At 68.2% G+C, this 54,288-nt stretch carries 53 protein-coding genes and 4 pseudogenes; 39 read left to right on the forward strand and 18 right to left on the reverse strand.

Translation table 11 applies throughout. The features are described from left to right. Positions 1-127: 127 nt before the first annotated feature. The 8 genes from AB0959_RS46820 to AB0959_RS46855 all read left to right on the forward strand — a co-directional run bounded on the left by AB0959_RS46820 (position 128) and on the right by AB0959_RS46855 (position 9,315). Positions 128-994, forward strand: a complete 867-nt coding sequence (locus AB0959_RS46820) for an inositol monophosphatase (RefSeq protein ID WP_366833047.1) — start codon at positions 128-130, stop codon at positions 992-994. Then, positions 984-2,417 carry an AMP-binding protein gene (locus AB0959_RS46825; RefSeq protein ID WP_366833048.1) on the forward strand — a complete coding sequence of 478 codons (1,434 nt, stop codon included), beginning with the start codon at positions 984-986 and terminating at the stop codon, positions 2,415-2,417. Before AB0959_RS46820 ends, AB0959_RS46825 begins: the two co-directional genes overlap by 11 nt. A gap of 91 nt (positions 2,418-2,508) precedes the next feature. After that, the gene (locus AB0959_RS46830; protein ID WP_366833049.1) at positions 2,509-2,922 is read left to right on the forward strand and encodes an acyl carrier protein; all 414 of its coding nucleotides are present in this window, start codon (positions 2,509-2,511) and stop codon (positions 2,920-2,922) included. A 29-nt stretch (positions 2,923-2,951) separates the two neighbouring features. Beyond that, entirely contained in the window at positions 2,952-4,331 is a 1,380-nt protein-coding gene (locus tag AB0959_RS46835; RefSeq protein WP_366833050.1) for an AMP-binding protein, read from the forward strand. Continuing rightward, entirely contained in the window at positions 4,331-5,347 is a 1,017-nt protein-coding gene (locus AB0959_RS46840) for a serine hydrolase domain-containing protein (RefSeq protein WP_366833099.1), read from the forward strand. Before AB0959_RS46835 ends, AB0959_RS46840 begins: the two co-directional genes overlap by 1 nt. Beyond that, entirely contained in the window at positions 5,344-6,723 is a 1,380-nt protein-coding gene (locus AB0959_RS46845; protein WP_366833051.1) for a hypothetical protein, read from the forward strand. The genes AB0959_RS46840 and AB0959_RS46845 overlap by 4 nt, the downstream gene beginning before the upstream one ends. Before the next feature lie 144 nt (positions 6,724-6,867). Then, positions 6,868-8,385 carry an aspartate aminotransferase family protein gene (locus tag AB0959_RS46850; protein ID WP_366833052.1) on the forward strand — a complete coding sequence of 506 codons (1,518 nt, stop codon included), beginning with the start codon at positions 6,868-6,870 and terminating at the stop codon, positions 8,383-8,385. Between the two features lie 90 nt (positions 8,386-8,475). Then, positions 8,476-9,315, forward strand: a complete 840-nt coding sequence (locus AB0959_RS46855) for a Stf0 family sulfotransferase (RefSeq protein ID WP_366833053.1) — start codon at positions 8,476-8,478, stop codon at positions 9,313-9,315. 163 nt (positions 9,316-9,478) lie between these two features. Here AB0959_RS46855 and AB0959_RS46860 read toward each other — a convergent pair whose 3' ends face one another. The 3 genes from AB0959_RS46860 to AB0959_RS46870 form a co-directional block, all read right to left on the reverse strand. Continuing rightward, positions 9,479-10,135, reverse strand: coding sequence for a hypothetical protein (locus tag AB0959_RS46860; protein ID WP_366833054.1), 657 nt, complete (start codon positions 10,133-10,135; stop codon positions 9,479-9,481). Positions 10,136-10,642: 507 nt separating this feature from the next. Beyond that, a complete protein-coding gene (locus AB0959_RS46865) occupies positions 10,643-11,872 on the reverse strand; it encodes an IS110 family transposase (protein ID WP_366833055.1) in 1,230 nt (409 codons plus the stop codon). Between the two features lie 376 nt (positions 11,873-12,248). Next, a complete protein-coding gene (locus AB0959_RS46870; protein ID WP_366833056.1) occupies positions 12,249-12,995 on the reverse strand; it encodes a transposase family protein in 747 nt (248 codons plus the stop codon). A 116-nt stretch (positions 12,996-13,111) separates the two neighbouring features. Here AB0959_RS46870 and AB0959_RS46875 point away from each other — a divergent pair, with 116 nt between their 5' ends. Beyond that, positions 13,112-13,381, forward strand: coding sequence for a hypothetical protein (locus AB0959_RS46875; RefSeq protein WP_366833057.1), 270 nt, complete (start codon positions 13,112-13,114; stop codon positions 13,379-13,381). Between the two features lie 173 nt (positions 13,382-13,554). Here the strand turns inward: AB0959_RS46875 and AB0959_RS46880 are convergent, their stop codons facing one another. After that, positions 13,555-13,806 carry a hypothetical protein gene (locus tag AB0959_RS46880; protein WP_366833100.1) on the reverse strand — a complete coding sequence of 84 codons (252 nt, stop codon included), beginning with the start codon at positions 13,804-13,806 and terminating at the stop codon, positions 13,555-13,557. A gap of 58 nt (positions 13,807-13,864) precedes the next feature. Here AB0959_RS46880 and AB0959_RS46885 point away from each other — a divergent pair, with 58 nt between their 5' ends. After that, positions 13,865-14,101 (forward strand): hypothetical protein, encoded by a 237-nt coding sequence (locus AB0959_RS46885; RefSeq protein ID WP_366833059.1) that lies wholly within the window; start codon positions 13,865-13,867, stop codon positions 14,099-14,101. Between the two features lie 111 nt (positions 14,102-14,212). Here the strand turns inward: AB0959_RS46885 and AB0959_RS46890 are convergent, their stop codons facing one another. Beyond that, entirely contained in the window at positions 14,213-16,294 is a 2,082-nt protein-coding gene (locus AB0959_RS46890; protein WP_366833060.1) for an NACHT domain-containing protein, read from the reverse strand. A gap of 1 nt (position 16,295) precedes the next feature. After that, complete coding sequence (locus AB0959_RS46895) at positions 16,296-16,631, reverse strand: trypco2 family protein (RefSeq protein ID WP_366833061.1); 336 nt, start codon at positions 16,629-16,631, stop codon at positions 16,296-16,298. A gap of 370 nt (positions 16,632-17,001) precedes the next feature. Here AB0959_RS46895 and AB0959_RS46900 point away from each other — a divergent pair, with 370 nt between their 5' ends. Genes AB0959_RS46900 through AB0959_RS46915 form a run of 4 tightly spaced genes read left to right on the forward strand, consistent with a single transcriptional unit; the run spans position 17,002 to position 20,328 of the window. Further along, positions 17,002-17,718 carry a hypothetical protein gene (locus tag AB0959_RS46900; protein ID WP_366833062.1) on the forward strand — a complete coding sequence of 239 codons (717 nt, stop codon included), beginning with the start codon at positions 17,002-17,004 and terminating at the stop codon, positions 17,716-17,718. Between the two features lie 35 nt (positions 17,719-17,753). Beyond that, positions 17,754-18,872, forward strand: a complete 1,119-nt coding sequence (locus AB0959_RS46905) for a hypothetical protein (RefSeq protein ID WP_366833063.1) — start codon at positions 17,754-17,756, stop codon at positions 18,870-18,872. Between the two features lie 29 nt (positions 18,873-18,901). Further along, the gene (locus AB0959_RS46910; RefSeq protein ID WP_366833064.1) at positions 18,902-19,600 is read left to right on the forward strand and encodes a hypothetical protein; all 699 of its coding nucleotides are present in this window, start codon (positions 18,902-18,904) and stop codon (positions 19,598-19,600) included. A 38-nt stretch (positions 19,601-19,638) separates the two neighbouring features. Next, complete coding sequence (locus tag AB0959_RS46915; protein WP_366833065.1) at positions 19,639-20,328, forward strand: hypothetical protein; 690 nt, start codon at positions 19,639-19,641, stop codon at positions 20,326-20,328. A gap of 240 nt (positions 20,329-20,568) precedes the next feature. On the opposite strand, the gene AB0959_RS46920 is transcribed toward AB0959_RS46915, so the two are convergent. Then, on the reverse strand, positions 20,569-20,742 hold the full coding sequence (locus tag AB0959_RS46920) for a hypothetical protein (RefSeq protein WP_366833066.1): 174 nt from the start codon (positions 20,740-20,742) through the stop codon (positions 20,569-20,571). Between the two features lie 1,049 nt (positions 20,743-21,791). Here AB0959_RS46920 and AB0959_RS46925 point away from each other — a divergent pair. After that, a complete protein-coding gene (locus AB0959_RS46925; RefSeq protein WP_366833067.1) occupies positions 21,792-22,253 on the forward strand; it encodes a hypothetical protein in 462 nt (153 codons plus the stop codon). A 51-nt stretch (positions 22,254-22,304) separates the two neighbouring features. Here the strand turns inward: AB0959_RS46925 and AB0959_RS46930 are convergent, their stop codons facing one another. Then, positions 22,305-23,669: a hypothetical protein gene (locus tag AB0959_RS46930; protein ID WP_366833068.1), complete on the reverse strand. Its 1,365-nt coding sequence runs from the start codon at positions 23,667-23,669 to the stop codon at positions 22,305-22,307. 825 nt (positions 23,670-24,494) lie between these two features. Here AB0959_RS46930 and AB0959_RS46935 point away from each other — a divergent pair. The 19 genes and pseudogenes from AB0959_RS46935 to AB0959_RS47025 all read left to right on the forward strand — a co-directional run bounded on the left by AB0959_RS46935 (position 24,495) and on the right by AB0959_RS47025 (position 39,080). Then, positions 24,495-25,259, forward strand: a complete 765-nt coding sequence (locus tag AB0959_RS46935; RefSeq protein WP_366833069.1) for a hypothetical protein — start codon at positions 24,495-24,497, stop codon at positions 25,257-25,259. A 152-nt stretch (positions 25,260-25,411) separates the two neighbouring features. Beyond that, the gene (locus tag AB0959_RS46940; RefSeq protein ID WP_366833070.1) at positions 25,412-27,196 is read left to right on the forward strand and encodes a TraM recognition domain-containing protein; all 1,785 of its coding nucleotides are present in this window, start codon (positions 25,412-25,414) and stop codon (positions 27,194-27,196) included. Beyond that, positions 27,193-28,269 carry a hypothetical protein gene (locus AB0959_RS46945; RefSeq protein ID WP_366833071.1) on the forward strand — a complete coding sequence of 359 codons (1,077 nt, stop codon included), beginning with the start codon at positions 27,193-27,195 and terminating at the stop codon, positions 28,267-28,269. Before AB0959_RS46940 ends, AB0959_RS46945 begins: the two co-directional genes overlap by 4 nt. A 53-nt stretch (positions 28,270-28,322) precedes the next feature. Then, the gene (locus AB0959_RS46950) at positions 28,323-28,544 is read left to right on the forward strand and encodes a hypothetical protein (protein WP_366833072.1); all 222 of its coding nucleotides are present in this window, start codon (positions 28,323-28,325) and stop codon (positions 28,542-28,544) included. Further along, entirely contained in the window at positions 28,541-29,788 is a 1,248-nt protein-coding gene (locus tag AB0959_RS46955) for a DnaB-like helicase N-terminal domain-containing protein (RefSeq protein ID WP_366833073.1), read from the forward strand. The genes AB0959_RS46950 and AB0959_RS46955 overlap by 4 nt, the downstream gene beginning before the upstream one ends. Continuing rightward, complete coding sequence (locus AB0959_RS46960) at positions 29,785-30,399, forward strand: hypothetical protein (RefSeq protein WP_366833074.1); 615 nt, start codon at positions 29,785-29,787, stop codon at positions 30,397-30,399. Before AB0959_RS46955 ends, AB0959_RS46960 begins: the two co-directional genes overlap by 4 nt. A gap of 1 nt (position 30,400) precedes the next feature. Further along, positions 30,401-30,568: pseudogene (locus tag AB0959_RS46965) on the forward strand (DNA methyltransferase); the annotation flags it as partial. A gap of 121 nt (positions 30,569-30,689) precedes the next feature. After that, positions 30,690-30,920: pseudogene (locus AB0959_RS46970) on the forward strand (C-5 cytosine-specific DNA methylase); the annotation flags it as partial. 4 nt (positions 30,921-30,924) lie between these two features. Continuing rightward, the gene (locus AB0959_RS46975; protein ID WP_366833075.1) at positions 30,925-31,401 is read left to right on the forward strand and encodes a hypothetical protein; all 477 of its coding nucleotides are present in this window, start codon (positions 30,925-30,927) and stop codon (positions 31,399-31,401) included. A gap of 383 nt (positions 31,402-31,784) precedes the next feature. Next, positions 31,785-32,429: a DUF4913 domain-containing protein gene (locus AB0959_RS46980; RefSeq protein WP_366833076.1), complete on the forward strand. Its 645-nt coding sequence runs from the start codon at positions 31,785-31,787 to the stop codon at positions 32,427-32,429. A 2-nt stretch (positions 32,430-32,431) separates the two neighbouring features. Further along, complete coding sequence (locus AB0959_RS46985; protein WP_366833077.1) at positions 32,432-33,211, forward strand: glycosyl hydrolase; 780 nt, start codon at positions 32,432-32,434, stop codon at positions 33,209-33,211. Beyond that, entirely contained in the window at positions 33,208-33,702 is a 495-nt protein-coding gene (locus tag AB0959_RS46990; protein WP_366833078.1) for a hypothetical protein, read from the forward strand. Before AB0959_RS46985 ends, AB0959_RS46990 begins: the two co-directional genes overlap by 4 nt. Beyond that, entirely contained in the window at positions 33,699-34,352 is a 654-nt protein-coding gene (locus AB0959_RS46995) for a hypothetical protein (protein ID WP_366833079.1), read from the forward strand. The genes AB0959_RS46990 and AB0959_RS46995 overlap by 4 nt, the downstream gene beginning before the upstream one ends. Continuing rightward, positions 34,349-35,173, forward strand: coding sequence for a hypothetical protein (locus AB0959_RS47000; RefSeq protein WP_366833080.1), 825 nt, complete (start codon positions 34,349-34,351; stop codon positions 35,171-35,173). The genes AB0959_RS46995 and AB0959_RS47000 overlap by 4 nt, the downstream gene beginning before the upstream one ends. Before the next feature lie 37 nt (positions 35,174-35,210). Beyond that, a complete protein-coding gene (locus AB0959_RS47005; RefSeq protein WP_366833081.1) occupies positions 35,211-35,771 on the forward strand; it encodes a hypothetical protein in 561 nt (186 codons plus the stop codon). A 28-nt stretch (positions 35,772-35,799) separates the two neighbouring features. After that, on the forward strand, positions 35,800-36,573 hold the full coding sequence (locus tag AB0959_RS47010; RefSeq protein ID WP_366833082.1) for a winged helix-turn-helix transcriptional regulator: 774 nt from the start codon (positions 35,800-35,802) through the stop codon (positions 36,571-36,573). A gap of 109 nt (positions 36,574-36,682) precedes the next feature. Continuing rightward, positions 36,683-37,531, forward strand: a complete 849-nt coding sequence (locus AB0959_RS47015; protein WP_366833083.1) for a DUF317 domain-containing protein — start codon at positions 36,683-36,685, stop codon at positions 37,529-37,531. Between the two features lie 33 nt (positions 37,532-37,564). Then, positions 37,565-38,488, forward strand: a complete 924-nt coding sequence (locus AB0959_RS47020; RefSeq protein WP_366833084.1) for a DUF317 domain-containing protein — start codon at positions 37,565-37,567, stop codon at positions 38,486-38,488. Positions 38,489-38,516: 28 nt separating this feature from the next. After that, on the forward strand, positions 38,517-39,080 hold the full coding sequence (locus AB0959_RS47025) for a helix-turn-helix domain-containing protein (RefSeq protein ID WP_366833085.1): 564 nt from the start codon (positions 38,517-38,519) through the stop codon (positions 39,078-39,080). A 9-nt stretch (positions 39,081-39,089) separates the two neighbouring features. On the opposite strand, the gene AB0959_RS47030 is transcribed toward AB0959_RS47025, so the two are convergent. Further along, entirely contained in the window at positions 39,090-39,533 is a 444-nt protein-coding gene (locus tag AB0959_RS47030) for a hypothetical protein (RefSeq protein ID WP_366833086.1), read from the reverse strand. After that, a pseudogene (locus AB0959_RS47035) lies at positions 39,530-40,362 on the reverse strand (IS5 family transposase). The gene AB0959_RS47030 and the pseudogene AB0959_RS47035 overlap by 4 nt, the downstream one beginning before the upstream one ends. A 204-nt stretch (positions 40,363-40,566) precedes the next feature. Here AB0959_RS47035 and AB0959_RS47040 point away from each other — a divergent pair. The 5 genes from AB0959_RS47040 to AB0959_RS47060 all read left to right on the forward strand — a co-directional run bounded on the left by AB0959_RS47040 (position 40,567) and on the right by AB0959_RS47060 (position 44,980). Continuing rightward, the gene (locus tag AB0959_RS47040; protein ID WP_366833087.1) at positions 40,567-40,890 is read left to right on the forward strand and encodes a hypothetical protein; all 324 of its coding nucleotides are present in this window, start codon (positions 40,567-40,569) and stop codon (positions 40,888-40,890) included. A 151-nt stretch (positions 40,891-41,041) separates the two neighbouring features. Next, complete coding sequence (locus AB0959_RS47045; protein ID WP_366833088.1) at positions 41,042-42,334, forward strand: MFS transporter; 1,293 nt, start codon at positions 41,042-41,044, stop codon at positions 42,332-42,334. Between the two features lie 784 nt (positions 42,335-43,118). Then, on the forward strand, positions 43,119-43,874 hold the full coding sequence (locus AB0959_RS47050; RefSeq protein WP_366833089.1) for a DUF317 domain-containing protein: 756 nt from the start codon (positions 43,119-43,121) through the stop codon (positions 43,872-43,874). Between the two features lie 84 nt (positions 43,875-43,958). Next, the gene (locus AB0959_RS47055; protein WP_366833090.1) at positions 43,959-44,507 is read left to right on the forward strand and encodes a DUF317 domain-containing protein; all 549 of its coding nucleotides are present in this window, start codon (positions 43,959-43,961) and stop codon (positions 44,505-44,507) included. Positions 44,508-44,659: 152 nt separating this feature from the next. Next, a complete protein-coding gene (locus tag AB0959_RS47060; RefSeq protein WP_366833091.1) occupies positions 44,660-44,980 on the forward strand; it encodes a hypothetical protein in 321 nt (106 codons plus the stop codon). 168 nt (positions 44,981-45,148) lie between these two features. Here the strand turns inward: AB0959_RS47060 and AB0959_RS47065 are convergent, their stop codons facing one another. The 8 genes and pseudogenes from AB0959_RS47065 to AB0959_RS47100 form a co-directional block, all read right to left on the reverse strand. Next, a complete protein-coding gene (locus tag AB0959_RS47065; RefSeq protein WP_366833092.1) occupies positions 45,149-45,865 on the reverse strand; it encodes a hypothetical protein in 717 nt (238 codons plus the stop codon). A gap of 48 nt (positions 45,866-45,913) precedes the next feature. After that, entirely contained in the window at positions 45,914-50,422 is a 4,509-nt protein-coding gene (locus tag AB0959_RS47070; RefSeq protein ID WP_366833093.1) for a putative T7SS-secreted protein, read from the reverse strand. Then, entirely contained in the window at positions 50,419-50,862 is a 444-nt protein-coding gene (locus AB0959_RS47075; RefSeq protein WP_366833094.1) for a hypothetical protein, read from the reverse strand. The genes AB0959_RS47070 and AB0959_RS47075 overlap by 4 nt, the downstream gene beginning before the upstream one ends. Next, complete coding sequence (locus AB0959_RS47080) at positions 50,855-51,214, reverse strand: SseB family protein (protein ID WP_366833095.1); 360 nt, start codon at positions 51,212-51,214, stop codon at positions 50,855-50,857. The genes AB0959_RS47075 and AB0959_RS47080 overlap by 8 nt, the downstream gene beginning before the upstream one ends. A 271-nt stretch (positions 51,215-51,485) precedes the next feature. Then, positions 51,486-51,893 carry a hypothetical protein gene (locus AB0959_RS47085; RefSeq protein ID WP_366833096.1) on the reverse strand — a complete coding sequence of 136 codons (408 nt, stop codon included), beginning with the start codon at positions 51,891-51,893 and terminating at the stop codon, positions 51,486-51,488. Between the two features lie 54 nt (positions 51,894-51,947). Then, a complete protein-coding gene (locus tag AB0959_RS47090; protein ID WP_366833097.1) occupies positions 51,948-53,720 on the reverse strand; it encodes a relaxase/mobilization nuclease domain-containing protein in 1,773 nt (590 codons plus the stop codon). Beyond that, entirely contained in the window at positions 53,721-54,068 is a 348-nt protein-coding gene (gene mobC, locus AB0959_RS47095; protein ID WP_366833098.1) for a plasmid mobilization relaxosome protein MobC, read from the reverse strand. Positions 54,069-54,196: 128 nt separating this feature from the next. Beyond that, a pseudogene (locus tag AB0959_RS47100) lies at positions 54,197-54,288 on the reverse strand (DNA primase); the annotation flags it as partial.

Below are 54,288 nucleotides of genomic sequence, written 5' to 3' on the forward strand. Positions count from 1 at the left end.
TCCATCGGGCTCACCGAGCAGCAGATCGAGCAGATCTTCTGGGAAAACCCCCGCGCTGCCATCCAGTACACCGTCACACACCACTGACACGAGGCGACAGGCAGTTCGCGCCAAGGAGGAAGGGTGGATGTCTCCGATCGACGCTGAGCTTGAGCGTGCCCTCCAAGCGGCGCTGAGCACCATGGACGCGACCGACACGGTCCTCAGGACCATGAGCGAGGAACCGGGCAGGTTCACGGTGAAGGCAGATGGTTCGCTCCTCACGCGCGCCGACCTCGTCATCGAAGACCTGGTGCGCAGCACGCTCGCTCGACACGCTCCCGGCACCGAGGTCTTCGGCGAGGAACGCTCAGGTGTGGAGGGCGTGCGTCCGCTGCTCGCCGGCGAGGTGGACGGCTGGATCGTCGATCCGATCGACCACACCCGTCATTTCGTGCGGTCCGACCCGGAATTCGGCACGCTCTTGGCGTATGTACGCGAGAGCGAGCCGGTCGTCGCCGCCATTTCGGCACCGCTTCTCGGTGTCCGGGGATGGGCGCGGCGAGCGGGTGGGGCCCACATCAACGGAAAACCCGTGCGGGTCAGTCGTAGGGACGATCTGGCCTACGCCGAGGTGGCCTTCGCGGGATTCGCCGAATGGACGGACGGCAGGCCAGGTCGCAATCTCCAGGCGGTTCTGGACCGTTCGTCGTATCCGCATGGGACCCGGGGCGGCTTTCTTCAGCATCTGCGCGTCGCCGGCGGCAGCGTTGACGTGGCGATCGAGCCGTGGGGCAAGCCGTGGGATCTCTGCCCCGGCGCTCTGATCGTGACCGAGGCCGGCGGATGTGCCACAGCACTGGACGGCGGTCGCGTAGGGGCGGCTCCGTCCGGCGGTTTCATCGTCAGCAACGGCCTGTTGCACGATGAGGTTCTGGCGTTGCTGAGTCTTGATCCGCAGGCGACCACCAGCAGAGGGAGCCACTCCGACGGGGAGGTGGCTCGTGGCAGCTGACTCGCTCGCGAGCGGCGCGGACAAGCTCTCGTTGCGGCGTATCTGGGACGAGACCGACCCGTCCGCGCTGGCGATAGCCCATCTCGGCTCCGGGGCCCGAGTGACTCTCGGTGACCTGGAGCGCATGACGGCGTCAGCCGCAATGGAGCTGCGCGAACAACTCGCCACGCACGGACTTGAGCGTCCCGCCGTGGTACACGAGGTCCACGACGAAATCTCCACGCTGGTCAGCCTGTTCGCCGCCGCACGTGCAGGTCTGGGCATCTGTCTCGTCCGAGCCGGGACCTGGTCGCAGTCGTCGAAGAGGCTGTGCGCGCAGTTGGTCGCCGCGGGGTTCGACGGTGTACTGCACGAGGGAAAGATCGCCACTCGGGGGTGCTCCGCGGAGGGCAATGAGCGTACTTGGCGGCTGCTTCTGCACAGCGGGGGTACGACGGGGCGCCCCAAACTGATCCCCGTGGACCTTTCCCCGTCCGCACTCTCCGGGATGCTGCGGCTGTACCAGCGGGCCGGCTGGCGCCCGGGACTCCGGCAGCTCGCGGTGCTGCCCCTGTACCACGCGGCCGGTCTACTCCCCGTCCTGATCGGACTACTGGACGGCCATCGGCTCACGGTGACCGGCAGGCGCTTCGAAGCCGCCGAGTTGCTTGAGGTCATCGCCGCGGAGTCCGTCGAGTGGTTCTGCGCGACGCCCACGCACCTCCGCCTGCTGTCGCTGGCCAAGCGGTTCGGCACCGCGCGCTTGGGCTCCATCGAAGGCGTGATACACACGGCGGCAGCCTGTGATCATGAGACGAAGCGGCGATGGATCGACCGCGTCGGAGACGCCCGGGTACACGAGTACTACTCGTCCACGGAGCAGGTCGGCCTCACGTTCTGCTCGGGCCGTGAATGGGTGGAGCGACCAGGCACCGTGGGGCGTGGCTACCTGACGCGGATCAGCGTGCGGGACGCGGACGGGAAACCGGTGCGGGTGGGTACCGTCGGCGAGGTGTACATGCGGAGCCTCTCGCATGCGCGCAACACGGCACCTGGCGTCCGGCGCACGCAGGACGGGTACGGCTCGGTCGGTGACCGGGGGTACCTCGACGCCGACGGTTACCTGTTCCTCGTGGGCAGGGACGGTGACATGTTCACCGTAGGCGGCGAGAACGTCTATCCGGCCGAGCTGGAACGGGTCATCCTCGAAGTCCCCGGTGTCCGTGACGCGATGGCCCGGGCACGGCCCCACCAGGTGTTCGGGAACATCGCCGAGGCGCTCGTCATCGCAGACGCACCCACCACTGCCACGGCCGCCGCGATCAAGGCCCACTGCCGGCGCCGCCTGCCCCCGGCGTCGCGGCCGCATGTTCTGTCGTTCGTGGCTGAGCTACCTCGTTCCGAAATCGGCAAGTTGAAGAGATTGAGTACCGATGGCCAGTGAAAACGCAGCGTCCGCAGAGCTGAAGAAGTTCGTAGAGACGCTTAAGGGTGTCAGCGACTGCACCGTGGCGGTCTCGGACGGACACTGGATCGTGGCGATCCGCTCCAGCGGAGAACTCAGCCCGGTCGAATACCGAAACCTGACGTGGGAGCACCTCGGCACCGAGGCGGCGGCTCCGCTGATCGTGATCACGAATGAGTCGATCACCGGCGAGCTGACGACCGCCGTCGTCGAGCAGGCCGCGCCTGAGCGCCGCTCGGTCTACGTCCCCGCACACGACGACGTCGAAAAGTTCGTCTGCGGGACCGTCGCCACGGCGACGGAGAGCGTCGTCGCGGGCGCCGAAGACGACTTCTTCGATCTCGGAGCCGACTCGCTCGCGATGATCGAGATATCGACCTCGATCTTCGAGCAGTACGGCGTGCGGCTCGACATGCAGGAGGTGTTTGAAGCCGGCAACCCGGCACAGCTCTCGCGCCTGATCAGGGCCCGGTTGGCTCAGTGATGTGGCTGTTGGGAGGCGAACGGGACTCTGTGGCGGTCATCGCCGAAGGCGAAACGATCACCTACGGAGAGCTCGGCCGTCTGGTCGACGAGTTCGCGAAGCGCCATCTCGGGCAGGATGGCGCGCTGGTCGCCATTGTTGCCGAGCCGAACCTGCGCACGATCGTGGCCTATCTCGCCTCGTTCGCGACGCCGAGCACGGTCATGCTGGTGGATCCGCTCAGCGCCTCCGAGGCCCTGGCCCAGACCATCGAGGCCTACGAGCCGCAGCTCGTCGTCGGCGCTCAGTCGCTCGACCATGAGCTGTACCGCGAGTCCGAGCCTCACCACTGGATTCGGCGTGTCGGCGGGGCCTCTGGAGCGACGTCCACCAAGCTCATCATGCTCACATCAGGTTCGATGGGGATGCCGAAGGGCGTGGCACTGGGCGAACCCGGTGTGCGGGCCAATACACTCGGCATCATCGACCGGCTTGAGCTGGATCCCCAGAGCCGCGCCGTCACCAGCCTTCCCCTACATTACGCGTTCGGGCTGTCGGTCCTGCATTCCCATCTGACAGCCGGGGGCAGCCTGGTGGTGACGGGGCAACGGCCCACCTCTCGCCGGTTCTGGGACACCGTCACCGCGAACGAGGTCACCCATCTCGCCGGTGTCTCCCTCATGTACGAGCTGCTCCAGAGCCGCCTAGTACGGGGGTGGCCACCCTCACTCCGGCAGCTGTCGCACTCCGGCGGCCGACTGGCACCAGAAGTACAGAGCAGTTACCTGGAGCTGGCATCTCAGCACGGGGCACAGTTCTTCCTCATGTACGGACAGACCGAGGTGATGACGAGGATCTCGGCCTTCGACCTGACGCGCAGGCCGGACAAGCTCGGCTCCGTCGGCGTGCCGATCGAGGGCGTCGAGGTGGTCCGCGACGACGGTGAGCTCATCGTCCGAAGCCCCAGCACGATGCAGGGGTACGTCGACTCGGCACGCGCGCTCAGGAACATGCAGCGGAGCGAGCCGCCGCGGGGCTTTCACCGCACGGGTGACCTCGGGACGGTGGACGAAGACGGGTTCATCTGGATCACCGGCCGTACCACGCGGACGGTGAAGCAGTTCGGGAAACGGGTCAGTCTGGACGAGGTCGAGGCGTTCCTTCGACCCAGCGGGAACGTGGCGGTCATCGGCACGGATGCGGAGATCGTGATATGCGTCGCCGAATACCAGGGCGACCCCGACGAACTCGTCACGCGCACGGCGCGAGCGGCCAGGCTGCCCGCCTCCGCGCTGTCGGTCGTGCCGGTCCCCGGCATCCCGAGGACAACGCGGGGCAAAGTGAACTATCCCGCCCTGACCTTGCTCGTCGCGGCACAGCGCGAGAACGTCGAGCGGCTGTCCGCTGAAGCCCGCAAGGAGCCGACGTGATGCTACTCAGTGACGGTCGGCTGCCCGAATCGGTCGCGGAACGTATCATCGTGCGGCAAGCGGGCGAACTCATCCTCGAGGAGCACGTAGGCGCGAAGGACGCGACGTTCTCACTGCTGTGCGTCAGCAAGCCGGTGTTCGCCTTCGCCGCGCTGAACTTCCTGCTCGGCCGAACCGATGTGTCCCTCGACGACTCCGTGCGGAGATATCTGCCGACCGCGTTCGGCCGGCAGTTCGACGCGGTCCGGATCCGGGACCTGCTGACCCACTCCAGCGGCATCACCCGCGAGGCCACCCCGGGGCGTTGGTCTGAGGCACGCTTCCAGCGGTGGATCGCCGGCTCTCCCGTGGACACCAAGCGCGGACCGAAATACTCCGTGACCACCGGCTGGTACGTACTCTCGCTCGTTCTGGAGCGGGTATCCGGCATGGGCAGGGTCGCCTTCACCAAACGCTTCGGTTTTGAACCGTTCGGTGCTCGCCTCGGGTACGGAGCACTGCTGCCCCGTGAGGAGCCGCCGCTGCCGATCATGAATCGTGAGACGGGGGAGCGGGAGCCTGATCTGTGGTGGGCCGACACCCCCGAGGTCATGCAGTGCGCATGGCCGGGCTCCGGCTTCCGCAGCAAGGCCGAGGAGCTGATGCGTATTTTCGCCGTCATGGCGTCTCCCGAGCAGCGAAGCGCTCTGCCGGTCCCGCAGCGCCTGGCCGTCGAACATCTGGAGCGACCTGTCGGCGACGGCCTGTCGACCGACGGCGAGGGAAAGCACGCGTTCGGGTTCTCGCACGGCGCGCTGGTGGGATGGCAGTGGCTCGGACAGCCGCCGGGACGGGAGGCCTTCGGGTCCGACTCCGGGACGGGGTCCTTCGCGCTGGCCGACAGCCGGCGCGAACTCTCGGTGGTGTACCTGAGCAATCTGGTGCGGGAGCCCGTGCAGAGCCTTCTGCGGCGACGCCGATTGATGACGCGCGTCTTCGACCAACTTGACGGTAAGTGTTGCGAGGTAACCAGGTGAGCAGCGAGCGAACAGGCCTGACGTGGGGACAGGCGGCCATGGTCGAGATGTTTCACCGCCGTGGCCTCGATCCTGTCGAGTGGCCCCTGTGTGTGGTGTTCGACGAGCAGGAAGGCCACACGGACAGGGACAGCGTACTCGCGGCGCTCACGGGGCTGGTGGCCAGGCACGACGTCCTGACCGCCCTCTTCGACGACGCGGCCGACACGCTCGACCTCGCTGATCCGCGCACCTTTCCGCAGCAGGTCGTGCGGCGGCCGTCGGACGTTCGTCCGCTCACAATCGACATGGACTGGTCCGAAGCGCGGTTGACCAGAGAACAGCTGATGGCGTTGACGCACAGTGAGTTCGTACGCCGGAGGCGGGCGTTCATGCCCGTGCTGATCAACCGTGGGGGAAAGTGGATGGCGGGGGCACTCGTCTCCCATATCGCAGTGGACGGCAGAGGGGTCGAGCAGCTTCGCGACGAGTACCGCGTGCTGCTGGACGGCAAGACCCCACGGCTTCGCGCTGCCAAGATCACGGATGTCCTCGAAGTCGAGAGCTCACCCGACCACACGCAGGCGGAGAAGGAGAACCTCACGATCGTCCAGCGTCTGCTCAGCGGGGCCGCGGACGCGAACCTCAGAAAGGATCCCAGCACGGATCCCGCGACGTTCGGTGTCGTGGAGTCGGCCGGGCACGCCCGAACGCTCGCAGAGCTGAGCACCAGACTGCGTGTGACCAAGCCCGGGATCTCGCTCATCGTCTACGCCATTGTGCTGAGCGTCGAGCTGGCGGCCCGGGACGTCGTGGTGCGATCCCAGTTCCGTCGGCAGTCGCCCGTGCAGGACGCGACCAGCGTCGTGGCGAACACCCCCTTCGCCTTCAGCTCCGTCTCGATCGACATGGGCATGAGCTTCCGGGCACTTGTGCAGCGCGAGTTCGGCGCGATCGTGGAGGGTTACCGCGCATCCGTTTTCTCTCCCTACGGGTACGAGCGCGTCAAGCACGTGGTCGCACGGGAGCGAGGCATGGAGGAGCTGGACGGCATACCGGAGTTCAACTACCTACCGAGGGCCGACCGCCCGCGTACCAGGGCAGCACGTGTGGCGGCCGGCACGGTGGAGCGGTCGTGGGTGGAGATCGTCGACAACGTCCAGCCCTATTCGCGGGGCAACCTCAGCATCTTCGAGGAAGACGACCACGACGCACTCCAGCTCTTCGGTACGCGCTGGCGGGAGTCGACGGACTCGTTCGAAGTGGTCCGTACGTTCAACCGGTTCTGCGCTGTCGCCGCCACAGACGTCGATCGACGCGTGGGCGAGATCTTCGAACGAGCCAAGAGCGCCTACCGGACTCACCCCATCGCACCGTTCTTCCTTGAACACAAATGACGAGCCAGCCATCCAGGGCACCGGCCGGCGCGTGCCCACGGTCGTCCCGATCCCCGGCCGATCTCCGCGCCGGCCCGCCGAGTCCCGGCTCGGCGGGCCTTCGTGTTCGTCGTTCGCCCATTCGCTTTTCAAGGGAGGAACCCCATGCGAAGCAGGTCGCACCTGCTCAACAGCGTGACGGCGGAGCGCTACCACCGCGAGGTCAGTATCACCACCGCTCACGTAGCCCGGAAGCTGGCCTCCGTGAAGCGTCCGTTCACCGGCGTGACCCCGCAGCAACTCGCCCCCGTCGTGGAGGGCGTCGACCTGGACACGCCGCTCGACGACACCGCGGCCGCGCTTGAGGAGCTCGAAGAGGTCTATCTGCGCGACGCGGTCTGGTTCCACCACCCGCGTTACCTCGCGCACCTCAACTGCCCCCTGGTGATACCGGCGGTGGTCGGCGAGGCCGTGATGGCGGCGGTCAACTCCTCCCTGGACACCTGGGACCAGTCTGCAGGCGGCACCCTCATGGAGCGGCGGCTCATAGACTGGACCGTCGAGCGCGTCGGGCTGGGCGCGGACGCCGACGGCATCTTCACCTCCGGCGGCTCCCAGTCCAACCTGCACGCCCTGTTGCTCGCCCGGGAGGAGGCGCTGCGGCTGGCGGCCGAGCGAGCCCGGGCGGCGGGCGATGCTGCTGATCCAGTTGCCGTCCGTGCCCTCGTCCAGCCCACGTTGCGCATTCTCACCTCCGAGGTGAGCCATTTCTCCATCGAGAAGTCCGCGCGCATCCTCGGCCTGGCGCCGGATGCCGTCATCAACGTGCCCGCCGACGCCGAGACCCGGCGGATGAGCCCGGAGGCGCTCTCGGAGGAGCTGGAGCGCTGCGCGCGCGCCGGGGAGACCGTGATGGCGGTGGTGGCCACCGCCGGCACGACCGACTTCGGCAGTATCGATCCGCTCCCGCGCATCGCCGCGCTGTGCCGGCAATACGACACCTGGATGCACGTAGATGCGGCCTACGGCTGTGGGTTGCTGGTCTCCCCCACCCGTCGGCACCTATTGGACGGCATCGAGAGGGCCGACTCGGTGACCATGGACTTCCACAAGTCCTTCTTTCAGCCGGTCTCCTCTTCGGCCGTGTTGGTACGCGACCGCACAGCGCTCGGCCACAGCACCTTCTACGCCGACTACCTCAACCCGGAGCGGATGGCCGAGAACGCGATCCCCAACCAGGTCGACAAGTCGCTCCAGACCACCCGCCGCTTCGACGCGCTCAAGCTGTGGCTGACGCTGCGGATCATGGGTCCCACCGCCATCGGCGAGCTTTTCGACGAGGTCGTCGACCGAGCCTTCGAGGGCTGGCGGATCCTTGAGGCCGACCCCCGGTTCGAGGTCGCAACCCGACCCGAGCTGTCCACCCTCGTCTTCCGCTACCGCGCCGCCCCCGGCACGCCGCACGCCGTCGCGGACGCGGCCAACCTGCAGGCCCGTGAGGCTCTCGCGGCGTCCGGCGAGGCCGTGATCGCCTCCACAGTGGTGGACGGGAGGCACTGGCTGAAATTCACTCTTCTTAACCCGATGACCTCGTTGGAGGACATCTCCGCCGTCCTCGACCTAGCTGCCGGGTACGCCGAGCGGCACCTGGCCGAGCACGCCCCGGCAGTGCTCGGCGCATGAGCCGCCCATCGTGAAGGAGGGTGAGCGGACGAAACAACCTCAGGTCACTGCTCGGTCCGATCAAATATCCCGTCGAAGGTAATGTACAGAATGTCATCGAACATAGGCTATCTCGTGCTCGGTTCCCCCCGTACCGGCACGAATCTGCTCTGCCATGCACTGCGGGTCAGCGGGCAGGCCGGCGATCCCGACGAATGGTACGGCCTCTCCAGGCTGCACCGGACTTTGCGGGACTGGGATCTGGCACATCCGGAATCACGGCCCGACGCACCCCAAGCGACCGACTGGGCGGCCTATCAGCAGCGTCTTTTGGAGAAGACCGGCAGCGGTGGCCGTTTTGGAGTCAAGGTTTTCTATTATCACGTGGAACGGCTGTTCCGCACGAAGCAGATTTCGTCGCCCGTGGAGCTGTTGCCTGAAGGCCACCGAGCGGACGTCCGGGTGATCCTGGTCGCTCGGCGGGACGTGGTCGGACAGGCGGTGTCCATGGCCATAGCGTCCCGGTCAGGCATCTTCGCGGACGTTCCAGGGGAGAGGTTTGTTCCGACGGCGACGAAAGTGGCCTGGTGGCGAGAAGGCCCGCCCCCTGCCCTCGTGCGCGATACCGACGAGCTCACCGCTGATGCGTTCGATGCGGCCGAGATCCATCAGATCGTCACGGCGGTCCGCCGGCACCAGGACGTCTGGGAACAATGGCTGGACAGCACCAGGCTCCCGCGTGTGCGTGTGACCTACGAAGACATTGTCAATCGGCGCGAGGATACTCTTCAGGCCGTCTTCGACGTGCTGGGAATGCCGGACCGTGCTTCCGAATACACGAATCCCGGACTTCGCCGCCAGGCCACTAGCCTCAATCAGGAAATCGCCGAAAGGTACAGGGAGTGGCTCAGGGGAAATCCGCACGCCGTTGATGACGCTAGAGATCTTTAAGGGTGCGGGTTACGCAGGGTCGTGACGGCTGTCGTGGACCGCGCTATGCCGGAGGGATGAGGTATCCCGATGGCGGAGGGCTAACGGCTGAGTAGCGGGCTCGGCGTGAGCGGGTCCGGTTGGCGGCCACTGATACTCCGGGCGGCGTCCCGCCCTAAGCAAGTCAGCCTGCGCCATCGCATGCGACGGCCTTTTTAGCCTTAGGCTCGAGATAGAACGCACCTGACCATTCGCCTTTCTTCAGCTGTTCGTTCAGGTTCGGTAGGATTCCCGACCATGGGACAAGCGAATTTGCTGTGCGCTTCCACCCCTTGCCGTCGCGGTCTCTGATGAAGGCTTGCTGCACGTCACCGACCAAACCGATGAAAGAGACCCAGCGGGAACCTCCCGGGCGCTCAACCGCGAGGAGAAGCTGATCCTTCGAGTAGACGAGTTCAGTGCATGGCGCCAACCGCGTAGTGGTCAGGGTGTAGCGCACCTTCTGTGGACCAGGGGTTCCTTTGAGCGCAACTACCGTCCTATCGAGAACCAGCGTTATCCACGGCACCGGGTCTGGTGAGCGGTTCTGGAGGTGCAGCGTGAAGGTCTCTCCGCGGTTGCCTTCGAGCCAGTAGGAGACTGCCCTCGCTTGGGCGCGTGCCTCCTGCTCGGACTGCTGCTTCGACTGGCTGAGTTGGTCCTTGGCCGTCTGCTGGCTCCAGTACGTAGCGACCGCCTGAGCCCAGAGCCCGCCGATCGCAGCGATGGCCGCAAGTCCTGTTGCCGCGACTGTGATGATGTGGGCCCACTTGGCCCTCCGGAGGCGCTGCCAGGTACTCAACGCCCCAGGTTCCGGTGTCGGCTCGGAGTCGGGTGTCGGAACAGGGTCTGCAGCGGGCTGCGGATCGGGCTCTTGATCGGATGGGACGGGCACCCGCGCCCGGACTGTTCGAGGGGCTGTCCTCTGGCGGGCCAGCCGTAGTCGCACCCTTCGCTGCGATTGGTCAGTCAACGAGTCCCCCTTGGTCCGCCTGGATCACATGCCTGCCCACCGCGCCCGAACCGGCCGGGCTGCGGCACGGTCGGCAGCAGGGCGCGGATGATGGCCTTCTCCAGCCGGGCACCAATAAGCAGTATGCATCGTGAAGTTGCAGGTCACGGGTCTGGTGTGCGCGGAGTTCTCGGTCCTCGTGCCGGTCGCGGATGGATGACTTCGGTGAAGATCGTCGGTCATCGGGAGACTTCGCGGTTCGTGAGGACCAGCAGGGCCCTGACCAGGGCGGTCGCCCACTTCGGGTCGGTGCGGACCTTGCCGAGGACCCGCCAGACACCTCACGTTGCCAACGCGTCAAGCGGCAGCCGCGAGTTCGATGGGGAACGCGGTGCGTTCGTCGAACAACTCGTGCTTCTGCAGGCAGTGGTAGAGCTGGCCGAGCATTCGGTTGAACAGGTTCCGCCGGGCGGCGGCGTTCCAGTCTCCGTGCTCGTCGCGACGGCGGCGGTAGTGGGCCTTGGCCCCGGGGGATCCGTTCGGGGCGGCGAAGGCCCAGAGGTATCCGGCGTGGTTGAGCCGATCGTTCTTCACCCACCGCCGCGTGATGCTCGACCTCTTGCCGGAAGCGCGGGTGATGGGCGAGGAGCCCGCATATGCCTTCAGGCCCCGGGCGTCGGCGAAGCGGCTGCGGTCGTCCCCGATCTCGGCCAGGATCCGGGCGGCGAGCTGGATACCGAGCCCGGGGAAGCTCAGCAGGATCTCAGCGTCCGGATGCTGAGGGAACGCTTCCTCCACCGCCTCAGCGAGCTGGTCAGCGGCGGTGCAGGCGGCGTCGAGCTGGACAAGGAGGGCGAGCATCTGCTTGCCGAGAGCGTCCTCGACAAGCGGCGGCTGGTGCGCGGACTCGGCGCGGAAGACCTCACGGAGGCGATCAACTTCGGTGTCGATGCCGCGCTTGCGGCCGGCTCGCTTCAGGGCGGCCTGGAGCTGGGTGCGGGTCAGGCGTGCTGCCCGCGTCGGGGTCGGGGCGGTCTTGAGGAGTTCACGTGCCTCAGGCCGGCACAGGCCGTTGGTCCAGGTGGCGAAGGCGTCTGGGGCCGCCGGGTAGTACTCGCGCAGCAGGGAGCGGAGCTGGTTGGCGAGCTGCTGCCGGTTCCACAGTGCGTCCTGCTGAGCGCGTGCGAGGACGGCGATCGCACGGCCGAGGCCGGAGTCGTCGGGCAGCGGCCGGTGGGCGTGCATGTCAGTGCGCAGGATGTTCGCCAGGACAAGGGCATCGCCGGGGTCGGACTTCTTGCGCGAGACGCTGTGCCGGTCGCGGTAGCGGGCGGAGGCCAGCGGGTTGATCGCGTACACCTTCCGCTTCCCGGAACGCAGCACGGCGACCAGCAGGCCGCGGGAGGTCTCGATGGCTACCGGGATCGGGTTGTCCTCGGTGTCACCGTGCTCGGCAAGAAGTTCCAGCAGCAGCTTGTAGCCGACGGCGTCGTCGGTTATGTGCCGCTTGGCCAATAACCTGCCGGTGTCGTCGACCAAGGCGACGTCGTGGGTACGCTCGGCCCAGTCGATTCCACAATAGATCAAGACAGTTCCTTCCCGATGTGCTGATGTTTGCGCTGGTCACGAGCGCATGCGGGCCACGCGTCGCACTAATCCCAGGCATCGACCGCTGTGCGGAGTGCCGCCACCTCACGAGCCGTTCGTGGCACCAGCGCACCCCACGGGCCTCGGTCTGCGCGGGAGCTCGAACGGCTCGGGCGTATCAAGAGGTCACCGCGGAGTGGGCTCGCACCACCAACACCAACGAGGGACGATGCGACCGGTGTTGACTCTCGGGGTGCTGGATGCCGCCGGTCTGGCGAAAGGCGTCACGGCCTGTTCTTGAGAAGGCGTGCATCCAGCACCCGACCCGAACACCCGGAGACCTGCGGGGCTCCCGCCGGGTGCTCTTGGGAAGGGATTAGTTCTTGAGATGGGCGAAGCCGTGCTCGACCGGCGCCCGGACGGCGGCGAGCGCCTTGTTGGACAGTTTCTGCCCTCGGGTCAGGGGCCGGTTGTGGGCGGCCTTGTAGCCGGTGATCACCGCCGGGTCGGCGTCCGGGCCGCTGTCGTCGAGGACGACGCAGCCCAGGTCGGCGATGGCGCCGAGCCCGGCCGCCCGCAGTTTCGCGGTGAGCTGGTCGTGGCGGCAGGCGGTGATCTCCGAGGATCGTCCGGGCCGGGCGGCCGAGAACCACAGCAGGCGGCCCCGGTCGTCGGTGAGCGCGATCACCAGCAGGCCGTGGCACTTGTGCTTGCCGGAGTAGTTCTTCCGGTTCGCCGTGCGGTTGCGCCGCCGGGTCCGTATCAGGGTGCCGTCGAGCAGGACCACCCCGCCACCCGTTCGGGCGATCTTCTTGAGCGCGCGGTCCAGGCGCGGGGCGCGGGCGGCGAGCAGGCCGACGGCCTCCCGCACCCACCGGGTGGCGGTGGTGCGGTGCACTCCGTTGCCGCCGGCGAGGTCGCCGGGGCGCTGGTCACAGCGCAGCACCGCCAGCACGATGCCGGCGATCTTCCCCGCGGGCAGGGCCCGCCACCGCGAGCCGATCTTCTTCAGGTGGCCGCGTATCAGGGTGGCGAGGTAGTTCAGGGTGGCGCTCGACAGCGGCAGGCGGGCGGTGCAGACAAGGCCGTCAGAGCCCTCGACGGGGCTGGGGTTGTTCTTCACAAAACACGTCAACTGCCGTCGGGGGCCCGCCGGTTACGCCCCGAGGCCCCGTCCTGGTGTGGCTACCGGCGTGCGGTGAACCCGCACACCAGCCAACCTCACCTGCACGTTTCACGATGCACGGGCCTCAGTCCGGCACACCCGTGGTGTTCTCCGCGGGGCCCGCCGTGGACGCGCTGTTGGCCGACGCTTCCAATCCCGGGCTCCTGCCGCCAGTCGCGCACAACGGCCAACTCCTGGTCGACGGGAGCCTCTCAGCTGACATCCCGATCAGGCAGGCCGAGGCGCTCGGCGCCACCACCAGCTACGTCCTGCCCTCTCTCCTGACAGTCAAGCCTCAGACCCCAGTCAGCGGCGCCCTGCCGATGCTGATCCGGACCATCTGAATAATGCTCGGGCGAACCTCGGCCAGCGAGCTCACCGCCGCACGAGGCGAGGTCCACGTACTGCTCACCCCCGGCGTACGGAGCGGGCTCAACCCCCTGGACTTCCGTCACACAGCAGAACAGACCGCCTCGGCTACGACACCACCCGCACCTGGCTGGCCGACCGCGCGGCATCACCCCACGTGCCGGGCGAGGCACCGCAACCGTGATCGCCCTAAAGGGTGCGCAGATCTTTGACTCGTCTTCTTGACCTTTGTTTCGGTGGAGTCGGGGGCGAGGAAGGGTTCGACGTCGGCTGGTGTGCGGAGGCTTGCGGTTGAGGTGGTGATGTGGTGGCCGCGTGCTTCCAGGAGTGGGCGGACTTCCTTTTTCGCGCGGCTGATGGTCGGGGCGGTGACGTCGAAGAGTTGGCCGAGGAGGTCCATGGTGGCGATTTTGCCCAGGTGGAGCACGGTGACCAGGATCCGGTCGGCTGGGGTGAGCTTGGCTTTGGCGCCTGGTGCGGTTGGCGAGTGGATCGCCGACGCTCCGTCCACTGTTCTGGAACGACTTGGCGTACGGCCCGCTCCGGTGTTCCCGAAGCGGAGCCTGGCCGCGGAATCTACTGTGCAACTGCTGGGCCGCATCGACGGCGACGCGTTGGACCGGGCGGTGGGCCGCTGGCTGGCCTACCGGCATGCCAGCGCCGACGGGCGGCTGCGCGGACTGGCAGTCGATTAGGTTTTCGTCTGACGAGCCATGCGATCCCTTCTGGTGAAGTCGCGGTTGCTGCAGGTCGCACATGTCCAAGCGCTCGATCGACCTCGGCGGAGTCGTCGCCGATGTCAGAAGTCATGCGACCGCGTCTTGTATCCGGGCTCGAAGCCCTGGTGGCACGTCTTGTTCCGCGTAGTCGAGACACATCTTGGCAACCGCAGTGATCCGATCGGCGTGAAGCGGCTGCTTGAGTCGCTGTTTGAGCAGGCCTTCCAGAATCTGTTCGCATTGTTCTGCGTTCGCCTGAGCGGAGGCCAGGGCCAACACGTCGGTCCAGTCATGGTCATGCGCATTTCTGACGAGAAGGCCGATGCTGTCGTCACTCAAGGCGGACCGTGCGGCAAGAAAACTCTGGAAGGGAAGGTGAATGAACCGGATCGAACCTTCGGGCGTCTCATGGAGCATGCCGCTGCTTATGAGGAGGAATCTCAGAACAAGCTTGGGGTCATTCACGTCAGCCAGCCGAAGGCTCCTCAACTCCGCTTGCACGAGTTTCACTGCCCGTTCCCGCTCCAGTTCCACTTCGCCATTCAGTGCGAGCCAAAAGGCGAAGCGTCCCAACAGCTGAGACTGAACATGGGCAGGAAGTCGCGGCCCGCGCACATCGATTCCTCGAATAGCGTCCCGGAGTTCCAAGAAGACTTTCAGCGCCGTACCGTAGAGCTCAGCTCGGCTTCGGGGCACACGATGCGACCCCCGGAGCGACAGGGCGCAGATCAGTGTGCACATCAGTGGACTGGTTGCCAGTTCAGCCAAATCGGGATTGTCCCGCAGTTGCTGAACGACCGCCGCTCGGGCCCAGTTCACAAGCTCATGATCATGAGCTTCGGACATCGCATCGAACCAGCCCTCCACGAGTCGCGAGATATCAGCGGCACTCATGGGCTGCGTCTCCAGCTCCGCAAACCCGTGTTGCCGCAACCATCCGCGCGGGACGGCGGCCGGTCGACTCGTCACTATGAAGCGGTTCTGAGGGTACGCATCGATCAAGTCGCTGAGCCACTTCCGCGCACGGTCGCGGTCACTCCTGGGAACCTCGTCGAGGCCATCGATCATGAGCAGCACCCGGCCTGCCTCGAGCTGGCGATCCACCCATCCGACCGCGTCCGGGTGTGTGACCAGCGGCTTGGCCACAGCCGCGAGGAAGCCCCGAGGGTCGGGGAGATCCCCTCGCTTCAGGAGTTCCCTCAACTGCAGCAAGAGAGGCAGGCACTCATTGAGCTCGGCAAGATGAGGCGGCAGTTCGCGGCGCGCGGCGGCGAGAGCAAGCCGTTGCAAGAAAGTCGTCTTGCCGGACCCCGCCGCACCGACCAGCAGGACCCGATGACGGGATGTGAGACTCGCAGAGGCCCGCTCCCCGGGAGTCGTTGTGGATTGAGCAGCGTCGTCCCGGACGGCCAAGTTCAGGTCTACGTAGCTCCGCTGCAAAGACCAGTAGAAGTCATCATCGAACAAGCCTGTGACGCGGACCCGGTCTGCCTGCAAGGAGACGTACCGCCGAAGACGGTTGTCAAAAGCGGTCGCCGCGCCCTGGCCGACGAACGTCAGCGAACGTAAATGGACGTCATGTCCGGCCTCTCGACAGTTCAAGACGAAGTAATTGTCGGTCATTAGATTGGCGACTGGGACAATTTCGAGCCGGCCGTGTCGCCAGACGGTAGGATCAGCACGCACGACCCCAACCAGGAGGCCCTCGACGAACACAGCGGCGCCTGACATGCCCGCCCAAGGCGAGCCGCCGATCGGCCGTTCCAGATTTTCCAGAAGCGCCCCTTCGGAAAGCGCTCCCGTGCCCGGGTTGAACGTCCCCACCGCCTGGTGGCTGTCCAGGTTGGCCCCATCCCGCTGAACGCGTGGATATCCGACCGCACGGGCCCCCGGCCACACCTGCAGGCCGTCGATTTGCGCCCATTCCGGGTCCACGCCCAACGATCGCTCCCCGACAAGGCTGTGCCGAGCGAAGAGCAAAGCTGCGTCCCCCCGCCGCCATACGACGTCACACGTCTGCATGCCCGTACCGTTTGGCGCGATCGCGGTTGGCTCCCAGTCATTGCCCATCACGTGTCCACAGGTCAGGACCAGACGCTCCGTCAAGAGATAGCCGCTGCCCTGCCGGTCACCGAAGACGGCCGCGACGCGCTCCAACTCGGGATGCACATCAACCTCTTGCGCCGAAGAGAGCCGTCGACCCCGATTGTTCGTTGCCGACCAAGGGCTTGCTGTTCGTCGTGGTATCCGTGGGGGTGAGAGTCAGGGAAACCTTGTGCGTTCGCATGCTGGTCGCGGCGGCTGAGGCCTCGCCGGATAGCACCCATGCCCGGACGCCGGCCCTTCCTCCGAAGTCACGACGTAGCTCGACCAGGAACTCCAGTGTGATGGGCCCTACTTCGAACTTGATGCCCTTGCTTTCTCCCCGTCCGGCGGCTTCGAGGAGTTGGTCACGGATGGCCTCGACAGCGTCGGCGAGATCGAAACTGGATTCAGGAGCCGTCATACGACCATCATCATGGACAAGGCCTGGTGACGACGTCGTTTCATGGCAACAACACACTTCCGGGTTGTCGTAGCCGACTGCTGAGCGGTCGGCGTACTGGATGGCACAGTCCGCAGCCAGAGCCTTACGGATGCTGCCGAGGCAGCACCCCCTCCGTCCCGGCGCGAGCACGCGCAACCGCCCTCGGACCGAGTCACCAGGTACCCGGCACCGTCCGCCTCCGGCGATCACCGAGCGGCGACCCGTCGGCCCTTTACCGCACATTTCCGGCCTCGCCAAACGCCTCCAGGCCCGGATCCTCGACCACACCCCCAACGCCGCACGCCTGTGCCCGAATCCCGCATCCCGTCGCACCACAGAAGGTCCCAGCATGCCCGAGCCCACCCCCGCTATCCGTATCACCCGCCGTCCCACCAGCGGCGTCACCGCAGAAGGCGGTGACGTATTCGCAGCCACGCTTCTGGAACGGGCGGGGTTTATCCCCCAGTCCTCGATCCGCCAGTCCTGGTACCGGCTCCACTACGACATGGGCGAGGACTACGAGAATGAAAAGGCCACCTACGCCTACGAGATGCTCACTGCCGCCCACTATCCGGTGGTCATCGATCCGTCACTGCACCTGCGCAAAGACGGCGGCTTCACACCGCCCCTCGTCGTTACGCACGACGCCTACAACCAGACCTTGAGCACGCTGATCGACGAGATCGTCCACGCCGACGAAGCCGTTGAAGTCGCCGCCCTCCTCTACGTCCTCACCGACGAAAAGATCGGCATGCTGCCCGCGCTCCGCGAAGTGGTGGAGAAGGCCGGCTTCTGGGTCGACGGACTCGGCACCCCGCCACTGGCGGAGCGGCTACGCGAGGCCAATCGCGCAGTGGTCGCCGCCACCGTCGGTATCCATCACACCGCCGACGCGCTGCTCGCCCTCCCCGACGACCGCCAGCGCCGTCCCGCACCCCAGTGGCTCCTGCGCACCCAGGCTGCCCAGGCACGGACGGCCACGGGCCATGCCCCAGCCAGCCCGGGCTCCGACGAGACCGAGCCGTCGCATCCGGCCGGCCCACAGTCACCGCGCCGTACGCGCTGAACTCCCGCCCCTTCCTGATCGAACGGAGACCCACTGTGCCGGACTCCGGCTCCGCCTTGGACATCACCATCGCCCGCGACCGGAAGACGGGGCATGTCACCGCCCGCGGAGGTGACCACTTCGCTTCCGCGCTGTTGCAGCACTCCGCCGGTTTCCTGCCCGTCGGGCACCGTCGAGACTCTTCGCCGTACGCCCCGCTGCCCGCGTACCACCGGCTCCCCGCCGGCCTCACCGACCGGCGGGAGCAGCAGCACCACGCATCGCTCGCCGCCGCCGTACTGGCCCGTATCGCCTACCGGCCCAGCCTCGCCCCGGACCTGGATGCCCCCGTGACCGACGATCCGTTCCGGGAGCCGTTGAGCTGGACGTTCTCCGATCTCGGTACGCGGATCGACCGGTGCGAGCACACCAGCGATGTCGCGCGGCTGCTCCGCGAGTTCACCGAGCCCGCCGACGGCATCCTCCCCCACACGGTGCAGGTCCTGCGCTCGGCCTCTCGCTGGTGGCAGGGGCTGGGTGGCGACGCGGGTCACGGGCGCGCGGACCGCCTCGAACGCATCGCGAAGACCCTCGCCTCCCACACCCGCACCATCCACGACCTGGCCCATCGGCTCGAGGCACGCAACGCCCACCATCCCTACCGCAGCCCCGTTCCGGGCCCGCACTCCTCACTCCCGGAGCTCCGGACCACCAGCGTCCCGCCCACGCTGCGCACGCCAGCGGTCTTGGCCCTGGCCGATGCCAAAGACCGGATCGAGCAAGCCCCGCACACCCGCGATGTCGCCTGGCTGCTGGCGGACATCACGGTGCCCCAGCTCGGCGTTCTGGACTCCGCTGTCATCGACCTTCAGACCGCAGCGGGCTGGTGGCAAGGACTCGGGACGCTGCCCGACCGCGGGTACAGCGACCGGCTGGACGATCTCGCCACCGACCTGGGTGCCTACGCCCGGGAGCTGAACAAGCTACGCGGTCACCTTGCCGACCGGCACCTCGCCCACCCGCACCGTGGCTCGCACGCCACCGCCGGATCCGAGAGGGCTCGTGCCGCCAGCGCGGCGTCACCTGGACGGCAACACGTTTCCGAGCCATCGACCACCGTCCTGGCGGTCTCCGCCCCGCCGGCCGCCGCACCGGCCCAGCCGCGCCGCCGCTGACCTTCCCCGACGCCAGAAGAGACACCCTCATGGACGACCCGCACATAGTCATCGGCCACCACCCGGACCTGGGGATCGTGGCATCCAACCGGCACAACACCTCAGTCATCGACCACGTCCTACGGCGCGTCGGCTTCGAGCCCGTCCCTGGCCGCCGCCAGCTGTACGCACTGGCCGAGCCCGAACGGGACGGGATCCGCCGTACCCGCCAGGCCGTACAGAGCCTGCGCATCGTGCGCTACCAAGTGGCCGTCAACGCTGATTTCGAGCCCGACCCGCAGCCACCCCGGCCCTCCCAGAACCACGACCGCAATCCCGCCGAGAGCCTGTCCCGGCCGTACGCACACGCTCGCGCCCTCGCCTCCGACATCGCCTCCGGCCGCCTGGTCCTCCTCGACCAACTGCGAGATCCAGAAGGCACCTTGCGCGCCGTCGGTACCTATCCGGCGACGGGCGAGGGCGTCCTGCTCTACGGCGAGGGCGACCTGCGGTACGTCGAAAGTCGGCACTCGGATACCGACCGCGCGCTCGCGGCCTTCGCCTACGTCCGCGGCAATGGCCGCCCTGTGCCGCCGTCGGAGCCGCGGGCACGGGCAGCCACTGCTGTCTCTCCCGCCCGTTCGGCCCTGCGCCACCCGGTCCGTACGGCGACCGGCACCCCGGCCAGCCGCCCCCTGGCCGCACCACCGGCTGCCGGACTACGGGCGCCAACGCACCGCTCCCGCTGATCAGCACCCCGTTCAAGGAACCCCAGGAGCACACCGCAATGGCAAACGAACCCGACATCGCCTTCGGCCTTCATCCCAAGCTCGGAACCGTGGCGGCCGTCTCCGACGGACTGCCGCAGGCCGAAGCCGCGCTCCACGCCGCAGGATTCGAACAGCACGAGGAGCTGGACATCTTCGTCCTCCCCGAAGGTGCCGGCCGCCGTCCGATGGTTCAGCTCATCCGCGACCTGCAAGCCGTCGGGTACACCGTCGCCGCCGACCCCCATCTGCAGGAGCCGCCGCAGGTTTCCGGCATCCGCGCGCTGACATCCCGGATCATTCAGGCGCAGCGTCCGACCGACGTCGCCGACGTTTTCGACGACCTCCTGGACGATCGGGGAGGCGCCATCCCGGAGTTGCACCAGCTGCTGGAGGCCACCGCCGAGTGGTGCGAGCGGCGCCTCGGAGATGAGGGCACCGACCTCGCCCGTATCTGCCGACGCCTTGGCCACAAAATCACGGAGCTGAGCGTAGACCTCGGCTTCACCGGCGCCGACTTCCTCGACCTCGACAGCCCCCTGCCACCGCGGCCGACGACCACGGCCCTTGCCCAGCAGAACAGCCGGGCTCGTGCCGCCACCACCGCCTCACCCGCGCACTCCAGCACTTCCCGGCCTGCGCCAGCCAACAGTCCTGCGCCGTACCACTCGCCCCAGGCTCCCTCTGCCTCGCCCGCCCACAGCCGATGACAGCCCCGCATAACGGCCTCTCATTGCTGGAGTGGCTCCACTCCCCGCACCACCCCGGCGACCGGCTCCCCCTTCCCTGGCTCTGTTCACGTCGTAGAGCAGCGTTTCGACAGCGGTTCGGGAGGCAGCGCCCGCGTCGGATGTTCATGAGAACGGACAGCACCGCGGTGGTGACCGGCAGGACGCCGGGGACCGCCTAGTCTGGCTGCCCTCCTGCAAAGCCAATGGCCCATTGGAGGTTCACCGAGTGACGATCGTGGTAACCAGCGTGACCATGAGCGTCACGCCCGCCAGTGCGATGCCGATCGGCGCTCCCCACGTTGGGTGTTGGTGCACGAGGCATGCGAGACCGCCAAAGGTCAGCAGACCGACCAAGACCAGCAGCAGGACGACCAGCAGGGCAAGCGTAGACACGGGAATTCCCCTCGGCTCGGGCAGCAGATGCCGCGTACGGTGCGCCCCTCCCGACGTGGGGTCGTGAAGGGCTCCATACCAACTGGGTCGCCCCGTTGGAGCCCATGTGCCTCCGTCCCCCTCAGCGGCGCGGCTCGATGAACACCCCTCTGCGGTCCCAGATCGGCAAGCGATCGCCGGGCAGCCTGGACAGGATGGTGGGGTTCTCACCATTCATCGAGGTCGCGGGGGTGTCCCGGGCCCGTGTCGATAGCTACGACGACGAGGCATGCTTCCGACGCCGTAGATGATCTGCAGGTACTCGCGGCCACGGCACTCGACATCGCGGCCCGCACACTGCGGAGTGCGGGATCCATCCGTCGATCTCCTCGACACCCGCAGGTGGTGCACCTTGCGGAAGCCCTCGCGCTCCAAGTGCCGTATCGACGATGCAGTTCGCGGATGTGGCGCTGGATCACCCGGCACACTCCCCTGGGCAGTCCAGGACGATAGCGATGGGTAGGGCGTCGGACGGTCACCGCTTTCCCGGTGAGCAAGCGCAGGACGGCGCCCGCCCTTGCCGCAGATAACGGGGGTCCCTTCACGCACGACTCCGTGGACGTCGCCGCAGGCCGTGATCAGCCGCCGACCGCGGGCGGGCGCCTCCCGTTCTCGTGAACATCGTCTCTCCCGGCCGCCAGGTGCCTTCCGGAGCCGTGAACACGTGCTGCCGGAAGTCGTGAACACAGCCGCTTCCCTCAGACGGGACGACATGTTCACCGCACGGATCGGCTACCGCATAACAACCGGACCATCGCCGATACCGCCCGAGCCCGCTGCAAGGCCGTCCTCGGCTGCTCGTCGCCCATATCGCACCGGTCTACTGGTAAGTACGGATATGGGAACCTGCGGAATCCATAGCAGTGCTGCCGCCTTGTGGGACCAGCCATCTCGTGGCATGTCAGGTACGGTCGCTCACCGTCCCCAAAAGCCCATGTCAATGCGCTCTAGGGAGGACCGACTTACGATCACGGGGATGACCAGTCGTTTGTCACGCCAAGGGGGCTCTTATGACCGAGCTTGTCCGGCAGCAACATCTTGATGTGCATGTGGAGTTCCACGGCTTCGGTTTCCAGGAGTCCGATGACGCTGACCTGCCCGTCCCGTTCCCTGACGACTTCGCGGGAGGCGTGTTCCTGAACGCCTTCCCGGGGCGTCTCGACTTCTACAGTGGCGGCCACACGCACACCGCTTCTGTCACTGTGGAGGTGTGGGACGGGGAGCCGCCCGTGCAGGATCCTGCACGGTGGGACGAGCAGGCTGAGGCGGACTTCGAGTCGACCAGCGGTGAAGTGGCCGTATGGTCCATGGGCCGCACCGATGACGTGATCACGCTCTCCGACTCGGGTGGCTCGTGGCGCGTGAGGGTGAGCTGCACCGGCCGCGAGGAGGCTGCGGCCCTGTCGGAGCAGGAAGGCACGGGCAAGGGCGTGGAGAAGTACCTCGTGCAGTTCTGGCCCGCGATGAGCTGAACGCGGGAGGGCGGGGGCGCCGGCAGCACGGCGCCTCCGCCCTCGCCGGCGTCAGGAGACGATCTTCACGATGAAGCCGTCGCCCATCCCGTCGAGGATCCGGTTCTTGGAGTAGAAGCTGCGCAGAAGATTGCCGCCCGCACGGTTGTCGTCCTTCGGGATCGGCTTCACGGAGAAGTTGAACTTCCTTGCGTCCTGGTCGTAGTCATGTTCCGCGGCTCCCTCATAGGTAGCGGCGAAGGGGTACTCGTCGCAGTCCAGAGCGCCGCCCTGCGTGTAGTTGTCGCCCCAGTAGCGCTTGCACTGCTTGACCGACGCCTTGCGGTTGTCGTCATTACGAGCCTGGCTGACCGTCCGGTGCAGTGGTTCCTTGGGCTCTTGACCTGGCACCTTCTTCGCCGACATGTACGGCTTGGTGTCTTCCGGCTTCGTGAACGCCGTCTTGATGTGCTGTGCCTCGGCACGCTCCTCGGCGCCGACCTTCGTGCTGTAGCTCAGCATGCCGATGTAGGCGAAGGAGGCTGCGCCCCTCCTGTCAGGGTTGCCGCCGCCGGTGGAGTTCGCCAGGTACTTCGCGGCGTCCCAGCGCGGCGGCAGGAAGAACAGGTCACCCTTGAGATCGCCGGTCATCGTGGCGTTGGGCGGCGGTGTGATGGTGATGGAGGGCTGGTAGATCGCTTCGATCAGGTCCGTGGTGCCGCCACTGCCCTGGCCGGGCTTGGCGTTGACGGTTTCGTTGAACGTGCGCTGCGCCTTGAGTTCGGCGAAGGTCTTCGTTCCCGGCATGTTGCCGCCCCGGGTGTAGCGAACCGTGGACGGCCAGCTGTTGGGCATCTTGCCCTTGGTGCCGATCTTCATCGCAGGGGCCTCGGTCGTGCCCTGCGTCTCCATCTCGGTGAAGTAGTACGTGAAGTTGATCGTGCGGCTGTTCTTGGCGATCGTTCCCACAACTCGGACGTTGAACATGCTCGCGCCTGAGGGCCTGCCGTTGACATACCAGGTCTGTACGAACGAAGCGCCCGAACAGGCCGCGAACCGGGACGTGAAGTAGAACTTGTTGGTGGTGCCCAGGCCCTGCTTGCACTCGTCGAGCGTCATCGTGCGGGCCGGCTCCGGTGCCGTGATCATGGGCGTCGGCGCGGCGGGTGAATCGACAGGTGCGGTGCGGGACTGCTTGTCAGCCAGCGGCGCGTACGACGCCGCAGACCCCACCGTCTCGTACGGCAACTGCGCGATCGGCTCCGCGTTCCGGGCGATGTCCCGCAAACGTTCCATGCCATCCTCGCTCTGCAACTCTTCGAGCGATGGCGTCACCGAGCCGATCGGCAGGACGTATGACTCGACCTCGAGATCAGCCGACGCGTCTGCCTGCGCCAGGGACGACACCGCCGACAGCAAAGCGACCGCGGTCGCCATGGTGAGCGCCTGTCTGCCGGCGCGCCTGAGCCACGGTATGTGCATCGAGAACCCCCGAATCCATGCGGTTCAAATCAATGATCCGAACATTTGGTCGAGGAAAGGTCTATCGATCGAGCGGTCGCGCGCATGGGCGACGCGCCAGATTTGGCGTGATCACGACCAGTGTTGACCGAGATCGACTCGCTGCTGACGTATGCGTGAGCGGTTCAGGCAACCGAAGTTCACCGCCCATGAAGCTCCGCCGATGACGACACCAACCCGTTTCCGGTCGCGCTTCGACGACCTTGCCGTCCCGCCTTCGGCTTCGACAGCTGTGGAATTTCGGGTCACCGCGGCTGACTTCTGCGGCGTAGTCGGCACTGGAGCCCTGGCTTTCGCGGGCCAGTTGCCTCCGGTTGGACGGATGGAAACCGAGCCATCAGCTGATCACGAAGGCGCGAAGCTCCGAGGCGATGTCCATCAACGCTGCGTCGCGCGCGAGCCGGGACGGGCCATGGATCCCCCTTCAGGCGACGTTCAAGGGTGCGCGGGTCGATCGGCAGTCCGGGGAAGAGGCTGTGGAACAGCCACTTGGGTTCCGATGCTGTGGGCGCGGAGGGATGTGCGGTTGTCCCAAATCCTCTGTTGGGCACCGCCGCTCAGCCCGCTGCCTGCCTGACCTTCTGCAGACCGCTACCAACGACGACCGGCCCACCGAGCACTCAAACGCGTAGCGCTCGCCGCCGGACTCACTACCACCCCGATCCGGCCGGGCCAAGCACCCGTTTCCCAGGACCCTCCACTCCCTGGCCGCGTTACTCCCTTCGACCGAAAGCAGCTGTCATGCCCGATCCCCTGATCACCATCGCCATCGAGCCCAGCGGCCGGGTCAGCGCCCGCGGCGCCGACACCCTGGCCGCCACCCTGCTGCGCCGGGCCGGATTCACCGAGATCAACGACTGGCACGGTCTGCGCCACCGGATGCCGCTGGCCAGCTCGACCGACGAGCGAAAGGCCGTCGCCGGGTACGCGGCGCAGATGCTTCGGGCAGCCCGCTACCGGGTCGACATCGACCCACAGCTCGCCCCCGATCCGCCGCAGGCGCCCACCCCCACCGACCCCCTCGGGCCCTACACCGTCGGCCGTGCGGTGCTCGACCTGACCGACCAGCTCAACGCCGCCGCCACCGCCGGACAGGCGGCCGACGTCCTGGACCAGGTCCTCGATCCTGCCGACGGCGTCCTGGTCCGCCTTCAGGAGGCCATGGAAGCAGCCGCCGAGAAGTGCAACGACTTCGACGAAGACGGCAACAGCTTCGAACTGAGCGACCGTTTCACCGCCGCAGCCGAGCAGCTCACCCAGATTGGCCACGATCTCGACAGCGCTGCCTTCGGCTTCCGCGCCTTGGAACCGGCCTCGCCAACCCAGCAGCCCCAGGAGCGGCACTGGCAGGCTCCGGTCGCCGCCTACAGCGGAACTGCTGTCACCAGCGCCGCTCGCGCCACCTCACCTGCCACCCGCGGCACTCCCGCCGGCGGTAGGCAAGGGGCCACCGCAGACAGCACCGCTGCGCAGCCCGGGTGCCCGCCCGCCCGTCGCGCCCGCTGACCTCCCTTGCCCCTTTCGTGAGCAGCCCCGCTGCTGCCCCTTGCACCCCAGCCGCCGACCGCGCCCCGATCCGCCGAGGAGCCCTCGATGACCGCCAGAAGAACTCCCCTCCTGCCGTCTTCCCCCCGTTGTCACCGCCCCCGGAGTCTCTTGTGCCATCCGCGCGTTCACGCACGCCCTCGACCACCACCGGAACAGACGCCCTCCTCTACCTCCTGCTCGCCCTCGCCGGACTCGGCTTCGTCGGCGGTTCACTGGCCTGGCTGTGCGGCAATCTCGCCGCTCTCGTTACGAGTTCGGGCCGTTGGTCCGTCTACGATCCCGCGACCGCGCTGTTCCATCCCGAGCAGCTCTGGCCTCACCTTTCCCGCCCGACGGTCGTCACCGCTTGTTACGTGCTGCCAGCCCTGGTGCTCCTGCTCACCACCGTCGTCGGCGCGAAACTCTGGTTGCGGCTGCGCGGCAACACCAAGGGTCTGGCGGACCAGCGCGATCTCTCCGGGCTGCTGCCCAAAGAGATCAGCGCGAAAGCCAAGGACCTCCGGCCCAGCCTGAAAGACACGAACGCCAAGCAGATCGTGCCCGACGACCGGGGCATCCTGCTCGGCACCCTGAATCCCGGCAATAAGGAGATACGTTCCTCCTGGGAGGACGTCCTCCTGGCGATCATGGCTCCCCGCTCCGGCAAGACGTCCGGACTCGCCATCCCGGCCATCCTCCGCGCCCCCGGCCCGGTCCTGCTGACCTCGAACAAGGCCGCCCGCGACGCGTACACCGCCACCCTCGACGCCCGCACCGAAGCTGGCACCGTGTGGACGCTGGACCCGCAGCAGATCGCACACGCCCCGCGCGACGTGTGGTGGGACATCCTCGCCGACGCCCGTGACCTCGCCGGCGCCCGGCGTCTGGCCGGACACTTCGTCACCGCGAGCGTGGACGAGTCCTCCCAGGGGGACTTCTGGTCGACGGCCGCCGCCAACACCCTGACGGCGCTGTTCCTGGCCGCCGCCCGCGACCGGCGGCCCATCACCGACGTGCTCGCCTGGCTCGCCTCGCCGGCCGACCGCACGCCCATCGACGTCCTGGTCGACGCGGGTCTCGATGCGGTCGCCGCCCAGTTGCAGGGCACCGTCGCCGGCGCCGTCGAGACCCGCGACGGCATCTTCGAAACGGCCCGCCAGTACGCCGCCTGCCTCCTCGACCCGGGCATCGCCGCATGGGTCACCCCAGCCCCGGACCTGCCCGAGTTCAGGCCGGATGCGTTCGCCACCAGCCGCGACACGCTGTTCCTGCTGTCCAAGGACGGCGGCGGTTCCGCCTCGGCGATCATCGCCGCAGCCGCCGACGCCGTGATGCGCGCGGCCGTCATCCAGGCCGAACGCGACGGCGGACGCCTCGACCCGCCTCTGCTGGCGATCCTCGACGAGGCCGCCAACGTCTGCAAGATCCAGGACCTTCCCGACCTGTACTCCCACCTCGGCTCCCGGGGCGTCATCCCCGTCACCATCCTGCAGTCCTACCGCCAGGGCGTACGGGTATGGGGCGAGGCCGGGATGGATGCCCTGTGGTCGGCGGCCACCGTCAAGCTGATCGGCTCCGGTATCGACGACGCCGACTTCGCGGACAAGCTCTCGCGCCTGGTGGGCGACCACGACGTGCAGACCGTCTCGGTCTCGCACAGCGAATCCGGCAAGTCCAGGTCGGTGTCGATGCGGCAGGAGCGGATTCTTCCGGCCGACGCGATCCGGGCCCTACCCAAGGGAACTGCACTGCTCCTGGCCACCGGCATCCGACCGGCGCTGCTGGACCTCAAGCCCTGGTACAAGGAGCCGAACGCCGGTCCCCTCGGCGCCGCTTCCGCCCGCGCGACCAAGGCGATCACCGAGCGCGCCCTCGCGAAGTCCTTGGGCCGTGACGACCTCGGGACTGCGGCATGACCGGCGGGAGCGTGTGGAACATGCCCGCCGCCGAGCGGGTGGCCGCTCTACGCGAGCAGTACGCCGCCGGGGAACCGGACGCCAACCTGTCGGACCTGGAGCTGCTCAACGCGGCGTACGAGTCGGTACTGCGCGAGCAGATCGACACCCGCGACCGCTACATGGGCCTGCTCACCAGGCGGCGCAAGCACGACGACGCCGTACGGGACGCGGCAGCCCGCGACCTCGCGGGCCAGGCCGAGCGCTACGCGCGCGCCGCCGTCTCGCGGTACATGAGCCGGTACCACGGTCTGCTGAACCGCATCGAAAGCCTTCCCGACCGCCCCGGCGCTCGGCAGATGGAGGGCATTCGCCGGGCCGCCGAGATGGTGCGGCACGAACTGAGCTACGCCCCGGAGCGCCCGGAAGAACTCCTGGACCCCGAAGGCGCCCGCCACACGCTGCGCACCCTGCGCCACGTCGTCGGCGTCCTCGACGAGCGGGAGGGGCTGAACGGCGACGACGTGCTGCGGCTGGTCAAGAACGCGCTCAGGGACGAAGCCCCGACCGACCTGTTCGCGGTCGCCGACCGAGGCACCGCCAAGCCGATCCCACCGCAACCGAACCCGCCCTTCGCCGGACCGGGCTGGGTCGACCTCGGCGGCTTCTGGGCCTACCAGCCCGAAAGCGCCGGCGCCCATGTGAAGGCGTACCCGGTCGGCGAGGACTGGTACCTGGACGTGTGGTCGGACCGCGGGCAGTTGCTCGCCTTCGGCACCGTCCCCGAAAACGAGATCGCCGCCCTCGCCCCGGCCCTCGTCGCCCGCGCCGACGGCTGGGCCCGCAACCGGTCCGAGTACGCCTGGCGCCGCTTCGCCGATACCGCCCAAACCACCCGCATCACCAGCTCTCGGCCCGGCCGTTCCGAGCCGGGCCCTGCGCCAGGGGGAGCACCGCAGCTCGGCGACCCCCGAGTCCGTGCGGCCACCACGGCCTCTCCTGCCCGGCCGCCCAGCGTCGCCGCGACCAGCCCCGCCCTCGCGTCGGCCGGTGCACACCCGGCGCCGCCCTCCGCATCCCGCCGTAGCCGGTAACCCGCCGCCGCGCTGTCTTGCCCACCCCGCCCTGCACTCAGAAGGACTTCCGCATGTCTCCTTCCATCCTCCGCACCACCGAACGTCTGGCCGGCACTCCGGCCGTGCGGCGCGGCGGTCACTGGTGGCTGGTTGCCTCTACCGGCTCGCTGCTCGCCAGTGACCCGGCCTTCACGGGTGAACTGGACCGGTTCGCCGCCGATTTGGCCGCAGCCGACGAGGCGGTCGCCGAGGTCGTCTCCTCACGCACGGCCCAACACGAGGCTCGGCGATGAGGCCGCTGCTCCAGGCCGAGCAGGCGGTCCTCGGCGCCGTGCTGCTCGATCCCGGCCAGCTGCCCCGCCTCTCGGGGTGGCTGCGGCCCGATCACTTCTACCGCCCGCACCATGCCGCGCTCTACGCCGCGCTACTCAAACTCCATTCCGACGGACACCCCGGCGCCGGCCCACAGCCCATCGCGCCTGCCACCGAGGACCGCAAAGCAGGTGCCTGGCCCACCGCTCCGACAGCGGGCCGTGACGAGCAGCTGGCATGGATGGATGACGCCATCGCCGAGGCGAACACCGAGGTACGGGGTCTGACCGCGGTCTACCTGCACACGCTGATCGCCGCCTGCCCGCGCGCGGCGCACGCCCCGGTCTACGGGCGGATGGTGCTGGAGGGCGCAATCCACCGCACCGTCGCCAAACACGCCACCCGTCTGCACCAGATGGCCCGCGCCGACACCGTACGCGGCAGCGCCGAGGACACCTTGCACTACGCCCAGGTCCTCACCGACGTCCTGAGCGATCTCGCCCGGCGCTGGGGCACCGACCCCCGCCCTATGGCCCCGCCCACGCCGCTCCCCCAGCCTGCCGCCGCGAACCAGCCGCCGGCCTCCGAGGAACTGCTCGCCGACGAGGAGTATCTGCTCGCCGTACTCACCGCGCACCCGGACGCGCTCGGCGAACTGGTGGGCTGGCTGCGGCCGGAGGACTTCGCCAACCCGGGACACGGCCGGATCTACCGCTGCCTGGGCGCTCTGCGCCACCGGGGCGAGCCGGTCGACGAGGTCACCGTCTTGTGGGAAGCCCAGCGGCGCGGCGCTCTGGCCGACGGCACGCTCACCGCCGAGGACATCCTGCGTCTGTGCGACTCCAAGTCGCCCGCAGGTATCGCCGACTACCTCGGTGAGCAGGTCGTACGGGCCGCCCTGGTCCGTACCGCCGCCAGCGCGGCCCGGCAGGTGCGGGCGCTCGCCGACGACGAGTCCCTCGCTCCCGGCCGTCTCATCGGCCACGCCCTCCATGCGCTCAGCCCGCTGGAGGACATACGCCGCCGCTGGCGAACCGCTTCCGGTGCACCCGAAGCAGCCTCCGCCCCGCCCCCTGCGCCGCACCCGACGGGCCGCGTTCCCCCATCCCGCACTGATGCCGCCCGCGCCCGCAGTCGGCCACACCCACCCCCCTCACCCAACGCGCGCACCCCTGCATCCACTCCTGCTTCCCCCGCCCGTTCGTCCCGCCGGAGCCCCTCGTGACCCCGATCGTCCCGACCCCTCCCGTCCTGACTGCGGCCGACGCCCGCACGATGTCCGCCCTGGCCAAGGAGTTCACCGCCGCCCGTCGGCGCCTCGACCAGTCACGGCAGACTGGAGACGGCCTGCCCAGTCTCACAGCTACCGCCAACCAGCTTCAGTCTCTCGGCCTACTGATCAGCTACCTCACCGACGAGGTGTTGTTCCGCGTCGCTGAACCGGGCCATCACACCCCTCAGCAGCGACGGGCTGTCAGCGTTCTGGCGACCGTCACGACCCCGGCCGCGCGGGCTGTGCAGTATCTAGCCGAGGCACACGGCCAGTTGGGGTTCCTCCATCAGTACGCGGATGGCCCAGCCACGCCCATCCTGACCGACATGCGTAACTCGGCCGTCGATGTGATCCACGATCGCCTCGACGAGGCCAGGGCCTCACTTCAAGATGCCTCTGACGCACTGAACTTGGAGGCCGACCGATCCAGCGCCCTGGTGTCCCGGGCAGCTGCCGCCCGTGGCCGGACCACCGTACGCAACGCTCCCACCGCCAGCTCCGTACCCCCGGAAGCCGCGCCGCCCCCTCTGGGGGTCGGGCCTGCGCACGTGAACGGGCGCTGAGGTGCCCGTTCCCACAGGTCCGCTGATCGGCAGCCTGTGTTCCGGCTACGGCGGCCTGGACCTCGGTGTCCAGGCCGCCCTCGGCGGCACCCTGGCCTGGCACGCCGAGATCAACCCCGATGCCGCCCACGTCCTCGCCCGGCACTGGCCCGGCGTGCCGAACCTCGGCGACATCACCGCCGTCGACTGGGCCACCGTGCCCCGGGTGTGCGTGCTGACGGCGGGCTTCCCCTGTCAAAGACGTCTCGGTCGCCGGCCGCCGCGCCGGACTCGCCGAAGGCACCCGCTCCGGGCTGTGGCACCAAATCGCCCGTGCCATATCCGTCCTCAACCCCTGCCTGGTGGTGATCGAAAACGTCCGCGGACTCCTCTCCTCCTCCGCCGGTCCCCCTGGCGACCTGGAACCCTGCCCGTGGTGTCTGGGAAACACCCCAGGTCAGCCTGTTGTGCGGGCACTCGGTGCCGTACTCGGATCCCTGGCCGACCTCGGGTTCGATGCGCGCTGGCACGTGCTGCGTGCCTCCGATGTCGGCGCACCTCACCGCCGCGAACGGGTCTTCCTCACCGCCTGGCCCGCCCGGCGCACGCCCACTGCTGAAGACCCCGACGAGCAACCTCGGCTCCAACGGCGGCTCCCAGCACCCGGACAAGCGCAAACAGGGCGGGCACGGCCCGAACCTGGCCGACGAGGTGGAGCATCTGCTCCTGCCGACTCCGAAGGCGTCGGACGGGATCAAGGGCTCGCCGAACCAGCGGCACGGCAACGGCGACCTCACTCTCCCCTCGGCGGCGGCCTCCCTGCTGCCGGCTCGGAGGCCCAACCGCACCAGTACGTCCGGCCGGGACGTACGGAGTTCCTCGCCGGCGGAAGTGATGCCGCTGTGGAGCGAGCAGGAGACGCAGCCTCCGACGTCTGGTGGGGACCGTACGCCACCGCCATCGCCCGCTGGGAGACACTCACCCGCCCAGCACCCCGCCCCACCGATGACCTGGGCCGCCTGAACCCGGCGTTCGTCGAGTGGATGCAAGGACTCCCCGCCGGCTGGGTCACCGCCACTCCCGGCCTGGGTCGCCCCGCCCAGCTCACCGCACTCGGCAACGGCGTCGTCCCCCAACAAGCAACCCACGCCTTGCAGTTGCTCGCACCGCCGTTTCCTCCCTGCACGCGCTGCCGCACGCGGTGATGTGCCCTACCGCACTTTCCCGGCCGAGCCAAATCCACGTTCCTGCGGATTCTCAACCCTCGGCAGCCCCACCACGCCCGAAAGGAACCGCATGCCACCCCGCAGACCACCCGCCTTCCCGCGCCACGGGTCCGGCCCGCCACCGGCCTTCCCCACAGCCCTGCCCTCCACATCCAACCCACCACCGAAGGGACGCCCTCCATGAGCGACCTCGCCGCCGGCAGCGCCGACGAGCCCATACGCGTACCCGACCAGGATCTCGACGACCTCGCCGCAACCCTCGAACGGCTGATCAAGAAAACGGAAGCCCAGGGCCGGATGCTGGAGCGACTCAAGGGCGAGGACTCCGACACCCACCCCACCCCCGATGATGCGGAAGACGGCAGTCCCGAGCAGGGGGACGACGAGCTCCAGAGCGAGCCGGACTCGGCACCGAAGGCGTCGGGCGATACGGGGCTACCCGCATCGGTGTTCATCCTGGCGCTGGACAACGACGCGTACGGCATCGAACTCGACGCCCTGACCGCCTGGGTCAACCACCTCCTGCTGCCCGTCTACGGGCGGGAAATCACCACCAGCCGCCCGTGGTGCCACCAGTGGCACGACCACCCCGAAGCCGTTGCCCGGCTCCATGCCCTGTGGCTGGCCTGGCAGCAGTTCACGGACGTCGAGGCCGGAGTCGCGGGCCCCTCCGTCTGGCACCGCGATCACCTCGACCCCACCTGGCTGCAGCTGCGTGCTCCGGACGGACCGTTCGCCGCCTGCACCACCAACCCCAACCGGCCCCACCACCGGCTCCTGCCGACCCCCGCGCCCGAAGCGACCGAACTGGAACTGGCGGCCTGAGCGTGTCCGATACCCCCAACTTCCGCCTCGGCGGCCTCACTCCGGCCGACGAGTCCTCTGCCGAAGCCGAAGGCGATATCGGGCTGCGGGACGACCTCTTCCGCACATTGGCCGAGCACCACACGCCCGACGGGAAGCAGAGCTTCCTCGTCATCCATGACGGCTCAGCCACCTGGGGCCTCCCCGGAGCGCCCCAGTTCATAGCGCTGCACATCACCCGCGACCTCGCCACCCGTACCTTCCGGATCGAGCAAGCCGACCACCCCACCGTGCCGTTCGCCCAGCTGTGGCTGGCAAGCCGCGGCTGCCCGCCGGACGCCATCCAGCTCCTGGAAGACCAGCGCCTCGAGCCCGCCGATGCTCTCACCGTCCACATCGAGGGCCGGATCCGCCACTCGGGCACCCGGTACGAGATCAAAGACCACTACACCCACGACTCCGTCCCGTACGAGACATGGGTCATGGTCCGCGACAGCGACTCCAGCGCTGCCGACCTGCCGGTGAGGATCTTCCTGGAGGAGACGGACCTCGACGCCTTCACCTACACCCTGCGCGAAGGCGCCTTCCGCGACGGCTCCAGCGCCAACCAGTGGCTGTTCGACCGCGACACCCCGCTGCCCGAGCCGCCCGAGCACCTGGTCTCGGCCGACCGACGCATCCGGGCCGCGCTTGCCCGCTCCACCACCAGCCAGCCGGCAACCGCTGCTTCAGTGCCCGCGCCTACCGCTGTTTCCGCACCGTTGCCCGGTGCTTCGTCGCACCGCCGAGGAGGCCGCTCGTGAGCCGGGCCAGGTTCGGATTCGCCGCGCATCCCGAAGCCCTCGCCGACCTGCGCGAAGTACCGGACCACATTCGTGATCTGGCGCTGCTGGAACTCCAACACCTCGTCCACGGCAACGAACGCGGTGCACCTCTGGTCGGCCGCCTCGCTGGTTGCCACAAGGTCTACGTCGATCCGAAGGCCGAATGGCGCCTGGTGATCCAGTTCCGCAACGCCCCTGCGGGCAGCCGTCACGACCGGGAGATCTACCTCATCGCGGCCGGGGAGCGCGAGGCCGGAGCGGTCTACCGGGCTGCCGCCCAGCGCCTGAACCGAGCCGCCCAGGCCCCGACCGAAGCCGCTCCCCTCCGCCGCCAGGCCGAGGCCGCCCGTGCCCGCTCCCCGCATCTGCGCAGCGTGCCCGCCACCGGCACCTCGGCGTCCCTGGGCGACGCTCCCCGCCCGCGCACCGCCGCGGAATCCCCTGTCGCACGAAAGGCTTCCCACGCATGACCTCCACCCGCGATGCCCTGGCCGATCTGCTCACCGAGGCCGCGCAGCAGGTGGGCTCCGTGCTCACCGCGCAGGGCCCCGCCGTCGGCACGTCCGCCCGGCCCTACCTGGCTCCGTTCCTCGGCCCGCTGGCCGCAGCCACTCCCGTCCTTCACTCCCTGTCCGAGCAACTCGACGCCTACTTCAGCGACCCGCTGCCCAAGACTCCGGCCGGGCTGTTCACCCTCGCCTGCCTGGCCGCCGCCAACGGCCAGCTCAACGAAGCGACGGCGGAGTTCATCACCGCAATCGAGGCGGTGTGCGACCGCGCGGGAATCAGCCCCGAACCCAGCGGGCAGCGCCCCACGACAACGAACACGGACAGCGCCGTGGACGCGGAGATCGCGTTCACCACAACCGAGTGGGACGCCATCCAGAAGGCCGCCCGCATCGGCGACCTGGACGCGAGCCAGTTCGTCGCGGTGTCCGCGTCAGCGGTCGCCGCCGCGCTGATGTTCACGGACCTGTGCCGTGAGATTTTCGAAGGGCTGCTCGCCGATGCCGAATACGTCCGCACCGGCCCCGACACCGACGCCGCGCTCGGTACTGACACCGAGAGCCTGCCCACGATCGTCCAGCACCTTCTCGATGCCCCCGGCGCTGCCGCATGACCAGCCATCCCACCACCAGCGCCGAACTCACACTGGGTACCCGCATGCTTGTCGACGCACTCGGCATCGACAATCCCGTTGCTCTGATCGACCGGCACCCGGAAGACACCGTCCCGGGCGTCCTCGCTCCCCTGGTGGCCCATGCAGCCCTGCTGGTCGACCAGCTTGACCAGCGGTTGGCGGAAGCCGCGGCGACCGCCATCGAAGACCTGCGCCACATGGTCGACGGCCAGGACCGTCACGGCGCCGTCGGCAACGGGGTCCTCGACGCCACCGGCCCAGCGATCGATGTCCTCGCCGCGAGGCGCCGACAGGAAATCGGTCATCTGGAACGGCTTCTCAACGTCTACCAACGCCACCTGAACGATTCCAACGGACATACCCACGCTCCCAAGCATGCCGACGCGCTGACATCCCAACAGACGCCCCGTTCCGCCTCCGGGCCGGTCCGCGTGTCGCCCGCCCAGGTCAAGGCGTTGGAGGCGGTCGCCCGAGGCGGCGTCATGCTCCGTGAAAGCAGCCTGGCCCGCGGGACCTTCGTCACCGCTCCGAACGGTGTCCGGATCTCCCGCGCCACCGTGGACGCGCTGCTCTCCAAGAAGCTGGCGGACCGGGACACCGGCACGTCCCTGTACCAGGGGCAGCGGCTGAGCCTGACCGCTCAGGGCGAAACGTTTCTGGCCGAATGGCACCGCCACTCCTCCCCGCGCGCCGAGGCCGCACGCGCCCGTACCACCGCGCCGCCCATCCCCACCGCTGTCGCCGCTTCGGAACCGGCAGCCCAACCCGCTGCTTCGCCCGCGCATCACCGCTCCCGCTGATCGGCCGATTCCTGTCCCACCCGAAAGGCCCCGTGCAATGACGGACCCCACCACCCTGGACTCTTCACGCCGCCTCATCGAGCGGCAGTACGGACGGCCGCTCCACCAGCTGACGTACGACACCATCCCCCGGCCCGGCCGGGACCACGATCCCGTGCTCTCCACCGCCCTGAACCTCTACGGCGGATTGCGGGAGACATCGGCCCGGCTCACCGAAGCCCGGCAGAGGGTGCGTCACCTGCTCGACGAAGGCCACGACAGCACCGTCGACGGCACGACCCGCCTGCTCAACCTCGCCCAGGACATCCACGCCCTCACCACCCGGCACGTCACCGAGGCCCGGGCCCTCGGTGACCTCCTCGGCGCCATCCAGGCCCCACCGCCACTGCCCTGCGTAGCGTCGACCGGCCTCTATGCGGCTGACGACCTCGACGAACTGCTGCCGCTCGCCCGGCGGATCGCCGCCGACTCCCCGCACCTGACGCGCGCCAAACTCGGCCCCGCTCTGCGCGCCCACGGCATCCGCGTCAGCAACCAGCGCCTCGGCGCGCTCCTGAACCGCCTGCGCACCGAGACCTTCCTCGGCGCCGCTGCCTAGTCCCCCGCCCTGATCACGGAGTCACCACATGACGTTCTGGCCGACCGACGCCGACCCCGGCCACCTGGAGCAGACCCTCGCCCGTCTCTCCCCGCGCTGGACCACCTGGACGCTGCTCACCCTCCAGCGCCACGATCACCTGCACCTGTCCGAACTGGGACACGCGCTCCCGTGGATATCGGGCACGGCACTGAGTCAGCAGATGCCCCGCCTGCAGCATCACGGCCTCGTCGACCGGACGGGGCGCGGCCAGTACCAGGTCACCAACGCCGCCCGGCAGTTGGCGCCGGTCTACGAAGCCCTCAGCTCCTGGGAGAGGACCCGCTTCCCCACCGACCGGCCGACCGCCGAGGCCGAGCGGATCGAGACCGCCCTCGCCCGGCTCCGCCCGCGGGACACCACCACCGTGCTCCACTTTCTGGCCCAGCGCCCAAAGGCCTCGTTCACCGAGTTGCAGCAGCGCATCGGACGCCCCGGATCGGCCTACGCCCGCCTTCAGCGGATGCAGGCCGACGCGCTCCTGGCCCGCACGGGCCACGGCCGGTACGAGCTGACCGAGACCGGTGCTGCCCTCGGACCCGCCTACGAGGCACTGAACACCTGGTCTGCCAATCACACCACCGCCCCGGCTCCGGTGCCCATCGCCGCCCCGGTCGTTCAGGAGACGGTCAGCGCCCGCGCCTCAGCAGCGCTTCGTCGTACGACGACGGCTGTCCAGGGGCTTTTCTCCCACGCTCCGGCACCCGAATCGGCCGTGCCCACTGCATGGACAACCGCCTCCCGCCCCTCGCACACCCTGTGAACCGCTCCATGCCGCCGCACAGAGTCCCGTCGGCACCGCCCATCCACGGCCCTCGTACCCGTGCCCTGGCAGGGGCGCCTCCTCGCCCACCTCCGAAAGACGCTCGCCCATGACCTCCACGCCCCACCACCCGCCCGCCCAGGACGACAACCTCCTCGTCGAACCTGTCTACCTCGCCGGCCCCGGCAACCCAGCCCTGATCACCGAACCCCTACGCGCCGCGCCCGGGTGGGCCGAAAGCCAGACCCCTACCGGCCGGGTGTTCTCCAGCCCCTGCCTGCGCGCTCAGATCGCCGAGCTGCCCTCGTCCTGTTACGGCGGCTGGAAGGTCTCCTGGTCCCGCGAACCTCTCGCCATCCCGGTCTGGATCGCGACCTTCACGCGCAACACTCCTGCCGAGATCCTCTCCGCTTTCACCACGACCCTCATGCGCGGAGTGAACAACGACCACAAGGACTTCCTCCCCGGCGGCCCTCACTACACCCCCATCGCCCCCGGCGATGTCCTCATCGCCCGCGGCTGGAAGGACGAGGCCAACGCCCTCTTCCAGTACCAGCACTCACCCGACCGACACGCCTACCTCAGCCTCCGCCAGTACGACGTCGGCTTCCACGACGAGTTGGAAGGCGGCGTCTCCACCGAACGAACCATGTACGCGTGCGTCGAGGCCGTCAACGGGCCCCGCTGGCATGCGGACTTCACCTCCGCCACCCCGCTGCACTTGATCACCGCCACAGCCGACGCCCTCTCCAGCCCGGGACCAGTCCGCCGCAGCCGGCGCGACCTACCCGAGCGCAGCCTCCCGTACCTCACCACTCGGCCCGCCGCGCCCTCGCGCGTCACTGCCGCACGTGCCCGCACGACTGCTCGGCCCCAGGCCACAGGCCCATCGGCGGCACCAGCCGCAGCGCGAGTGACGCATCCGGGTGTCGCCAATCCCGGGCGATCTCGCCGCTGATCTCCCCAGCCCTCGCACCTCACGGAGCCGCCCATGCTGACCCCCGAGGACGACGCCTACTGGCGGACGTACCACGTCACGCCCCGTTACCTCGCCGGATCGCTCGGCGCCGACGACGATCCCAGCCTGCAGCCGTTCGTCGACCTTGACTGGCCGCGCCACCACATCGACGACGACCTGGGCAAGGACGTCTTCGTCTCCCCTGACGGGCGTCTGCGGATTGGCTTCTTCGGCGACGACTACATCCTGTGGAACATCGCCGCCTACGAGGACCCCTTCGGCCCCCGCCGCTGGGCCGCGACCTTCAACCAGAACACACCGCCGGAGATCGTCGCTGCCTTCACTGCGGCCCTGGCCCGCGACTACGAGGATGGCAACGGCCGCTTCCTGGCACGGCCCCCGGTGCGCTGGCAGGAGCAGGCCCGGCCCCTCACCGCCGCAGGCTGGACCCGTGATTGGGGTGCCGAGATCGGCACCGTGGAGATCATCGCGCCGGACAAGCAGGCTGGCATCCTCCTCGACCTCCGCTGCCAGGATCCCGAGGACGAGCAATGCCTGCTGTGGTCCGGCCCTCCGGGCTGGGGAACCCGCGCGGAGGCCACCTTCACCACCCGCACCCCCGGGCACCTGATCGCCGCCACCGCCGCCGCCATGGCCGATCCCTCACCCCTCGTCCGCTATGAGCGCAGCATCCCCCAGGCGCTCCGCGACCTGGTCCAACTCACCCCGGTCGAACCACCGCCTCCCGCAAAGCCGACCCCCCTCGATGTACGGCGTACCGCCGTCTCCTTGGCCGTCGAACGCGCCTTCCGCAGCTCGTCGACCAACCCCCGCGCCGTGGCCGCCCGCGCCCGCACCACCAGTCCCCTCAATGCGAGCGACGCGCGCCCCACAGCGCTGGCCGACCGCCAAGTACCGCCCGCGGCAACCTCTCGCAGCCCCGGCCGACGCCTTTGATCACCATTCCGCCGCCCAAGGATCCACATTGGAACAGCCCGACCCCGTGCCCGCCGCCGGTCCGCTCAGCACCAACTCGTACTGGGCCGCCGACCAGGCGCTCGTCGAGCGACTGCACACCGCGACGTTGACGCTGCTCGACCGCCTGGCCCTCCAGCTCGACGACCGTCCGGTCTTCTCCGAGGCCCTCGCCGGCGGCGGCGAACACGTCTGCGAGCTCTCAGAGGGCGGGATGCGGGTTTTTGCCTTGTATCTGACTCTGCTATGGGATTGGCGTGCAGATCAGGGCTCCCCGACCCGGGCTCGGCGACATACTGCGGTCATGAGTGGAGAGGATTCGACACGGCTGGCGAGAGCCCTCATCGAGTTCCGTGAGGCCGAAGGCATCTCGGAGCGTGAACTCGCGCGCCGCACCTGGCTGAGTGAGGCGACCATCAGGACCTTCGAACGCGGCCGTGGGGACCTGCCCACCCCGACCGTTGCCCGAACCTTCGAGGAACTCCTCGGCTGGGCTCCGGGCAGAATTAAGACCGCTCCGTCCGAGGCGATGGGCCGTGAGGCATCGGCCGACTCCGCCGTGGACCTCGAGTAGGCGCGCTGGTCAGGGCTGAACTCCGGGCGATTGCGGTCGTGGCCTGGTGAACAGTCCTGGCTCGGTTTCGGCCAGGATTCCGCGGTCGGCCAGCCGCTTGAGCTTGAGGCGGGTGTTGTTGATGTTGTTGGGCGCGACCGGCAGGTCCATCGCCTCGCACACCTGCCGGGCCCGCAGCGGATGGTCGGCCGCGGTGAACACCGCCATGATCTGCTGGTAGGACGGATGGTCCGGCAGTTTCGGTGTCGGCGGCGCGGGCGGTTGCGGGTCGGGCAGCGCCAGCAGTGTCTTGCGGGTGATCCGGACTTCTTCGGCGGCCCGGCCGAGTTCGTCGAGCTGGGCGGTCAGCTGCGTGATCTGTTCCCGCGTGGTCTCGGCCTGCGCGGCGATCTCGCGTTCCCGCTCCTCCAGCCGTGCCAGCACCGCGCCGAGCGTCAGCTCCCCGCCGGTCATGCGGTGCGCCAGGCGGGCACGATCGCCGAGGTCAGCCGGCGCAGTATCACCGCGGTCATCGCCCAGTACACCCGCGACTCCGAACTGCGGGGCAGATGCTCGTAGTCGCGCACCAGCCTGCGGTGCAGCATCAAGATCCCGTAGGCGCGCTCCACGACCCACCGCCTGGCCTGGGGAACGAACCCGGTCTGCGCGGGATTGCGCTCGACGATCTCTACCTCGATGCCCACCTTTTCCCCGTGCGCGACGACGGCGTTCTTGAAGCCCTGGTCGACCAGGGCCTTCTGCACGGTGTCGGTGTCGGCGGCGATCTTGTCCAGCAGTGTTCGATGCCGACGGCGTTCTCGTGCGCCGAGGCGGCAGCCACGACTACCGCGATCACCAGCCCCAGAACGTCAACGGCCAGGCCGCGCTTGCGGCCCGGTACTTTTTTTGCTGCGTCACGCCCCGTCGACTGCGCGGGCACCCCGGCCGCCGCGTGCACGCTCTGAGTGTCGAGCACCACCAGGCTCGGGTCCGCCTTCCGACGCGCCATTTCCCGCACCTGCCAGCGCAGCAGGTCGTGAATGGTCTGGTCGATGCCGTCGTCACGCCAGGTGTAGAAGTAGTACTTCACAGCGCCGGGCGGCGGAAAGTCGTGCGGGAGCAGGTCCCACTGGCAGCCGGTGCGGCCCTGGTAGAGCAGTGCGTTGACGATTTCCCGCATCGCGTACCGCCCCTGATGGCCGCTGACCGAGGGATGCGCGGCCTTCCACGCGGCGATCACCGGCTCGACCAGCGCCCACTGCTCGTCGCTCACGTCGGTCTTGTAGGGCTTGCGCTCGCTCACGGCGCCCAGCCCAACATGCCCATGGCCGTCGGCCGGCCGGGATGCCGCACCGCCACACGTTCAGGTGACGACAAAACTCCTATGTACTCTCATACAGCCCTCTCAGACCTGGACTCGTCGTGGGCGCCTGCAATCGAGGCCGACGCCGTACGGCTCGTGACCGAAGCCGCAGGGCTACCCGCCGCGTCGGTGTTCTCTCCGGCCATGCCACACATGATCGCCGCGATCGACCGTCAGCCTCTCGATGTCCAACGGGCCCTGGTCCAGCGCGCCTCAGCCCGTCACGTCATCCAGGGCATCACGATCCCCAACGCCCGGTTCATCGCGGCCATCGCGCAGGTTCCCGTCCGCCCTCCGCGCTACGCGCCGAGCACGAGCGATCGCAGGTCCGTCCGTTGGTCGGTGGAGGACGCCCGCGCCCGCACCACCCGGCCCCAGCACGCCACTGAGCCGGACCGCACGACACCACCACCCCACCAGGAACTCTCGCACCCGTCGACGCCGCCTCGCGCCACGCCTCCCCACTGACGCCGTGTCGGCGCTGTGCCCGTCCTGAACGCAGATTGCCGCCCACTCACATCTCATAGGCCGAGACCAGCCGAGCTGCTCCACGTGCGAGCCGATGCCCCGTTCGCCCTTGCCCTCCCCCTCCCCCGTCGCCTCGCCCTGGAGTCCGTCCATGCCCCGCTCCACCACCATGTCCGGCCTGTCCTCGGGCTGGCTGGCCCGCTGTTGCCTGCTACGGGCCGCCGACGGTGTGGTCGGCACCACCGTGATGTACGCCGTGCCCCTGATCATCCTCACCACCACCGGCTCGGCAGCCCTGACGGGTTTGGCGTTCCTGCTCGAATGGCTGCCCCGGTTGCTGACCATGGTCGGCGCCGGACCACTCGTCGACCGGCGTCGCCCGGAGCGGGTGTTCGCGTACGTCTGCGTGCTGCGCACCCTGGCCGCCGTAGCCACTGGCACAGTTCTGCTCCTGGGGGACGGCGGCGCGGCGAGCGCTGTGGTGATGGGCTTTGGCGTGCTGTCCGGGATGCTCACCGAGGTTTCCTTCCTTGCCGTGGAGTCGCTCGGTGCGCAGGCCAGTCGGCACGCCTCCGGACGCGCACACCGAGTCCAGGCGGTGCTGGTCGGCATCGACCAGTCCGCTCTGTTGGCCGGACCGCTGCTCGGCGGTGTGCTGTTGCTCGCCGGACCCACGGTGCTGCTGGCCGCGCTCGCCGCGCTGTCCCTGCTCGCTGGGGTGGGCGCCGGCCGCCTGCCGCCCACTCTCCGGGCAGCGGACAGCCTGCCGCAGCAGTCGTCCACACCCTGGGCCGGCCTGCTTGTCGGCTGCCGGGTGATCGCTGCCCGGCCCGCTCTGGGTTGGCTGGTGGCGTCCATGACCACCTGCGGTTTGATCTCCGGCGTCCTCCACGTCAGCGCACCGATCACACTTGCCGCCAGCTTCGAGTTCTCCACCGCGACCGCGGGCACCGTGTGGAGCATCGTCACAGTCCCGTCGCTGCTCGCGATCGCCGCGGCCCGCCGGGTCATCGACCGGCTCGGCCTGTGGGCCACCGGCCTTGCCGGAGCCGCTGCGCTGTCGGTCGCGGCGCTGACCGCCGCACTCGCCACCTCGCCGCTGGTTTACGGCATCGCGCTCGCGGCACTCCTGTCCGGCGAGGGCGTGCTGAGCGTGGTACTGCGCACCGCCCGCGCCCGCCTCATTCCGCCGGAAGTGTTCGCCTCCACCCTGGCCGTCACCCTGCTGGCGATCCTCGCCCCGTTTCCACTTGCCGGAGCCATCGTCGCGGTCCTTCCCCCCAGCCGGATACCAGCGCTGGTGCTGACGTGCGCAGCGCTGCAGATTGCGGTGACCGCCGTCGGATTCCGCGGACTGTGGCAGCATCGCTCCGCTTACACCGACAGCGAGACCTCTACAAACCGCGCCTGGTCCGCGAAGACGCAGCTCCGCGACGCGGCTTGAGCCATCAACCGCTTCCGCCCCCACCATGCGCTACGGATGGTCAGCAACAGCGAGCAGGAGTACCGCGACCTCTGCTTGGCCAGCATCGTTGAAAAACTTCCCCGCGTCATCGGCTACCGGAGCTTTCTCCAGCCAAGGTTCAGCGCGGCTACAACCTTCGGCACGTCCTGTGGCCGGCACTTACGAAGCGCAAGGATAGCCACAGTGGCCTGAAGGAGGAATGACACAACCAACCCGACGACGGGAAAAAGCCAGAACGAGAGTTCAAGCATTCTGAGAACCCTTCCGACGACGTGAGAACGCCGAGCCGAAGAAGAGAGACCCATCCTTAAGGGTCAGCTCTGCTCGGGTCGGCGTCGCGCCATCTGGAAGGAGGCTGCTCATCGCCCGTTGCGGGACCCGGCATCTCGCCGGTAGCACCTCACTGCCAGTTCTTCACCGTTCGCCCTTGCCTGCCTCTCGTTAACCGTTGCGGCACCAAACGTTGCGTCTGGTAGAGGCCCCTCGGGGCTAGCTGCTCGATGTTCAACTGATGTGAGGCCAGCATAGCAAGCACCCGCGGGCCACATGTGGTGTCACGCACCCTCCACGGGCGATACCGCGAACACCGCCTCGGCATGCAGGGAGGCGGGCAGCGCTTGGGCCTCTGAGCCTTACCGGGTGGGCGCCACCAGTTCGCCCACGGCAGACGCGAACCACGCGCAACCCGCTTGAGACCACGGCGCGGTCCAAGGGAACGTACGACGGCTCGGAAAAGCCCCAGGTCAACGAAGGGATTCCCTCCGTGCTGCACACACCGACCGCGCCCGCACCCACCAACCTCAACCCTGCCGAATGGCCGCTGTACCGCGTCGCCCCGCGCTACCTCGCCGGCCCCGGCGAGGAGAGCGCGGGCACCGTCATCCAGACCCTGACCGACGCCGGTTGGACCGACGCGACGTGGATGGACAACACGCGCGTGTTCGACCCGAGCCAGCGCCTGGCCCTCGAATTCCTCCCCGAGGCCCAGCCCGTACCGCGCCTCGAAGGCCAGCGCGTGCTCTGGCGGCTGTGGGCCCGCCGCGACGCCCTCAGCCCTCTGGCCTGGACCGCCCTGTTCACCGACGAAACGCCCGAGGAGGTCCTCCTGCCGGTGATCGGCGCACTGGCCGCCGCCCCGGACACGGCCCTGGAGCAGTCGCTGCGATGCCCCGCTCAAACCGAGGCCGATGACGCGGCAGTCGTCGCCCCTCTCGCCGCTGCCGGATGGTCTCCTGAACCGATCGAGCAGCCCCGCACCTATCACGCGCCGCGACTTCAGGCCCGCTTCACCCACCAAGCACCTGGCTACGACGGTCGCTCGGACCACACGCCCGCCCGCTGGATGGCCACCGCTCGTCTCGACTACGACGCCCCGGCGCAGTGGGCGGCCTCCTTCGACGACACCACACCGACCAGCATCCTCGCCGCCTTCACCACCGCGCTCGCCGACCCGAACCCGGTCGACCGTTACGAACTGCCCCGAGGCGCCGAGGCGTATCTCACCCTCACCCCCGCCTGATCCACACCACGTCATCGGTCGGCCCGGACGTCTCCGGGCCGACCGCTCCTCCCCCTATGCCCTCTCTCCCGTAGGAGGTCTCCCATGTCCCGGCTGCCGACCGTCGGCCAGCTCATCCACCAGCTCCAGACTCTCGACCCCGACCGCCCGGCACTCCTCGCGATCAACCCCGATTGGCCCTTCGCCCATGTCATCGGCCGAATCGTCGAAGGCGAGGGCGACAGTGGCCCGGCCGTGTACATCGCCGAGGACGGACAGCACGGATACCTCCCGCGATCCGTCGGCGACGCCTTGGGGTGGCATGAGGAGAACTGGGACACCGGCCTCCATCCCGCCGCCGGTGGCGACGACCAGGAGCCGTGGTACCTCGACGGGCAGGACGGCGCGTACGTCGTGACCGAGTTCTTCCACCACCGGCCGGGCTGGACCGCGTACGACACTGATGTCGAGGGTGTGTACACCGCCCCCGGTAACCACCTGACGGTCCGCTGCGCGGACAACGGCTGGTCCTTCGAAGCCCGCCGAACCCCCGGCGGCGAGGAGGTCTGGCACGCCGACTTCGACGCCGCCGTCCCGCCCGCAGCCATCAAGGCGTTCGCCACGGTTCTCCTCGGCACCGAGCCCGCCGCCTGATCCCGGGATCCTCGCATGCCCCGTGCAGGTCATCATCCCGCGCCGCTGGGTAGCCGTCCGCCCTTGATCGTCCGCTACTGGAGGCAGCCATTCCCTCACACACCCCCACCTGCCCGTGTCTTGTCGCTCTCCAGGCCCTGACCACCGACCCGATGCCCGACGGCGTGCGCGGAGCCCTCGTTCACTATGTATCAGCCACCCTCGCCGACACCTTCCCGATCAGCTGGTTGGCATCCGACCACCCCGATCCCATACCGCCCGGCCGGATCCTGCTGAGCTGGACCTCCGCCAACGACGGCAGCACTACCGTCACCGCCTACCTCGGCCTGCCAGCAGCCGAAGTGCTGCTCGCGACCTGGCCTGGCCTGACCGGCGAATGGACCCACATCGTCCACCCCACCGTCGTCGAGGTGATGGGCCTACACTCTGCCCTCACTCTCGCCACCTTGGTCGCCGAGCTGCTCGCTGACTGACGCAGTCCTGTCTGCCTGAATCTCGAAGGCCGTCACCCTACGCGGTGGCGGCCTTCGGCATACGTTTCCGATTCCCCACCCGCCGCCCGGACCGGGCTGCTCAGGTTTTGACGGCGCTGGCAGTGCCGACCTGTCCTCCTGCGCGTCGTTCGGCCGAAGACTCGGCATTCACGATTCGTACCATTCGACGAGCCGCTCGACAGCTACCTGAAGAATTTCCGTTCTCCGCCGATCCTCTCCCACGGCACGGAGCTCTTCGACGAGCCCGCGCAGGCGGCGCCAAGCCTCAGGGTCACCGTCCTCGATCGCTTCCACTTCCGGGGACGTTGTCATCGCGAGGGTCCGGGCCAAGAGTGATCGAGTGGCTTCAGCTGGAGCTTCGGACGCGGGCATCTCCCAATCCGCAGTGAGATAGCGCGCCGGATCGCCCAGCATCCAGCCGACCAGGTGTCCTTGCGTGAACAGAAGGTCGAGGTCAGGTGCGACAGTGAGGCAGAAGCTGCTCGCGCCGGGAGGGGGTGTCGAGTTGCGGAGACAGATCAGGTGAGTGGCATCCGGAGCGATCCAGCACGAGTTGGTCTGTGGGATGGAGAAATTCCTGTCTGCCATGGTGCGCAACCTGCCTGTGATGCGCTTGACTCGCTCCCAGCCGCTCTCGGCGAAGTCCGAGGCCGCGGTAGTTTGTGGAAGGTAAAGGCAGAGGCTTTGTAGCTCGCGGTCAGCCAACCGAAAGCGAAGGTCGTCGTCTTCCGACCAAAGCCACTGTGCACTGCCGAAGGTGGAGGCCAACTCTCCTTCCTTTTCCTGAAGGTCTGTGTAGGCGCCGACTGCGACGAACGGGCCGGAGAGAACGAAGCGCGGCGTATACGCAAGTGCGTCGTCCACGATTTGTGCGCTGATCGAGTCAGCGATCCTTACTTCCACAGGGAGACCTCAGCGAATTTGCTTGGCGGGGGGCATGAATGTGCCTCCCGTTCCGGGGATTTTTCCGTTGACGATGTCGTCATGTTTGATGGGTGGTCCGGGGTCGGATGGGGAGCCTCCCAGTGCGTCCGCCCCACTGTCGCCCTTGACGCCGGATGGCCCGTATCCGGTGATGACGTCGCCTGCGCCTGCACCAGCCCCCTTGGTCACAACGATATCCTCACCCTGCCGGAAGATGAGGTTCCCCCTGCCTCCTTCTGACAGGTATACGGCATCGGGGTCCTTGAGGATTTCCAGGACGCGATCATCTCCGAAGTGCGGATGGTAGTTGGTGGCCTTCCGCATCTTCCCCTGTTCGGCGTTCTCGATGATCTTGTCGGCCGCCTTCTGTGCTCGCTCCTCCGGGCACTTCGCCAAGCCCAGAGGGTCCGACCACACGAGCGGAGACCAGGGGTAGGTGAATTCGTTGTCGCCCGCCTCGAGCCCAAGCGGGTCAGGTGAGACGTATCGGCCACATTGCGGGTCGTAGTAGCGCTGGTTGTTGTAGAAGAGCCCTGTCTCTTCGTCTTCGTACTGACCAGGAAACCTGAGCGGGCAGTCAGTTCCGTCATTCCGCTCTTGCAGAGTGGACCCCCAAAGAGACTGCGTACGCCTCCATGTGATCTTCCCTGCCGGAGTGACGAGCTCTGTCGGGGTGCCAACAAGATCGGTGATGATCGCGTGGAATTCCGCGTCGTACTGCGCTTGCTCTTCACGGAGCCGAGTGGAGGGCACAGCGGAGCCAAGGCGTGGGTCACGAACCGAGGAGCGGCGAACACGCGTGGTTTGTGTGAGAGGCCGATGACTGCCGATCTCGTAGTCCCAGCTGGTGACGCGTCCGATTGCTTCGGTGCGTTCGGCGATGCGGGTGCCGTCCCACGCGAAATCGGCCGCTGCCCTGGTGCCGTCGCTGGCCAGGTGATACTTGGCCACTCGCCGTCCGACCGGGTCATAGGCGTAGCGCCATCGGGTGCCGTCCGGGAGGTTGGCCTCCGTGAGGCGGTCCTCCGCGTTCCAACAGTAGGTCCAGCGCTTCGTCTGTCCGTTGAGGAGCTTCCGGGTTCGCTCAACGAGGCGGCCTTGGCTGTCGTACGTGTAGCGGGTGCGGCCGGAACGGCGCAGGAGAGTGCCTGCTGTCTCCCACGCACCGTTGTGCTCGGGAGCATGCTGTGTCTCCGCTGTGGTGATGTTGCCGGTAGCGTCGTAGACGTACCGCTCAGTCCAGTTGGCGCCATCCACAGCCGTGATCCGACCCGTTGGAGTGAGGGTGAAGCTCCGCTGTCTTGAGTTTGTCTCGCTGATTCCGGCAAGGATTCCGTCGGTGCGATAGTGGTATTCGCGTTCCTGAACAGGTGTTGAACCGGGATCCATGGTGCGCAGGGATTGGCTTGCCAAGCGGCCGGCCGCATCATAGGTCTGCAGGAAGAGCGACGTGGAATCGATGGTGCGGTATATCTCCTGGCCTCCTGCGTTGTACCCGAAATCGAGCGCATGGCCTGTGGAGTTGGTGAAAGACGTGACATGGTCTTCGGGACTGTACTGCCATGTCGAAACCAGGCCGGTCGGCGTGGTGCGGGCCGTTCGACGGCCGAGAGCATCGTATGCGTAATGCATGGTGCGGCCGTTGACGGTCTCGGTGAGGGTGCGGCCAAGTGCGTCGTATGTGTAAGCGACCGTTGCGTCCGCGTTACTCATGACGGCCGTCCGGCCCTCTGCGTCGTAGGTGAAGGTGGCGCGTTCTCCAGTGCTCGACTCGCGTGCGGTGACCCGACCCCGGGCGTCACGCGTGTACGTCAGCATCTCGCCCGCGCCGTTGGTCCGGGTGCGCAGACGTCCCGCAGCGTCGTATGTGTAGGTCAGCGTGCGGCCGTTGAAGTCCGTCTCCGCGGCGAGCCTGCCCGCCTCGTCGTACAGGTAGGTCCAGGTGAGGCCACTCGGGTTGGTGGCCTTGGTCAGGCGGAGCTCCGTGTCGTAGTCGAAACGGAAAGTGTTGCCGCCCTCATCCGTCCGGGAGGCGACGAGGTCGAAGTGCGTGTAGGTGTACGTGGTCGTATGGCCCGCCCGGTCGGTGTGGGCCAGGAGGTTGCCTTCGCCGTCCCAGTCCCACGATTCTGTCGTGCCGTCCGGGTACTGGATGGAGGCCGGCTGCCCTTCGACTGTCCACACGAAATGTGTTTGCGCACCAAGAGGGTCGGTGTAGGTGATGGGACGGCCGAAGGCGTCCCTGGCGACCGTCGCCGTGCCGCCCTCGGCGTCGACAGTCACCAGCCGGCGGCCTGCCGCGTCGTGGGTGAAGCGTCGTGTGTGGCCAAGTGCGTTCGTGGTCCCGCTCAGATGCCCCGCGTCGTCGTAGGTGTAGAAGGACTCGGCCCCTGCTGGATCGGTGGCTGCCAGGAGGCAACCGGTCTCGTCGTAGCGGTAACGCCAGATGACGCATCCGGGGCCGGTCACTTGAGTGGGCAGGTTCAGTTGATCGAAGGCGGTCTGCGTCTCACCTCCATCGGCGACGCGCACAGTGAGGAGATTGCCGACCTGATCGTGCTCGTAGTGGGTGGTGTGGCCGAGGGCGTCGGTGACGGTGGCGAGGTACTGTCCGTCAGTGCTCCAGGTCTGGCGGCGGGTGTTGCCGAGCGGGTCGGTGATGGCGAGGAGCTTGCTGTGCTCGTCGTACTCGTAGGTGGTGGCGCTGCCCAGGGAGTCGGTGTAGACGGTGGTGCGCTGGTCGGGCAGATAGCGGAAGTTGCCGGACCACATGCCATCCGGGCCGAGAGTGCGCAGGACGCGGCCTGCGTGGTCGTAGACGTAGCCGAAGGACGTGCCGTTGCGATCGGTCCAGGTGGTGATGCGGTCGTCTTCGTCATACGTGTAAGTCAGCGGCTCGGCCGAGGAATTGGTCTCGGCGATGAGGTTGCCGACTTCGTCGTACTCGAACCGCACCAAGGTGGTGCCCGGGCCGTTGGGGCTGTCCGGGTCGAGCAGGCGCAGGGCGGTGATGCGCGCCATCTCGGAATGGGTGTCGACAGCTAGCTGGTAGCCGCCGCTGTGGTGTACGGCGGTCAGGTAACCGGTGGCCGGATCGTAGTCGAGGCGGACATGGCGGCCTTGGCGGTCGCGGACTTCCGTGAGCGGGGCGCCCCACTCCTCTGCGGGACGGTCGGGCAGCGGAGAGAAGGTGAGGGTCCGACCGGTTTGTGGTTGATGAAGCTGATAGCTGCCGTCGGAAGGGTTGTGGTCAAGGGGCCAGCGCGGACCACGCTCGGGGAGGGCTGTCTCGTTGCCTTCGGGATGGGGGTAGACGAGGAGCTGGCCGTCGGGACCTGCGTAGACGATGCCGCGTCCATCGACCTCAAGGTGCTGGTCGAGGGTTGATGCCCAGGAAGGGCCGAACCAGCAGCCTGCGCGGTAGCTGGACAGGTGGGTGCGTGTGAGCTGGAGTGGAAGTGAGCCCGCGAGGTCGACGTCGGTGCGGGTCAGGGACATCTCGCCGGTGGAGACGTCGACGGGCTCGCCCGCCTTGCACTTGTCTCCATCGGAACGGCAGACGTCGTCGGGTCGCTCGTCGGTGTGTTCGCGTCCCTTGTCCGTGCGGCGGATCTCGCGGATCCTCTCTGCAAGACGGCTCGCCGCGCGGGACCCACGGGTGGCCGCTCCCGCGCCTCCGGCGAACATGAGAGCCGCGTCGGGCAGGATCCGACCGGTCCAGCGGGCGGGCTCGCTGGTGAGGGTGTCCCAGTCGGCAACGGCTTTGGCGAATTCCACGGGATGCTGGACGCCGTAGACCACGGAGTCGATGGTCGTGCCGATCGCCATGCCCCACCGTGAAGGGTGCAGCGCCGTATTGAGCGTGCCACCGACTCCACCGACAACCCCCTCCCACAGGCCCTTCCCGAGGTTCCCGGATCCGGAGAGGAACTTGTCGAACCAGCCAGGCTCGTCCGGGGCGTCCTCGGCTGCCGCGTCCAGCTTCCGCTTCGCCTCAAGTCCGGCCTCGGCCACCTGCGCGCGCAGCTTGTCGAGCCTTTCGACCAGGTCGTCCATCGCCACCGCGCCTGGGTCCTGGGCAGGGGGCCTGTCGGGCAGCACCGTGTCGTCGCGTGCGACGGCGGCGTTGTAGTCATCCACGCTGTCCTGGTACTTGCGCGACTGGGCGCGGGCCTCGGCGGCGTCCTCGATCAGCGGCTTGCACGCGTTCTGCGCATGCTCCAGCACGCGCGCGTAGGCGTGCAGGGCGTTTCCGGCGCTGGCGAAGGAGTCACAGGCCTTGTCCAGTTCCTTGGGGACTTGCGAGACGGCCTTGCGGAAGTCGATCCCGGCGGTGCCCGACCACTCGTCCTCGTCCACCGTCTTCACGCGGTGCCGGGCGTCGGAGAAGGCGCGCGCGTAGGCACGCAGGGTGGCGGAGAACTGGTCCAGCTTCTCGACGTCGCCCGGGATGAGGTCGGTCTTCGTGGCGTCGGGGGAAATGCCGTGCGCGCTCATCCGAACATCCAGTCCTCGAAGTCCGTCTGCCAGTCGTTCATGGTCTTCTCGAAGCCGCCCTCCTGGCTGTCCGGCAGCGTGTAGCCGCCGTGGTCGAACATCCAGCGACTAGCTCCACCAGTGGGCAGGGAGGCGAGGTTGTCTTCGGTGGGCGTGAAACCCTCGATATTCAGCTCTTCGCAGAGCTCGTACGCCTGGATCGTCTCGTCGAGCTTGGCGGAGATGTCGTCGGCGTACTTGGCCAGTTGCTTGCAGCCGTACCCCCACGCCTCCAAGAAACCCTCCACCGCTGAGCGCACGTCGTCGTTGCCTGCGTTCTTGGCGTCGGCAGCCAACTGGTCCTTCTTCTCCGCGACGCGTTTCGCGGCAACCATGGACTCCTCCATGGGGGTCTGAACCCGCCTGAGCGCGTCGATCTTGACCTTGTAGCCGCTACTCACCGGCAGTCTCCTGATCAGCCGTGGCGCTCAATTCAGCTCGCAGCACGTCGATCTGTTCGGCTCGTATGAGCTGAGGCTCCGCGCTCGCCAGATCGACGGCGAGACCCAACCCGGTCGGCAGCAGGGTCAGCAGGTCGTCCCCGAAAGTGGAGAACCACTCCACGGCCCCGGCGTACCGGGCAAGTTGCGACAGTGAAGAGAAGATGGGGACTACGGCGCCGTCCTCCCCCGGGCTGCCGAGAGCCATCACTCCCGGCCGTTCCGGCTTCTGCAGATACCAGCGCCCACGCAGAAATGCTGCGCGCACGTCCGGAAGCAGCTCTGCGCTGTTCCATTCCCCCTCGTCACTCATGCCATGCATCTCAACACGCAGAGTGGGAGCGCCGTCAACTCCGTTCCCCGTGAAGCCAGTCACGCGTCCCGACCTCGGGTCGGGTCCCCGGTGGGAATCGCGCCCCCGGGCGATCCGAGCGCAAGGCGGCGGCCGAGGTGATGGCCCGGACACCCGTGATCACGACCTTGGGATAGAGGTGCCTTGACCGCGTTGGTCAATGATCCTGATCGGCCTGGCCTTCCTCCCGTGGTTGGGCCTGGCCCACATTCGTCTCAGTCAACAGCACGCATTATGTCCAGTAGGCACCGGCCAGATCTCCGCTGTACCCCGCAGCCTGGATGGTTGTCTGCAGGCTGTCGTACACCTCGCCGCCGGGGTCGGCCATCGCCTCGAAGTCGGCGCGGCCCAGCTCACGCTCGACCCACTGGTGGGTGCAGCGACAGCGGATGCTGACCTGGTTGCCGTCGCAGATGAGCAGCCAGTCACGGCGAGCTCCGCATGCTGGGCACATTTGGATGATGCCCGTGATCGTCAGCTCGCCGGGGTGGGTGGTGCACTGCACCCGGAACTCGCCGTCGTGCGGTTGCAGCTCCTCCTGGAGTCGCAGGATCGGGTCGTCGGCGGGTGCCGGCGTCGGCGTGTTGGTTCTCGTACCTACGGCCTCGTCGTGCAGCACCAGCATCAGCTCCCTCAGCATCCTCTTCAGCCGTAACAGGGCTGCCTGCCCGTGTCTACTGCGTTGAGCTGCGGCTCAACGCCTCGGCTGACGCGAGCGAGGGTCTACCGAGTCCACGCGGGCAGGGCTCGTGTCGACCTGCCCTGGGGCCGTACGTGCCCCGGTGCGGCTGGCCGTGCTGGCCTTGTTGTCCTTGGCGGTGGTCGTACAGCGTCGGCGCGGAGCGTCGGGGGTAGCGGGGAGTTTGCCGAGGCGTCGCATTCGCCAGACGAGTACATCGGTGACGCTGTCGGCGGTGTCCAGCTCTCGCCATTCGATGGCTTCCTTCAGCAGTGCGGCCGGGTCGTGTCCGGCGCGTTCGGCTTGGTCGAGGGTGGCGGTCAGGGCGTCCCAGCCGGGCTCGCCGCCGAGTTGGTGGTTGGGCAGGGCGGTGTTGATGGTGTCGGCGTGGCGCTGGCGGACCGGCTGCGGGAGCCGGCGGCCCTGCTCGCGCATCGCGCGTATCGAGGTGTGGGAGGCAGCGCGGTAGGCGGCGCGCAGGTGGTGGGCTGCCTGGGCGGAGGCGGCGGCCTGTTGGGCGTGGCCTCGGGCGGAGTGCCAGCGGGCGGCGGCGATGGCGAGCAGGACGAGGGTGGACAGGACCATGGCGGTGGCTCCGCCGTCTTCGCCTCGGCCGAGGGCGTCTCCGGCGCGGATGATGCCTCGGGCGGCGGCGCGTACGGCGCGGTTGTCGGCGCGTTCGGCGCGGATGTGGGAGCGGGTGGCGCGTTCGAAGGCGCGGGCGGCTTCGCGGAGTTCGTGGCGGGTAGCGGCGGGTGAGGTCTGGGCGAGGGCATCGAGGAGTTCGCCGACGCCGACGAGTTGGGCGGCAGCGTCTTCGTCGTCTTCCTGGCCAAGGGCCGTGGTGACGCGTTCGGCGGCATGTGCCGCTTGGCGACGGGCCTGCGAGGGCTGTGACCGGCCGGAGGGCAGCGTGTCCCGGTGAGCGGTGTGCGGTTCGTCGTCCTGGTCGACGGGTCCGGCGGCAAGACGCCTGCGGATCTTGGGGAGGGAGAGGTCCGGGGCGAGTTTGGAGCCGGGGAACCAGATGGGTTGGCCATCGTGGTTGCGGTCGCCGGGCAGAGCGACGGTGTAGCCGAGGGTGTCCCCGGACGGGGCGAGGCGCTTGTTGACGCGCAGTCCGGCTTCGGTCAGGCGGGCGAAGAACTCCGCCTCGTCGGCAGCTCCGGCGACCGCCTGACGGACCGTCTCGCGCAGGATCTCGCGCGGCGTGCGGTCGTGGCCGGTGCGCTCTGCCTTGAAGCGTTCTGCGCTGGTGGGGTTCTGTGCGGCGGTGCCGTCACCGGCGTTGAGTTCGCGCAGGCCCCATTCCTTCTCTATGCGGCGGCACTCGGCCTGCGAGCGCTTGTAGTCGTACGCGTTGCGGGGCTGGCGCAGGTCGCCCCGCACGATGGTGGCGAGGATGTGGATGTGGTCGTCGGCATGGCGTACGGCCACCCATCGACATCCGTCCGGATCTCCCTCCTCCGCGATGCCGGTGGCGTGGACGACTCGACGGGCAACCTCGCCCCACTCGGCGTCGGTGAGGTAACGGTCGCCCGGGTCGGTGCGTACTGAGCAGTGCCACACGTGGTTCTTCGGGGCGCGGTCGCCGAGTTGGTTCACCCGCAGGTCCAGGACACGGGACAGATCGGTGAGGGTGGCGTCTGGGTCGCGGCCGGGATCGGGGGCGAAGCCGTCGAAGGAGGCGACCTGGTGCGGGTCGATGTGTTCGTCGCGCTTGCCGGGTCCGTAGAGGTAGGCGAGCAGTCCGTACGTGCGTGAGCCCCGGCTGATGTCCGGGACCATCTACACGCGCTTCCGTACGAGGGTGTGTGCGACGGCGTCGACCTGCGCAAGGGTGCGGACGAGGGTCCTGAGGGCGTGGTCGAGGTGACCGGATCGGGGCTGGCCGCCGGCGTTGTAGACGTAGGCGATCTGGTTGATGTTGTTGCCGACGCGGGAGACCTGGGCGCGGAGGGCGGCCAGTTCGTCGATAGCGGCGTCGAGTTGGTCGTTGGTGTCGAGCGGGGCGGCGGAACCGCGAGCGGCGGTCAGCCCGGCCGTAGCGAGGAAACCGGCGGGATAGACGCGCCTGCGGGCTGCGGCGGCGATGATCTCGGCTTTCTCTTCGGCGGTGAAGCGGACGGCGATCACGTCTTCGCGGTGCGTGGGTTGGTAGGCGCGGCGGCGTGGACGGCGCTCGGGAAGCGCGGCATCGCTTGCGCTCGGGACAGCGTCGACGGCGCGCTCTTCGGCTCCCCCTTCTTCCTGCGGCGCCCCCTGGTGTCGAGGTCTATGCCGATCAGATGGTGCGGGTGCAGTCCGCAGGCGATGCCGTAGCCGGTCGCCCAGGGGGCCGCGGCGAAGAGTTCGC

This window comes from Streptomyces sp. NPDC046862 (assembly GCF_040704615.1).
In the GTDB taxonomy this organism is placed as follows: Bacteria; Actinomycetota; Actinomycetes; order Streptomycetales; family Streptomycetaceae; genus Streptomyces.

Excerpts from the sequence above, each read along its gene's own strand:
- AB0959_RS47090 (WP_366833097.1), bottom strand. The coding sequence starts at position 53,720 with ATGGTCCCGGACATCAGCCGGGGCTCACGCACGTACGGACTGCTCGCC.
- AB0959_RS46900 (WP_366833062.1), top strand. The coding sequence starts at position 17,002 with ATGCCCGAGCCCACCCCCGCTATCCGTATCACCCGCCGTCCCACCAGC.
- AB0959_RS46895 (WP_366833061.1), bottom strand. The coding sequence starts at position 16,631 with ATGACGGCTCCTGAATCCAGTTTCGATCTCGCCGACGCTGTCGAGGCC.
- AB0959_RS47020 (WP_366833084.1), top strand. The coding sequence starts at position 37,565 with ATGCTGACCCCCGAGGACGACGCCTACTGGCGGACGTACCACGTCACG.
- AB0959_RS47045 (WP_366833088.1), top strand. The coding sequence starts at position 41,042 with ATGCCCCGCTCCACCACCATGTCCGGCCTGTCCTCGGGCTGGCTGGCC.
- AB0959_RS46820 (WP_366833047.1), top strand. The coding sequence starts at position 128 with ATGTCTCCGATCGACGCTGAGCTTGAGCGTGCCCTCCAAGCGGCGCTG.
- AB0959_RS47055 (WP_366833090.1), top strand. The coding sequence starts at position 43,959 with ATGTCCCGGCTGCCGACCGTCGGCCAGCTCATCCACCAGCTCCAGACT.
- AB0959_RS47000 (WP_366833080.1), top strand. The coding sequence starts at position 34,349 with ATGACCAGCCATCCCACCACCAGCGCCGAACTCACACTGGGTACCCGC.
- AB0959_RS46875 (WP_366833057.1), top strand. The coding sequence starts at position 13,112 with ATGCACGGGCCTCAGTCCGGCACACCCGTGGTGTTCTCCGCGGGGCCC.
- AB0959_RS47040 (WP_366833087.1), top strand. The coding sequence starts at position 40,567 with ATGCCACACATGATCGCCGCGATCGACCGTCAGCCTCTCGATGTCCAA.
- AB0959_RS46880 (WP_366833100.1), bottom strand. The coding sequence starts at position 13,806 with ATGGACCTCCTCGGCCAACTCTTCGACGTCACCGCCCCGACCATCAGC.
- AB0959_RS47080 (WP_366833095.1), bottom strand. The coding sequence starts at position 51,214 with ATGAGTGACGAGGGGGAATGGAACAGCGCAGAGCTGCTTCCGGACGTG.
- AB0959_RS46975 (WP_366833075.1), top strand. The coding sequence starts at position 30,925 with ATGTCGGCGCACCTCACCGCCGCGAACGGGTCTTCCTCACCGCCTGGC.
- AB0959_RS46935 (WP_366833069.1), top strand. The coding sequence starts at position 24,495 with ATGCCCGATCCCCTGATCACCATCGCCATCGAGCCCAGCGGCCGGGTC.
- AB0959_RS46925 (WP_366833067.1), top strand. The coding sequence starts at position 21,792 with ATGACCGAGCTTGTCCGGCAGCAACATCTTGATGTGCATGTGGAGTTC.
- AB0959_RS46930 (WP_366833068.1), bottom strand. The coding sequence starts at position 23,669 with ATGGCGACCGCGGTCGCTTTGCTGTCGGCGGTGTCGTCCCTGGCGCAG.
- AB0959_RS46850 (WP_366833052.1), top strand. The coding sequence starts at position 6,868 with ATGCGAAGCAGGTCGCACCTGCTCAACAGCGTGACGGCGGAGCGCTAC.
- AB0959_RS47085 (WP_366833096.1), bottom strand. The coding sequence starts at position 51,893 with ATGCTGAGGGAGCTGATGCTGGTGCTGCACGACGAGGCCGTAGGTACG.
- AB0959_RS47060 (WP_366833091.1), top strand. The coding sequence starts at position 44,660 with ATGCCCGACGGCGTGCGCGGAGCCCTCGTTCACTATGTATCAGCCACC.
- AB0959_RS47005 (WP_366833081.1), top strand. The coding sequence starts at position 35,211 with ATGACGGACCCCACCACCCTGGACTCTTCACGCCGCCTCATCGAGCGG.
- AB0959_RS46910 (WP_366833064.1), top strand. The coding sequence starts at position 18,902 with ATGGACGACCCGCACATAGTCATCGGCCACCACCCGGACCTGGGGATC.
- AB0959_RS46855 (WP_366833053.1), top strand. The coding sequence starts at position 8,476 with ATGTCATCGAACATAGGCTATCTCGTGCTCGGTTCCCCCCGTACCGGC.
- AB0959_RS46945 (WP_366833071.1), top strand. The coding sequence starts at position 27,193 with ATGACCGGCGGGAGCGTGTGGAACATGCCCGCCGCCGAGCGGGTGGCC.
- AB0959_RS46955 (WP_366833073.1), top strand. The coding sequence starts at position 28,541 with ATGAGGCCGCTGCTCCAGGCCGAGCAGGCGGTCCTCGGCGCCGTGCTG.
- AB0959_RS46915 (WP_366833065.1), top strand. The coding sequence starts at position 19,639 with ATGGCAAACGAACCCGACATCGCCTTCGGCCTTCATCCCAAGCTCGGA.
- AB0959_RS47070 (WP_366833093.1), bottom strand. The coding sequence starts at position 50,422 with ATGAGCGCGCACGGCATTTCCCCCGACGCCACGAAGACCGACCTCATC.
- AB0959_RS47010 (WP_366833082.1), top strand. The coding sequence starts at position 35,800 with ATGACGTTCTGGCCGACCGACGCCGACCCCGGCCACCTGGAGCAGACC.
- AB0959_RS46840 (WP_366833099.1), top strand. The coding sequence starts at position 4,331 with ATGCTACTCAGTGACGGTCGGCTGCCCGAATCGGTCGCGGAACGTATC.
- AB0959_RS47015 (WP_366833083.1), top strand. The coding sequence starts at position 36,683 with ATGACCTCCACGCCCCACCACCCGCCCGCCCAGGACGACAACCTCCTC.
- AB0959_RS46950 (WP_366833072.1), top strand. The coding sequence starts at position 28,323 with ATGTCTCCTTCCATCCTCCGCACCACCGAACGTCTGGCCGGCACTCCG.
- AB0959_RS46995 (WP_366833079.1), top strand. The coding sequence starts at position 33,699 with ATGACCTCCACCCGCGATGCCCTGGCCGATCTGCTCACCGAGGCCGCG.
- AB0959_RS46980 (WP_366833076.1), top strand. The coding sequence starts at position 31,785 with ATGAGCGACCTCGCCGCCGGCAGCGCCGACGAGCCCATACGCGTACCC.
- AB0959_RS47030 (WP_366833086.1), bottom strand. The coding sequence starts at position 39,533 with ATGACCGGCGGGGAGCTGACGCTCGGCGCGGTGCTGGCACGGCTGGAG.